Origin of the sequence: Tenuifilum sp., from assembly GCF_037481895.1 — a bacterium.
Lineage (GTDB): Bacteria > Bacteroidota > Bacteroidia > Bacteroidales > Tenuifilaceae > Tenuifilum > Tenuifilum osseticum.
Genome location: NZ_JBBFKU010000016.1, coordinates 1 through 57,671, shown reverse-complemented (window position 1 = coordinate 57,671; position 57,671 = coordinate 1). Strand labels below are relative to the sequence as shown.

Below are 57,671 nucleotides of genomic sequence, written 5' to 3'. Positions count from 1 at the left end.
TTTACGTTGCTTGTGGCCGTTTCGATGCCTTTTACGAGTATGGCCTCAGCCCCTGGGATGTTGCTGCTGGTGCTTTTATTGTTGAAAGGGCTGGTGGTAAGGTGTGCGATTTTAAGGGCGGAAATAGTTACATTTTTGGAGGTGAAATAATTGCAACTAATTTAAACATTCATCAAGAGTTTACAACCGTAATTAGCGATATTATGTTCGGCTAGCCTATGAGAAAAGTGATTCATGCCATATCGTTCTACACTTTTAGTATACTAACATTCCCTTTCAAGTTTATGCCCTTGCGCTGGCTTTATGGGATATCGGATATCATGTACCTTATCATTTATAAAATCATAGGGTATAGGGTTGATGTTGTGAAAAAAAACCTTAAAAATTCTTTCCCTCAAAAAACAGAAAGTGAGTTGCTGGATATTGAAAGGAAGTTTTACCGCCACTTCTGCGATTTGTTTGTGGAGCAGTTTTACATTCTGCATGCCAATGCTAAAAAAGCACAGAAATTATGTAGATTTAAGAATTTGGACTTACTCAATTCGTATTTTGATAGTGGTAAATCAATAGTAGTTGCTGGTGGTCATTACGGTAATTGGGAACTTTATGGAATGTTTGGGATGTACTTAAAACATGAAACCTTAGGTGTTTACAAACCATTGGCAAATAAATACTTTGAACGATTTATCAACGCTTCGCGTGAGCGATTTGGTGCAGTTGCAATACCCATGAAGGATACCCCGCGCATTGCATTAAGCTATGCCAATGAGGGTAAACGTTTTTTTATAGGTCTTATAGCCGATCAAACCCCAGCTAAGGGCGAAATAAGGTACTGGACAACCTTTTTAAACCAGGATACACCTGTTTTCCTGGGTACTGAGAAGATTGCCAAAAAGCTCAACCAGCCGGTTTTCTTCTGCAACATGCGGAAGCTTAAAAGGGGGTTCTACGAGGTTGAACTTGAACTCTTAACTGATAAACCCGCTGAAACCAAGCCCTACGAAATAACCGAAATGCATGTAAGAGCATTAGAACGATTGATTAACGAGGCTCCTGAGTACTGGCTTTGGTCGCACCGACGCTGGAAACACTCCCGTAATTTAACCCAAACTCCCAATGAGTAGTAGTAAAGTTGCGGTGGTTATCCTGAACTGGAATGGGGAGCATTTCCTGAAAAAGTTCCTTCCTACGCTTATTGAGAACTCTCCAAAGTCCGAGGTTGAAATAGTGGTTGCCGACAATGGTTCAACCGATGGCTCGCTTTTGGTACTTAATGATTACCCAACGGTTCGGACAATTCTACTCGATAAAAACTACGGTTACACGGGTGGATACAACCGTGCCCTTAGCCAGGTAGAGGCTCAGTACTACGTGCTCCTGAACTCCGATATCGAAGTACCCGGTGGATGGTTGGAGCCCATGGTTACATTTATGGATAAAAACCCCCAGGTGGCCGCGTGCGCTCCTAAGCTAATTGATTTTAACCGCAAGGAATACTTTGAGTACGCTGGGGCAGCAGGAGGTTTTATCGATCTGTTTGGTTATCCATTCTGCCGGGGACGTATCCTTTCCGAGATTGAGGCCGACAATGGCCAGTACGATGATCCCATGCCAATATTCTGGGCAAGCGGAGCTTGCATGATGGTACGCTCATCATGTTTCTGGGAGGTTGGAGGTTTCGATGACGATTTTTTTGCCCACATGGAGGAAATTGATTTGTGCTGGCGATTGCAGAATAGGGGCTACTTAATTAACTCCATTCCCAGCTCGGTGGTTTACCATGTTGGAGGGGGAACACTGCCTAACAATAACCCCTTCAAGCTTTTCCTGAACTACAGGAATAACCTTTCCATGTTGCATAAAAACCTTTCACTTAGGGCGCTCGTTGTGGTTATCCCTGTAAGAATGGTGCTTGATATTCTTTCGGCATTTGTTTACCTTGTTAATGGTCGCCTTTCGTTTACTGAAGCTGTGTTTAAGGCTCACAAACAGTATTTAACCAATATCTCTACTTTAAATAAGAAACGGAAACTCCTTAAACCTTTCAATCAGGCTACCCGCTACAGGGGATTAATTCTAGTTGATTTTTTCATACTCCGTCGTCGTAAATTTTATAGCTTGCCAATTTCTGGTAACAATTATTAACTATTGAAAAACCCACATTTCAAACGATTGTTCCAATCGCTTTGTCGTTTATCACATGTAAAAAACGAACATTTAGTTAGATATTGTCGTTAATAGGTATATATTTGCATCTTGGATATCGATGCATTGCCTTTAGAGTTTCACGTAACACACATTTATGGTTTCATTTAAGAAGTTAACAATCAGGGATATACTGTTCCGTTCGCGAATGGCATATTCCAACAGGCCATCATTAGCATTTGTTGGTCAGGAGCCTGTAACCTATGCCGATATGGCAGTAATTGTCCGAAATGTTTCGGGCATGCTTAACACCCTTGGTATAGGCAAAGGCGATAAGGTGGCACTAATTGGTGAGAATAGCCCCAACTGGGGAATGGCCTACCTTGCCATTACATCAATGGGTGCTGTAGTGGTGCCAATTCTTCCTGACTTTTCGGGGCACGAGATGGAAAGTATTATTAACCATAGCGAAGCTAAGGTTGTTTTTGTCTCAGCCAAGCTATATGGACAACTCGATAGAAAGAACATTCCGGGTGTAATTGCATACATACTAATCAATAACCTGCAGCCCTTTGACGAGAGCGTTACCACGCCTACGGCAGGTATGCCTTACGAAACGCCAAAGGCTATTGTGAATGTTGATTACTGCGATTGCGAACTACCTCGCCCCGATGAGGATGACCTGGCAGCAATTATTTACACCTCGGGTACTACTGGTCGCCCCAAGGGTGTAATGCTCACCCACAAAAACCTGGTGTCAAACGTACTATCAACACTGATGATACAGGAGGTAAACGAAAACGACAGGTTGTTATCCATCCTTCCGCTTTCGCATACCTATGAGTGCACCATAGGCTTCTTAATACCTATGGCAACAGGGGCATCGGTTTACTATCTGGATAAGCCGCCTACACCAGCCGTACTTATTCCCGCCATGCAGGCTGTTAAGCCTACCATGTTGCTTTCAGTACCCTTAGTAATTGAAAAGATTTACAAGAATAAGATCAAGCCTGAACTTACTTCAAGTCCTCTCAAGCGAAAACTTTACAACTTTACCCCTACCCGCAAGCTGCTTCACCGGATTGCAGCAAAAAAACTCCATAAAACATTTGGTGGGGAGCTTCACTTTTTTGGCATTGGTGGTGCAAAGCTGTCGTTTGAGGCTGAACGCTTTCTGAACGAGGGTCGTTTCCCGTATTCCATTGGTTACGGTATGACCGAAACATCGCCACTTTTAACGGGAAGTTCACCAAAGCTGGTTAGGTTCCGTACAGCAGGTTTTTCCATTCCCGGACAGGAACTGAAGTTGCTAAACCCTAACCCACATACAGGGGAAGGCGAGATAATCGTAAGGGGTGCCAATGTAATGGTTGGCTACTACAAGGATCCTGAACTTACCCAAACCATGTTTATTGATGGTTGGCTCCGTACCGGCGACCTAGGGTATATTGACAGCGATGGATACGTTGAAATTCGTGGACGATCAAAGAATATGATCCTTACCGCTTCCGGCGAAAATATTTATCCCGAAGAGATTGAAGACGTAATCAACAAGCATGAGTTTGTTCTTGAATCGCTGGTTTACGAGCTTCGCGGAAAACTTGTGGCTCGTGTACACCTGAACAAGGAAGCTCTTGAGAAATATTACGAGAATCTTAAACATTCTGCCAAGGATTGGCAACACAATGCTGAGGATCATACCCGAAAGGTGTTAGACGATATAATGACCTACGTAAATGCTAAGGTTTCAAAGTTTTCCCGTTTGAATCATATTGTTGAGCAACAGGAACCCTTTGTAAAGACCCCTACACAAAAAATTAAACGATTCCTTTACAAGGAGTAGAATTCACTCATAAAGTAAAATTTAAAGGCTGCCATTGGCAGCCTTTGATTTTCAAAATGGGTTAATGTGCGTCACCTAAGCTTACTAGTGTTTAGGCAATAAGGCTAAACCTGAATGGTTAAAAACAGATTTTGGCCGTTCCCTTAGGTTGTAATCCGAGGCCATGGATTCCGCATAGGCACCACAGGAATGGATAACAAGCAAATCGCCACGTTCTGTGTCGGGTAGGTTTACCTGCTCGCCAAAACAATCGGTTGTTTCGCAAATTGGTCCAACCACATCGTAGGTGCCAATAGTAGGGTATTCAATTTTACTTATGTTCTCAATACGGTGTATGGCGCCATAGAGTGCCGGACGGATTAGGGCATTCATGCCAGCATCTACAATGGCAAAGTTTCGCGATTTAGTAGTTTTGGTATACAGCACACGGGTGTATAGCTGGCCACATTGGCCCACCAGTGAGCGGCCAAGCTCAAAATGAATGGTTTGCTCCTTTCCGGGGTTGAGCCACCGGTTGATGGTTTTGAAATACCCTGCAAAGTCGGCTATCCTATTAATCGTGGGATTGATATAGTCAATTCCTAAACCTCCACCCAGGTTTAGGTAAGGGAGTGCTTTGCTTTGTAACCTTTCCTGAATACGGTTAACCTCAAGGGCTAGGTTCTTAAACACTTCCATGTTCATTATCTGTGAACCAATATGAAAGTGTAGTCCAACCAGGTTGATATTCTTATACTGATTTGCAGAGTTTAATATCAAACTTGCCTCTTCCACACTCATTCCAAACTTATTCTCTTTTAGTCCGGTGGTAATTGACTTGTGGGTGTTGGCGTCCACATTAGGGTTGATGCGAAGCGCTATACTGGCAGTTTTGTTCAACTTTTGTGCAATCTGTTCAATTACCTGAAACTCCTGAACCGACTCGCAATGGATGCATTGAATATTCTGCTCAATGGCATACTCAATTTCCCAATCGGTTTTACCAACTCCGGCAAACACAATGCCTCGGGGCTTAAATCCGTTTTTCAAAGCAACTTTAATCTCGTTTCCGCTAACACAATCGGCACCAAAACCCGCACCCGAAATGATCTTCAAAAGGGCAGGGTTGGCATTAGCTTTAAGTGCGTAATGAATAGTGTACCCATACCTTGCTGCTTGCGCAGCTGCTGCGTTCAGTGTTTCGTTCAGTAGCGGTAAATCGTACTGGTAGAATGGAGTTTGCATGGCTAAAAGGTGTTTGCTTCAATGTTCTGGTGGGTTGAATCACTTACGCTCACAGCCGGGAAAAGCTGCTGTAGCAATCTTAAGGCCTGAACCTTATAGTGCGAATCAATCAGAAACGAGATATTGTTTACGCTCCCTCCGTAGGAGATCATCCGAATTGGTATCTCGCGCAGGCAATCGAAAACCATGGCTGCATAGCCCTTATGTGATGCTGGGAAGTCGCCAACTACGCAAACAATGGTTTGGTTCCGTTCCACTTCCACCTGCGCAAATTGGCTTAAAGCATTCACAATCTTTTCAAGGTTAATAGCACTATCAATGGTAAGCGATATGGATACCTCCGATGTAGTAATCATATCCACAGGAGTTTTGTATGTGTCAAAAACCTCAAAAACCCTGTGCAGGAAGCCGTAGGCTAAAAGCATCCGCGACGACTTGATGTTTATTGCTGTAATACCATCCTTTGCTGCCACTGCCTTTATCCCTTTCCGGTTCTTTATGGATGATATTACCGTTCCTTCGTCTGTAGGGTTCAAAGTGTTCTTCAACACAACAGGGATATTCTTTACCTTGCAGGGTTGAATGGTTTGGGGGTGAAGTATTTTTGCGCCAAAGTAGGCAAGTTCGGCAGCCTCGTCGTACGATAGCTGTCGCAATGGGAAAGTATTTGTAACAAAGCGTGGGTCGTTGTTGTGAACCCCATCTATATCGGTCCAAATTTGCACCTCGTTTGCGTTAAGCACATTTCCAACAATGGCAGCGGTAAAATCGCTTCCGCCTCGGCCCAAGTTATCAACCAATCCATTTGCATTGCGGCAAATAAAACCCTCGGTTACATAAATTTTTGCAAAAGGGTTATTTTGCATGAGGCGTTTTAGGTTCTGTTCAATGTAAAAGAAATCGGGCTCGCTATCCTTGTCAATCCTCATGTATTCCAGTGCAGGAATGTACGCGGCTCTTTTTCCTTGCTCTGTTAGTAGCATGTGGAATAGCCCTACCGATAGTTGCTCTCCTAGGGCAACTATATTCCGCGAATCGGTCTGGTTGAAGCCTTCAATCAATCTCGATAGAATTCGCAGAAACAGGTTGCTAATAAATTCTTCACCCCTTTTTCGGTACATTTTTGAATCAAATAGTCCGTCGGCGGTTTTTATGTGCTTGTCCTCAAGTTCTTTAGTTTTTTCAATTGCCTCGAGCATCTTACCCGACTGTGCCAGCTCTGTGATTTCCACTAAGCTGTTTGTAACTCCTGCCATGGCCGATAAAACCACTACAATGGGTTCTTCGCCATTAAGCAGCTCGCTTACCTTTCTGAGCCTATCGGCATTACCAACCGATGTTCCGCCAAATTTTAAAACTTTCATTTTCTTTTTTTTGATTTTTTAGGGGTTTAACATAAAAAAAGGCCTGCAGGATTCTGCAGGCCTAACACTCAATATCATTGTAATACTTTTATGCTGATTTTATCAATGTGTCAACGGCCTGCTTGTGGGTCTGTTTTTTCATGGTAATAACCATCTGTTTCATGCAAATGGTTTGCATGAAAAACTGTTTATTACTCATGGTATAGCAAGCCGAAAATTCCATTTTTGTGCTATTTCACTTTTGCAAAAATACTTTTTTTCTAATATCAAACCAGCTTTTAGGAAAAAATGTTTTTATTTTTTATGAAGCACTTTTGTGGGTACGACTGATAAATGTTACTTTTGTTGGCTAAAATTGATTAACAATAAGTTGACTAAATCTTTTCTTTATGAAAATTTCGCATAGCTGGCTTACGCAATACCTGAATGTGAGTAAAACACCTGATGAGATTTCAAAGATACTAACATCAATTGGATTAGAGGTTGAAAGCCTTGAGGCAAAGGAAACCGTTAAGGGTGGCCTTGTCGGGGTTGTGGTGGGCGAGGTTTTAACATGCGAAAAGCATCCCGATGCCGATAAGCTGAGCTTGACCACGGTAAACGTTGGTGCTGACCAACCCTTAAGCATTGTATGCGGTGCACCCAATGTGGCCAAAGGCCAAAAGGTACTGGTTGCAACCGTTGGAGCCAAGCTGTATTTCAACGATCAGGAAATAGTAATTAAAAAGGCAAAACTTCGCGGTCAGCTCTCCGAGGGTATGATATGTGCCGAGGATGAGTTGGGTTTAGGCGATAGCCACGATGGTATAATGGTTTTACCTGCCGATGCTCCTGTGGGCATGCCTGCTGCTGATTACCTGAGGATTGAGAAAGATTACCAGTACGAGATAGGCTTAACCCCTAACCGAATTGATGCTGCCTCGCATTACGGTGTGGCTAGGGATTTGGCTGCCTACCTAACCTACCATGAGAGCCCGGTTAAGGCCAATCTTCCTGATGTTTCCAATTTTAAAGTAGATAACAATACATTGCCCATACCAGTTGAGGTTTTGAACACTGAGGCATGCCCGCGTTACTGCGGTATCACCATTAGCGGGGTAAAGGTTGCCCCATCGCCTGAGTGGTTGCAGAAACGATTACGCTCAATTGGGCTCAATCCCATTAATAATGTGGTTGATGTTACCAATTTCGTTCTGCATGAGGTTGGTCAACCACTCCATGCTTTTGACGCCGATGCCATTAAGGGCAACAAGGTGATTGTTAGAACCATGCCTGAGGGTACCCCTTTTGTTACCCTCGACGGAGTGGAACGCAAGCTATCAGCCGATGATTTGATGATTTGCAACGAGAGTGAACCCATGTGTATTGCCGGTGTTTTTGGTGGGTTGCACTCGGGAGTAACAGAAAAGACTACAAAAGTATTCCTTGAAAGCGCTTGCTTTAACCCAGTTTACGTCCGTAAAACCGGCCGTAGGCACGATTTGCATACCGATGCCTCGTTCAGGTTTGAACGCGGTACTGACCCCAATATTACAGTATGGGCACTAAAGCGTGCAGCGCTTTTGATTAAAGAGGTTGCTGGCGGTACTATATCGTCAGAGATTGTGGATGTAAATAGCAGTCCGGTTAACCACTTCGAGGTGGATTTCAACATCCACAGGGCATGGAGTTTAATTGGAAAGCAAATTCCTGAGGTTGATATCGAAAAAATTCTTGAGGGACTTGAAATTAGGGTGCTTAAGAAAAATGGACAGCAGTGGCTTTTGGGAGTTCCTACATACAGGGTAGATGTTCGTCGTGAAGCCGATGTGGTTGAGGATATTCTCAGGATTTACGGCTATAATAACGTTGAAATAGGCGCTAAGGTTAATGGAACATTAAGTTACACCAAAAAGCCCGATAGCCTTCAGATGCAGAACATTGTATCGGACTACCTTTCGTCAAATGGTTTTGCTGAAATTATGTGCAACTCATTGACAAAGGGCGGTTACTATGAAGGGCTGGCTACCTTCCCCGAGGTAAACTCAGTTAAGATTCTTAACCCCCTAAGCAACGAGCTGAATGTTTTACGCCAAACACTCCTATTTGGAGGGCTCGAGAGCATTCAGCGAAACATTAATTTCCGTAACCTAAACCTTAAGCTCTACGAGTTTGGGAACTGCTATGTATTCAAGCCCGAAGTAAAATCGGAGAAACCGCTTGATAAATACTCGGAGCATTTTAGCATTGGCATTTGGTTAACTGGCGAAAATATAAAGGAGCACTGGATGACCAAGCCCGAAAGGCAGAATTTTTATCACCTGAAGGGTTATGTTCATTCCATTCTGTCGCGCTTTGGTTTTAGTATTGATAGAATTGAAGCATCTGAGGCTCCTGGTGATATTTACGCTTATGGGTTAACCTACAAGGCACAGGGTAAGCATCTAGTTACTTATGGAATGGTAAGCCCAGAAATACTCAGGCAATTCGATATAAAGACCGATGTTTTCTTTGCCGAGATAATGTGGCTGCCTTTAATGGACATGATTGCAGAAAGTAAAATTCAGTACCAGGAATTACCCAAGTTCCCTGAGGTTCGTCGCGATTTAGCTTTGCTTATCGATTCATCGGTTAAGTATGAGCAAATCCGAAAGCTAGCCTTTGAAACCGAGCGCAAGCTCCTAAAAAGCGTAAACCTTTTCGATGTTTATCAAGGGAAGAATATACCAGAGGGGAAGAAGTCGTATGCAATCAGTTATATCCTTCAGGACGAAAGCAAAACCCTTACCGACGAGCAAATAGATAGGACAATGAAGCGCCTAATAGATGTTTACGTTAGGGAACTGGGTGCGCAAATCCGTTAAAAGTAAGCTATGGCCAAAATTGAATTGGTGTTAGGTGATATAACCCAAATGGATGTTGATGCCATTGTGAATGCAGCAAACGAGTCGTTGTTGGGTGGAGGTGGTGTAGATGGGGCTATACATCGCGCTGCCGGCCCGCAACTGCTCGAGGAGTGTAGAACCATAGGGGGGTGCCCAACGGGTGAAGCGCGAATCACCAAAGGATATAACCTAAAAGCACGGTATGTAATCCATACCGTTGGGCCAATTTGGAGGGGTGGCCAGCACAACGAAACGTTACTACTCCGGCATGCTTACGTTAACAGCCTAAAATTAGCGCAAAAGCATGGGTTAAAAAGCATTGCTTTCCCTAATATTAGTACCGGGGTTTACCATTTCCCTAAGCAATCGGCTGCACAAATTGCCATAAGGGCAGTTATGGAATTCACTGCCAAAAACCATTTGCCCGAGCGGATTGTATTTGTTTGTTTTGATCAGGAGAACTTTTCTATTTACAGTGAACTTCTAGGTAAGTAAGTTTATAGGTTTATATCGTATTTTTCCAGCCTTCGGTCTAGTGCCTGACGGGTAATATTAAGCAACTGTGCTGCCTCTGTTTTCTTGTAACCCGTACGCTCAAGGGCTTTCATTATCACTATCTTTTCAATTAGATCGAGATCAAAGATATCCTCTCCAATTATTCCTGTTGTGCTAACTGAATCGGTTGGAGCTATTAGGCCGCTAAAGTTTTTCATGGTTAATCTGCCGCCCTCGGAGAGAATTATAGCACGTTCAACCATATTACGCATCTCCCTGATGTTGCCCGGAAAGTTGTAACCCATCATGGCCTTAACTATGGTTGGGTCAACCTGGGTTATCTTTTTGCCCATTCGGGTTGAAATGTGTTTAACGTAGTAATCGAAAAGGATTGGTATGTCTTCCTTTCGCTCGCGGAGCGGAGGTATGTGTATTTGGAACGAGTTCAAGCGGTAGTAAAGATCGCTGCGGAACTTACCTTCCTCTATAAGTTTATTAATGTCCTGGTTGGTGGCTGCAATAATTCGCACATCAACGGGGATATCCACACTTGAGCCAATTCTACGAATTTTCCGGTCTTCCAGAACGCGGAGTAGCTTACTCTGCATGGCAGGTTGCATTTCAACCACCTCGTCGAGGAAGAGCGTACCGCCATTTGCCACCTCAAACCAGCCAGCTTTATCCTCGTTGGCTCCGGTAAAAGCCCCTTTTTTGTGACCAAAAAATTCGCTCTCGAACAGGGTGTCGGGAATGGCTGAGCAGTTAACAGCGTAGAAGTACGATTTTTTACGTGAGCTAAGGTAGTGAATACCTCGGGCAACAAGTTCCTTTCCGGTTCCGCTCTCGCCGGTTATAAGTACCGAGGTGTTGTCGGTTTTAGCCACCTTGCCCATGAGGTCAACTACCTGTCTAATCCCAAAGGAGTTACCAATGATCTCGGTACCAATGCTTTCAATCAAATCCTTTGATACCAAAGAGTATGTTTGGTTAATCTCCTTTAGCTGCTCGTGTAGGGCGATGTAGCGCTTGGTGCGTTGAATGGCAGCTCGCATGTCGAGCAAGCGGAAGGGCTTGGGGAAGAACTCAATAGCGCCTAAGCGCATGGCGTTAATAACTGCATCCATGTCGCCGTGCCCTGTGATCATGATAACCTCAATGTCGGGGTATTCCTCCTTTACCTTCGTGAGCACCTGTAGACCATCCATCTCGGGGAGGCGGAGGTCAAGGATAAGTATATCTATTTGGTTCTCGCTGAGGATGCTGAATGCTTCCGAGGGTCGCTCTGCTGTAAGAACGGAAAAGCCTTCCCCATCCAGAAACTCTTTTATCTCTTTACGAAAAACCTTTTCGTCGTCGAGAACCAAAATGCTTATCTCTTTCATCATTCTATAATGATTTGTGGTTTATTACTCTCTAGGAATTGATATTTCAAAAAGGGTGTATTCATTAGGTTCGCTTTCAACGCGTATATCGCCTAAAAGGTCTTTGATAAACCCATACGATATGGATAACCCTAAACCAGTCCCTTTGTCCTCGCTTTTGGTGGTGAAAAATGGGTCGAAAATTTTCTCTACAATTTTTTGGGGAATGCCCGTTCCGTTGTCCCAAACTGTTAGGTATAGGTTTTGCTCATCTTTACGTGTGCCAATTTTAATCTTTTTTCGATAGGTCTTATCCTCGCTTTTCTTTTCTTTTTCATCAACTGCATACTTAGCATTGGAAAGGAGGTTAAGCAAAACCTGCTCTAGTTTATACTTGTCAGCCGTAATTGGTGGAATGTTTTCATCCAGTGATGTTTCAATGGTAACCCCATGGTTTTCAAATTGAGCCGATACCATAAAGAGGGCGCTTTTTACCACATCGTTTAGGTTAATCGTTGAAAAAGAAACAGGCTTTTGGGTGCGGGAAAAATAGCGGATGTGGTCAATTATCTTTTTAATACGCTCAACATTCTCAAACAGCGAGTTTAGCTTCTCCTTTAGGTACTCCTCGCTACAGTTTTTGTCCTGAATACGCATAAGGATGTTGTCCAGCCCCATCGATATGCCGCCCAGTGGCTGATTGATTTCATGGGCAATACCGGCTGCAAGGGTGCCAAGCGACTCAAGTTTCGACTTTTGCGAGAGCAATTGCTGTTGTTTTTCCTGTTTCTTAATCTCCTCAATCATTCGCCGTTCAAGCTCTCGGTTTATCTCTGTGATACGCTGTTCCGTTTCCTTTTGCTTGGCAATCTCTTTCTGTTTATTTCGGAATAGCACAACCAGTAGCGAGAGTATTATTGCCACAACCACCAGCATCGATATCAGGAAGCGCATTTGGTACCTTGACTTCGCTATCTGTAACTTTTGAATTTCGGAGTTTTGCTTGAGGATTTCGTTCTCCTTTTCCTTTTGCGATATTTCGTAAAGTATTTGGAGTTTCGCCAGTCGTTGTCCTGTTTCTTCGTACTGCAATGAATCGCGCAGGTCAACCCACATCTTGTGGTAATCAAGGGCATCCTTGTAACGCCCCTGAGCCTCATTGATTACTGAAAGGTATCGGTAAACATCGGCTTTTGATGAGGTAAGGTTGTTTTTCTGTGCTATGTTAAGTGCTTGGTTTAGGAAGCGCGATGATGTGGGGTAATCGCCAAGCTGAAAGTGGCAACGCGATATGCTTACCAAAGCAGCTATTAAGGTTGGTATGTCGTTGTATTTTGAGGAAATGCTTTGGCACTGTGTGTAGTAGTTTATGGCCTGGTTATAGTTCCCTTTTTCATAGTAGTAGTCGCCCAGTCCCTGTAAACTTTGGATGATTCCAACGGTATCGGAAGCATTCAGGCTAATGGTGTACGATAGGTTAAAGTACTGATAGGCACTATCGTACTTTTGGGTAAGCATAAAAACCACACCAATTTCATTGAGCGATTTACTGTATGAAATTGAATCGGATTGTTTTATTGCAGCCTCACTAACCTTTTTAAAGTAATCGAGACTAGTTCCTAAATCGCCTGAGTTTTTGCTGGCTTGGCCAAGTAGGGTGTAGGCATCAATCAGGGCTTTGTTTTTATTGTAAACGGTGGTAGTTTGATTGTTTAGCAGGGTAAGGGCTTCAATCCCATATTGCTTTGCCTGCTTAAAGTTCTTTTGGCTTAAATGGAGGTTGCCGAGCTTAAGTATCAGCTCAAGGTAAACATTTTTGTTCTGAATATTTTTAAGTGTTTTTATGCCCGCTTCGAGCTGTTGTATTGCCAGGTCGAGATTTTGGCTTGCTTCGTAAACCCTAGCTATTCCCAAAAGTGACTTTGCTGCAAACTCGGGTTTATTGATTGATGAGTAAAGGTTGGCAGCCCGGTTAAAGTAACGGAGCGAGGTTTCATACTCGCCAAGTTTATAGTTTGCTTCGGCAAGTAGCTCTAAGGCCATCGATTCCGTAAAGGAATCACCTTCCTTTTTAGCCGTTACAAGGGCTTGCAATCCAATATCAAGGCAGCGATCAGGGTTGGTTTTAAGCAGGGATTTACCCTGAACCACAAGGTCAGCGGCTTTTGAACTTCCCTTTACAGCTATCTCTTGAGGCAAAGTATCGGCTTGGCTTAGGCCAATTTGCGCTAAACCGGCAAGGCTTAATGTAAGCCATACTATTCTTAGTAGGTGTTTCATCTAACTTTGCTGATGCTAATATAGCTATATTCCAAAAATTGCCTACTTTTATAGCCTTGAATAATTTATGCTAGTATGTTTTTTAAAATAAAGAATTACCTGTCGCTGGTAAAGTTCAGCCATACAATTTTTGCAATGCCTTTTGCGCTTATCGGATATTTTTTGGCTTACTATAGGCTACCGCTAAACCCTGACTGGTGGCTTTTTTTAAAGGTGATACTCTGCATGGTTTTTGCCCGAAATGCAGCTATGAGTTTCAACCGTTTAGTTGATAGGCATTTTGATAAGTTAAATCCACGTACAAGCGGGCGGGAAATTCCCAGGGGTATCATTGCTCCCAGGTCTGTTATGCTTTTCTGCATTGTCAATTCCATCCTTTTCGTTTTAACTACATACTTCATTAACCCATTGGTGTTTTACCTGTCGCCTGTAGCGTTGGGTGTTATCCTTTTTTATAGTTATACCAAGCGGTTTACCATGTTCAGCCACCTTGTTCTGGGAATAGGCCTATCGCTTGCGCCTATTGGAGCATACCTTTCGGTTACTGGTAGTTTTGCTCTTATTCCTATTCTATACTCGGTTGTTGTTCTTTTCTGGGTGGCAGGCTTCGATATCATTTATGCTCTTCAGGATGAGGAGTTTGACCGTAATTCCAAGTTGCACTCAATTCCTGCTGCAGTTGGTGCTCGCGGGGCTTTGGCCATTGCTTTGGTGTTGCATTTTATGAGTGCATTAATAGTTATAGCCATTGGGATACTGGCAGGCTTTAACATTTACTACTGGATTGGAGCATCCCTTTTTATAGTTTTAATGATTTATCAGCATTACCTTGTCCGTCCAACCGATATTTCTAAGGTGAACATGGCCTTTGCCACTACCAATGGAATGGCAAGCCTTCTGTTCGCATTGTTTAATATAATTTCGATATTAACCTACTAAGAGATATGAACAAATATATTGTATTCCTTGGTCTTCTATTACTAATATTTGGCTGTTCCGGTAACCAAAATAGTGCCCAAAAAGTGGAGTTGGTTGATGGCCAGCCTGTTATTGATGTAACGGTCGATTCGTTACTTTTAAACGCTAAGAATTACGAGAGCAGGGTAGTTCGTGTTAGCGGTATTGTTGAGCATGTGTGTGTTCATACCGGCTTGCGGATTACGCTTCAGGGAAAATCGCCGGAAATGAAGCTGAGTGTAAAAACATCGGATGCCAGTCGGCCTTTTGATATGTCAATGAAAGGCGCAAAGGCCACGGTCACTGGTGTTTTCAAGAGGGTAGGGGGAGCAAACGAGGTCTGCGATGTGGAATCGGCTCACCATCCAGGTGAAATTTACTTTTTGGAGTGTAACAGCATTAATGTTAAGTGATTATGACTCTTTCAAAGTTCTTGCGGGTAATTCACAGGGATTTCAGCTATTTTTTTGCCGGAATGGTTTTGCTATACTCTGTAACAGGAATACTCTTAAACCATGGGCATCAGCTTAACCCTTACTACTACATCGATGTTAAAACAGTAAAGGTTGATATCCCTAGGGATTCGTCAAAGGTTAACGATCAGTTTCTTTTAGGTGTCTTCAGCCCATTTGGCGAAAGCGAGATTAGGTCGCACTACTACCCCGACTCATCAACCCTGAAAGTTTTTTTCAAGAACGGAACAGCCACGGTAAACCTGAATGAGCAAACCGCGCTAATCGAAAATAGTATTCGGCGACCAATCCTATACCAGCTCAACATGATGCATCGTAACCGACCCAAGGCATGGTGGACATGGTTTAGCGATATATTTGCCGTTGGGCTAATTGTTATTACGTTAACCGGGCTTTTCCTGGTAAAGGGGAAAAATGGAATTACCCGGCGAGGTGCAGTACTGGTTGCCGCAGGTCTTATTTTGCCCATACTGGCCATGATCATTTTCTTTTGATTTCAGCAAATCCAATACTTTTATAAAGGGGGAATTTTCCCCCTTTTTTATTCTGAAATCAATGTCGTTTTGTTAACAAAAATAACATGCCCGTCATCCTGGCGGCCTGTCCCGCCCTAGCGGGGAGCGAAGGATCTCTAATCGACCCCATGAGACGTTTCGCTCGTGCTCAACATGACAATAGCTTCACGAACAGCGATTCACGAACAACGAACACCGCTTCCAGCCCCGTAGGGGCGTAATTTCTGTAACCCCACCTGTTAGTGCGCGTCTCCAGACGTTTGCATTATCCGCCCTGAAAGGGCAAATCACATTAGCCCTGGGTTTTAACCCAGGGTATTGAGGTGTTTAAATTATTTTGCGATGCATGCAATACATATTCCTAAGAGCGAAACTGAAGCGTTGCATCGCAACAGAAAAGCATGGTAAAGAGCGGTTTACATGTTCTTTCTTGTCTTGATACAAGAAAGAACCAAAGAAAATCAAGGCTGAAAAGCCCGACCCGATGGGTGCCCCGCGGGTGGAACTGCCACGCGATACTATTCGCCACGCCTACGGCGTGGCTCATGTGGTATCGCTTACTAGGCCCACCGCCACGTTCCACCCCCGACCCATTGCAGGGTCAGGCTTTTATGCCACTGCCTATGTCACTCGGTGTTGTTTGAGGAATTGCATTAAAGAAGAGTTGAGGATACTAAGAGATGCTTCGACTAGCTCAGCATGACAATAGTTTCACGAACAACTAGCAACGCTTCCAGCCCCGTAGGGGCGTAATATTTGTAACACCATGATTATTTTTAAATGTATAGCGATGCACGCAATGCATTTTCCAAAGAGCAAAGGTGAAGCTTTGCATCGCAACAGAAAAGCATGGCAAAGAGCGATTTACTAAAATACACAAGGATTAAAGGTAAAGCGATGCCTCGGCTAGCCCAGCATGACAAGGGAGCAGAAAGGAAGATAGGGTTTTTGTCATCCCAAGCAAAGTCGATGGATCTCATCAAATGAGTGAAGAGAAAAGAGCAATGAGATGCTTCGGCGAAGTCTATCGCTATAAATCGGGACTCAGCACGACAGCGTGATGTTTCGCTTGCGCGCAACATGACAAATAACTTTAACTAAATAACATTTATTCTGAAATCGTTTCCGATTTGTAATTTTTTTATTTTTGCATGATTCGAAAATCTACAATGGTGATATTTAAGGAAAACATATACCTTAAATTTGCTGCTAAGTACGTGTTTCTGAACATAAAGAACCGCGATCGGTTCTGATTTTTTCCACCCAGCCATACCGGCATTTACATTTTTCACCTTTGGTGAAATCACCTGCTTTTATAAATCGATATCAGTTTAACAATTTAAAATAATTATTAGTATGGAACTACCATTTGCCGAATCGTACAAGATTAAAATGGTTGAACCCATTCGACGTAGTACCCGTCAGGAGCGGGAACAATGGATAAAAGAGGCAAAGTACAACCTTTTCAATTTGCCCAGCAATCAGGTTTACATCGATTTGTTGACCGATTCAGGAACTGGGGCTATGAGCGACCGCCAGTGGAGCGCCATAATGCTTGGCGATGAGAGCTATGCTGGGGCCTCCTCATACTTCAACCTGAAGAACGCCATCAGGAACATCCTTGGTTTTGACTACATAATGCCAACTCACCAGGGACGTGCTGCCGAGAATGTTCTTTTCTCGGTACTAGTGAAAGAGGGCGATTACATCCCTGGCAACTCGCACTTCGATACCACCAAGGGGCATATTGAGTTCCGCCGTGCCCACGCTGTGGATTGCACCATCGACGAGGCTGCCGATACTGAACTCATTCATCCCTTCAAGGGCAATGTCGATCCCCAAAAGCTCGATAATTTTCTTAAGGAGCATTCCCAAAGGGTTCCATTTGTTATAGTAACCATTACCAACAATACCGCTGGCGGACAGCCCGTATCAATGAAAAACCTTCGTGAGGTTAGGGAGATATGTAACCGTTACGGCAAGCTTTTAGTTTTTGACTCCGCTCGTTTTGCCGAGAATGCATACTTTATCAAAACCCGCGAGGAAGGCTACGCCCACAAATCCATCAAGGAGATTGTAAGGGAAATGTTCTCCTACGCCGACGCCATGACCATGAGCAGTAAAAAGGATGCCATTGTCAATATTGGTGGTTTCATTGCCATGCGCGATCAGGAGCTTTGGCGCCAGTGTTCAAAGTTTAACATTATGTTTGAGGGTTATGTTACCTACGGGGGAATGTCGGGTCGCGATATGAATGCTCTGGCTGTTGGACTTGACGAGGGAACCGAGTTCGATTACCTGGAAACCCGAATCAAGCAGGTTGAGTACCTTGGTAACCGCCTCGATGAGTTTGGCATTCCTTACCAAAAACCTGCCGGTGGCCATGCCATCTTTGTTGATGCCAACAAGGTATTACCCAATATCCCGCGCGAACAGTTCAGGGCGCAAACACTTGCCATAGAACTTTACCTTGAGGCAGGTGTGCGTGGTGTTGAGATTGGCACCCTACTTGCCGACCGTGACCCCGAAACCCGTGAGAATCGCTATCCTAAGCTTGAACTCCTACGGCTTGCCATTCCACGCCGTACCTATACCAACAACCATATGGATGTGGTGGCCGTTGCTCTTAAAAACGTTTACGATAGGCGAAACCAAATAACCAAAGGACTTGAAATTGTTTGGGAAGCTCCTATAATGAGGCACTTTACCGTGGAACTTAAACCAGCCAAGTAATACCTTTATTCAAAAATGCAAGAGCTGGACAAACAAGTCCAGCTCTTTTGCCATTTCATCAATGTTTTTATCATTAACCATGATTTTAGAATTGCAAATCATTGTTAAAAACAATTCCAATTGCACCAAACACCAAACGCTAAACACCAAACACTAAACACTACCTTTGTAGTTCTCATTTTTTTTAGCCTAATTTGCATTGCATTTCATTAATCCATGAAAGACTTTACCACAGGTAATGAGGCCAAGCACATTTTTCGATTTGCACTGCCAATGCTAATTGGCAATGTATTTCAGCAACTATACAACGTTGTAGATAGTATCATTGTGGGACGCTACCTTGGCGATAAGGCATTGGCTGCAGTTGGGGCTTCGTTCCCAATTATTTTCATGGTTATTGCGCTTATTATTGGTATTGGCATTGGCTCATCGGTTGTAATTTCGCAGTATTTTGGGGCTAAGGATTTTGATAAGGTTAAACGGGCAGCCGATACTACCTATATTTTCCTTTTTTTTGCAGGTATTATTATTACCATTGTAGGTTTGCTCAGTGGTGAGTATATCTTTAGGTTAATGCGCTTACCCGAGGAGATTTTGCCAATGGCAAAAACCTACCTCGATATCTACATGTACGGGTTGGTATTAATGTTTGGGTTTAACTCAGTATCGAGCATACTACGAGGCGTTGGCGATTCCAAAACACCACTTTACTTCCTTATTGTTTCAACATTTCTAAATATTTTTCTCGATATCCTTTTTGTTCTTGGGTTTAAGTGGGGTATTGCTGGTGCTGCATGGGCTACTGTAATTGCACAAGCCTTTTCATTCGTTATCGCAGTAATATACCTGGAAAGGCTAAGGCACATGCTTCGCATTACCTTTAAGCGTTTGGTTTTCGACTGGGAAATCTTCTGGCAAAGTGTTCGAATAGGCTTACCCACCGGCATTCAACAAACCCTTGTTGCATTGGGAGGTATGGCATTAATGGGCATAGTAAATACATTTGGGACTGAGGTTATTGCCGGTTTCTCAGCAGCCAGCCGAATCGACTCGCTGGCGGTAATCCCTATAATGAATTTTTCAGCATCGCTTTCGGGTTTTGTGGGGCAGAACATTGGTGCTGGTAAAGTTGATAGGGTAAAGCGTGGCCTATGGGCTACCATCAAAATGTCAGTGCTATTCAGCGTAATTATCACTGCAATCATACTTATTTGGGGCGATAAGATGATGGTAGTATTCACAACAAACCCAAGGGTTGTTGATATTGGTTATCACTACCTTATGGTGGTAAGCTTTTTTTATGTGGCATTTGCTGTGATGTTCTGCATAAATGGATTGCTACGCGGGGCTGGGGCAGCGGTTGTGCCCATGTATATAACACTACTATCGCTTTGGATTGTCCGCATACCTCTGGCATATCTGCTAAGCAAAACTTTTGGGATGAACGAGGCTGGGGTTTGGTGGTCAATTCCAATTGGCTGGTTATTGGGTGCAGTAGCGTCAGCTATTTATTACTGGTATGGAAGCTGGAAAAATAAATCGGTTGTTAAGCCCGTAACCACTGAAGATGATGGGGTGGCTACCGATTTGGTGTAGCAGATTTCACTGTTGGTGATAACACAAAAAGTATTACCTTTGCAAACTGATAAATAAAAACTACTGATTATGGCAAGCAAGAGAGATCTTAAAAAGGATATCGATTACCTGGTTGGTGAGGTTATTAGCGATTGCTACACCTACATGCTAATAAATGGCAAAAAGAAACGCGATGATGCAATTGCTATCATCGAGTCGATTCTTGAAAAACGCAACGATCTTATTCATCGTATTAAACATCCCGCCAAAAAGGATGATAGCAAAGCCGTTAAAGCGCATTACCGTGAAATTCAGAAAGATGCCCTAAAGGCTATTGATGAAAGTTTTAGCAAGCTTAGCGAGCTTACAAAGTAGTATTCCCAAACACCGCATATTTCCCGGCCCTTTGCCGGGATTTTTTGTTTTATGCTTTCACAGCACAGTGGCATAAAAGAATTCTTAATTTTGCAGTTCAACCATTTAATTACTTAAGCCATGATTCAGGAGTTCAGGCAATACTTTTCCGATATTACCCTAAAAGGTAACATATACCTAATGCTTTTTCGGCGATTTGCTCTTTTAATGCTGATATTCACCCTTTGCCGGGTACTTTTTTACCTGTTCAATATCGATTTTTTTGCCAGCGTTACTGCTGCAGGCCTTTTGCGAATGCTAGCCGGTGGGCTTTGGTTCGATACCAGCGCTCTTATTTACACAAACATTTTATACATCGTTTTATTCCTTTTGCCATTCACTTTTAGGTATAATGAATGGTACCAAAGGGTACTTAAATATCTGTTTGTGGTTACAAACAGTGTGGCTATTGGCGCAAATTGTGCCGACTTTATCTACTTTCGTTTTACCATGCGTCGGACTACCGCTACGGTTTTCGATGAGTTTAAGCACGAAACCAATTTTGGTTCCCTTATTCCAAAGTTTATTGCCGATTACTGGTATGTTTTCCTGATATGGATTGCCCTTACTGCTTTACTGGTATTACTGTATGGTAGGGTTCGTCCTATCAATAAGGGAAAAGGTTTCAGGTTTCATTTGGTTTATGGCTTAAATGGCCTTGTGCTTTTACTGGTTTTTGCTACACTCATGGTTGGTGGTATGCGTGGTGGGTTTCGCCATAGTACTCGTCCAATTACCCTTAGTAATGCTGGCCAGTATATTAATGAGCCTCTTGAGGCCGCCATTGTCCTGAATACTCCCTTTGCCATTTATCGTACCCTAGGGAAAAAGTCGCTTGTTAAGGTTGATTACTATAAAAACCCCAAGGAACTCGATGAGGTTTACTCACCCTTACACAAACCGCAGGTAACCGATTCGCTGAAGCGGATGAACGTTGTCATTTTTATACTTGAGAGTTTTGGTAGGGAATACATTGGGGCTTACAATAAACACTTAAAGGAAAAGGATGGCTACACCGGATTTACTCCTTTCCTCGATTCGCTCATTGGGCACTCGTTATGGTTTACGCACTCTTATGGCAATGGCCGAAAATCGATTGATGGGATGCCCTCGGTTTTGGCCAGTATTCCTATGTTTGTTGAACCCTACTTTTTAACCAGCTACTCTACCAACAAAATCAATAGCATTGCATCGGCCTTAAGGGCCGAGGGTTACCATACAGCTTTCTTTCACGGTGCACCCAATGGCTCAATGGGTTTTCAGGCATTTGCCAATGTTGCTGGATTTGAGGAATACTACGGAATGAGTGAGTATCCTGACCCCTCGCACTTCGATGGCATGTGGGGGGTATGGGATGAGGAGTTTTTCCAGTTCTTTGCGCAAACCCTTAATAAGTTTCCACAGCCTTTCTGCGCAGCATTATTCTCGGTTTCGTCGCATCATCCCTTTAAGGTGCCTGAGCGTTACGATGGTGTGTTCCCCAAGGGAACTCTGCCCATTCACCAGTGCATAGCCTACACCGATTACTCGCTCAAACGTTTCTTTGAAACCGTTTCACGCATGGATTGGTACCCCAATACGCTTTTTGTCATAACAGCCGACCACCCTAACCAAACCCAGTTCCCGGAATATCAAACAAGCGTAGGAGCATTTGCTGTTCCCCTTATATTCTACAGACCCGATAATAGTCTTGCTGGTCAAAAGGATGAGTTTGCCCAGCAAATCGATATCATGCCGTCAGTTCTTGGATATTTACACTATAGCAAGCCCTTTATAGCCTTTGGACGTGATGTTTTCGATTCCACTTCCAGGCCATTCGTGGTTAACTATATAAACAACTGTTACCAGTATTACTCCGATGATTACGTGCTGATTTTTGACGGAAAAAAAACTTTAGGCCTGTATAACATCAAGGATGATACTATGCTTACAAACAATCTACAGGGTCAACTTCCTGATAGGGTGAACGAAATGGAAAGTAAGCTTAAAGCCATAGTTCAGCAGTACAACTCAAGGATGATTGATGATAATCTGGTGGTAGAGTAGGTGTTAGTTGTAAACCCTAACGTAATCGCCACTTTTTAAAACCTGGTATCTTTTTAATGGGTACCCTTCCTTAGGATAACCATAGTTTACAAGGTAGTAAATGGTTCCGCAGTGCGGACAGGTTGCGGTACCTGACGCGTTTGAATCGGGATTCACCGATGCATTGGTATCGATATGTTTTGGGCAAGTTGCATCAAAAGCTAAAATTTCGTTCTCGCTAAGCCTGAAAACAATTACGCCGTTGTTCCTGTAACCGTATCCATCTATTTTAACAGCACCCATAACAATGTTCAGGTTTTGATACTGTGGCTCTTTAAGGTTGAACTCAATGTTTACAGGAACATCAGGAATAATATCATCAATATTGTCGTCGCAGGCAGTATTAGCAAAAACCAAAATTGAAAAAAGCAAAATATGGATTATCTTTGTTTGCATTGGTAAATTAAATTTGTATCTTGGACAAAGGTATAAAAAAGATACTTTTTGCGCTTATTGCACTTTTTGTTCTGGTTGGTTGTGGTAAGCAGTTAGCACCCTCGCCTGTTCCTGCCACCCCTGGTAGGAGTAAGTGGCAGGTTAAACGGGAGGAATACCGACGCGCATGGGTTGCATATTGGCACGATAGGAAAACCGAAAAGTTAACTCGCGGGGCTAAGGCAAAATCGGTTAAAAGGGATAGGGAGGCTGAAAAGGCGGAGAAAAAGTTGGCGGAGAGGCACCTCAAAAAACAACCACCTGAGGTGCAGGAAAGGATGAAGGCTTCGTTGAAAGAGGCTGAGAAAAACAGACCCAAGCGGACTTTAAGGCAGAGGTTAGGCTTTTGGAAGTATAAATAGTAAAATAAATGATATGGATGCAGGCGATTTTATATACATTCTCATAGCAATAGCATTAGCTATACTCAATGCTTTTGCGAATAGCAAGAAGAAAAAGGCTGCCGAGCAAAAACGGCAGGCACAAACTTCTGCACCTGCCGATGATGACTTGATTACCAAAAAATTGCAGGAGTTGCTGGGTCAGGAGGTTATTGTTGAAGATGAAGAGCAACCCCTGGAATCAACTGTTGTTAATGAGGAGGAAAAGTATATATATGAATACAGCAGCAAACCTGAGGTTGAAACATTGGATAGGAGCGTTGAGTTCGAAAAGGAGCCTATTGATAAGCCACTAACCGAGGAGGAACTCTACCCTATACAGACCCCGAGGCCAATCGATACTTCAACCCCTATTGAGTATACCCCAATTGATATTGCCGAATCGAAGGTAGAAGGCCCTATAGGCGATTACTCCTACCAGGATTCCTTTAATGAAAGTATGCACGAGGTTGATATTGATGCCCCCGATGCTGAAGAGCCTGAGAGTGTTAAGAAGGGGGAAGAAGAAAAGGAAACCATCTTAGCCGATTTTGATCCGCTAAAGGCTGTTGTTTACGCCGAGATTATTCGGCCAAAATATTTTTAGTTACAACATATTGGTTGGAGTTTTGAATTAATTTTTTTATATCTTTGCAATCAAAGAGTTCCGATTTCCCTGTCGGGATTCTTTTTTATTTCATATTTAGGAGGTAAAATGAGTAAAATAACCTATTTAACCGAGGAAGGGCTCCAGAAGTTGCGCAAGGAGCTTGAGCAGCTTAAAACTGTGGAACGGCCTGCAATTTCAAGAATGATTGCCGAGGCTCGTGATAAGGGCGATTTATCGGAAAACGCCGAGTATGATGCTGCTAAGGAAGCACAAGGTATGCTTGAGTTGAAAATTTCAAAGCTTGAAGATTTGATTGCCAATGCACGCATTATTGATGAGTCAAAGATTGATACAACCCAGGTTCAGATACTGAATAAGGTAAAACTCAAAAACCTTAAAACCAACGCCGTAGTGGAGTATACCCTTGTGGCTGAGTCGGAAGCTAACCTTAAGGAGAATAAGCTTTCAATCTCTACCCCCATTGGTAAAGCCCTAATTGGCAAAAAGGTTGGCGATGTGGTTGAAGTTCAGGTGCCTTCAGGTTTGATGAAGTTCGAGATTCTTGGAATATCACTCTAAATCATATTGCTATGGCTACAATATTCAGCCGGATAGTTAGTGGTGAAATACCCTCGTACAAGGTTGCCGAGGATGAAAGGTTTTACGCCTTCCTCGATATTAACCCCTTGGCCAAGGGCCATACCTTGGTAATACCCAAGGTTGAGGTTGATTACCTCTTCGATCTTGATCCTGAAACCCTGGCTGGACTTACACTTTTTGCCCAGCGAGTGGCCAAAGCTATTGAAAGGGTTGTGCCCTGCAAGCGAATTGGGGTTGCAGTGCTCGGCCTTGAGGTACCCCATGCGCATATACATTTAGTCCCGCTGAATAAGGAATCGGATATCGATTTCCATAAAACCAAGCTTAAGCTTACCCCTGAGGAATTTATTGAACTTGCAAAAAGTATTGCTGCAGAGTTCAAGTAGATATAATAACAGTAAAATGACAAAACGGGCCAAGAGCCCGTTTTTTATTGCGATTATTGCCTAGAGTCCCTGAAAGACTTCCTGATATGCATTAAAGAATGCCCATGCGTCATTCCTGGTTTCGGAGATATTCTTTCCGGTTTGCTTTATGTATTTTTTCCCTACAAGGTCATAAACTATGGTATCGGTCTGGTTTACGTAGCCAAAGCCTTCGTTAAAGGCAAAGTAGGCAAAGGGTGTAACTTTATTTGCAAGAATATTCTTTGATAGAGTAAATTGATCATGTGGCAAATTAAGCTGTGCCAGAAGTGTAGCGGCCAAATCGGTTTGTGAGCATGTGGTTGTGACAACCAAGGGTTTTCTTTCTACAGCCCCGCCCAGCCAAACCATAGGAATACCAAACTTTAAGGGCTCCCAGTTGGGATGGTTTGCAGGATGACGATGTCCATGGTCGGCAATAAGTACAATAAGGGTGTTCTTGAACCACTCCCTTTGCTGGGCTTTGGCTATAAAATCGCCAAGACAGCTATCGGCATAGTATGCCGAACTAAGGAATTGTTCCACCTTGGTCTTCCCATTAAACTTCGGTTTGGCGGGAATCTCAAAGGGCTCGTGGCTGCTAAGGGTGAAGAACATTTTGAAGAAAGGTGCTTTGGCTGAGTCGATATCGGTAAGCAGGTAATTAAAAACATGCTCATCGTGTACTCCCCACTTGGAGTTGCGGTAACTTTTAGGAAAATCGTCCTGTGTTATCAGTCTTTGAAATTTAGCATGGTAAAGGAATGAGCGAATATTTGCAAAATCGGGGTCGCCTCCGTAGTAAAATGCTGTACTATAGCCTTGGTTGTAAAGCAATTCGCTAATGGTTGGCAGCTTGTTCGATTTTGTGGGGTACTTGATTACCGATTGGGTGGGCTGGGCAGGGAATCCCGAAAGTACGGCAATAATCCCTTTGTCGCTTCTATCGCCGCTGGCGGTGGTTCGGGTGAATAGTATACCCTCGGAAGCCAAACGGTTTAGGTTTGGGGTAACATTGGGAAGCCCGCCAAGGGGCCCAACCAGCTTTGCACCAAAACTTTCAAGTAAAATGATAATAATATTTGGTTGTTTGGTGTTCAAAACATATAATGTACTATCGGTCTGCATGAGTTCGCTAAAGCGTTGGTGGGCTGTGGTTTTGTCAATTTCAACATTGTATGTCTTGCTCATACTGCTGCTTTTACTTACGGAGTACATCATGTTCCAAACCGGGTTAAGGGCAGCATGGTTGCAAAAGTTATTCTGGCTAAAGTACACCTTACCGGGGTTCATGGGTGCAATACCAAAACCTCCCCGAATTGGAATTATCATGGTTGCAGCCAGGAAAATGAAAATTGGAGAGTACCACCATCTTGCCTTATTGGTTTGGTTTAGTTCCCTGGCAACCCACTTACGGTATGCAAGGTGTGTAAGGTAGGTAATTCCTATAAGCAAGACAACAAATAGTATTAATAAGGGCGTTTTTACCGACGCCATTGCCTCCTTTGGGGTTTTAAGGTATAGCAATGGGGTTGCATCGATACGGTAACCCCAATTGCGGTATAGTTCCATATCGCTGATAACAACCGTATTTACAACTAAAAGTAGTAATACAGTTAAAGAATTGTACATTCTAGTAATACACTTTGGGGAAACCCAGAAAAAGATAGCCAAAAGCAGAAATGTTAGTAGAAGAATATATCCTGCAAGCGAGGAATCCATCCAGGCTCCTCGAATGAAAATATTTATGAACTCGTTAAACTTAACCGACTTAAGGTTTTCAAATTGGTAAATAAGGAAAGCTATACGGTAGGTGGCAAACAGTGTTACCCAAAATACGAAATACCTTAAACTGAATGATAAATGTTTTCTCATTTGTGTAAATGATTTAAATTGCAAACCTAATAAATAAGAACGTATAAACGTCACGGTCATGCGCAAGAAAATTTTAGTCTTGTTGTTTATTGTTGGGTTCGTTGTAAGCGATTCTTTCCCACAAACCTGGAGCATCGCTGTTCACGGTGGTGCTGGGAACATGAAACCCGAAAACTTTACCAAGGAGCAGCTTGATGAGTATGAACGGGAGATGAATGCAGCTCTAAGCATTGGGGTAAAAATCTTGAATTCGGGTGGAACAAGCCTCGATGCCGTTGAGCAGGTTGTCCGATACCTTGAGGATTGCCCGTTGTTCAATGCCGGGAGAGGCGCAGTTTTCACCCACGAGGGGCGTAATGAGCTTGACGCGGCAATTATGGATGGCAAAACCCTTATGGCAGGTTCAGTTGCTGGTGTAACCGATGTCAAAAACCCCATATCGCTTGCGCGCAAAATCATGGAGGATTCACCCCATGTGATGCTGGCAGGTAAGGGGGCTTCGGAGTTTGCTAGAGTTAAGGGTCTTGAAATGGTGGATAGCTCATACTTTTTTACTCCACAGCGCTGGAACGACCTTCAGCGTACGCTATCAAGGGAAAAGATGGGTACTGTTGGGTGCGTGGCACTCGACATGCATGGCAACCTGGCTGCTGCAACATCAACCGGAGGAATGACCAATAAACGATGGGGGCGAATAGGCGATGCGCCAATTATTGGTGCCGGAACTTACGCCAACAATTCCACCTGTGCCATTTCGGCTACTGGGCATGGCGAATACTTTATAAGATATACTGTAGCCCACGATATTTCAGCGCTCATGGAATACCAAAACCTTTCACTCAATGCCGCGGTTGAGCGTGTTATTATGGGTAAGCTCCTTAATGCTGGAGGGCGCGGAGGAGTAATTGCGGTTGACCGCTCCGGTAATGTTTGCATGATGATGAATACTACAGGCATGTTCCGTGCATTTGCTCGTTCCGATGGGAGTAAGGGATTTGCCATTTTTTAAAGATACATTTTTTGGGTTTTTAATTACAATTTGGTGTAATTTGAATTAAATTTGATGAACCTAACCTTATCAGTAATGTTAAACCTAACCCGGTAAACTTATGGCACTCGAAGTTCATGTAAAATCAGCTGAAAGCAAGGGACATATCGAGATTTTTTTACTTCACTTTGTACTCATGCTCATCGCCATGTTTGTATTCCTTGCCTTGATTATGCTTATAGGAGGTTCTTTTACCTGGCCAAATTTCTGGAAGTTCTACATCACTTTTATACCTTTAACAGTGATACTTCCTGTTATTGTGGCCATAACCACATCGGTATCGTATAAAAGGGTTAATGTTCACATTTTACCTGCCTCAAAGGTTAACATCGATAAGCTGAAAGATTTCATGTTTAGCGAGGATTACATCATTGTTGATAAGGATAAAACTTTTATACAGTTTATTCGAAGAAAAAATCTACCCCGTTTACTTAGCTTAAACTACGATAAGCCATCAATCACCATACAGAACGATGAGGTGGTAGTAAATGTCCTTAAACGTTTATCGTTAGTATTACTCCCCCAGCTTACCATTGGCAAAAGGTTTTTACTTGAGCCCGAAAGCAGTAAAGAATGATTAAAGGATTTCCTTTCTTACACATCGATATTCCTAAATGTGAGCAAAACATTGCCTTCATGGTTCAAAAGGCCACGAAGGCAAAAGTTTTATTACGTCCTCACTTTAAGACACATCAAAGTTTAGCCGTTGGGGAACTATTCCGTAAGCAAGGGGTTAATCGGATTACGGTTTCGTCGGTTGCCATGGCTGAATACTTTGCTGCAGGTGGTTGGAACGATATCACTATTGCGTTTCCTTTTGTACCACAAATGGTGCAGCGGGTTAATACGCTTGCACAGGGTATTGATTTAAATGTAACCTTCTCATCACCTCAAAACCTTTTAGCCACAATTGATAGGGTTGAGAGTAAAGTTGGCGTATTTGTTGAGGTTGATGTTGGTCATGGCCGTTCCGGAGTAGCTGTTGACAATACCCGTGAACTTGCCCTTATGGTGAATCTTATCAGCTCAAAACCGAATTTGGTTTTTAGGGGTTTTCTTACTCATGCCGGGTACTCCTATAGCGCGAGGGGTAGGGAAGAGGTAGATAAACTTCATTCCGAAGCCTTAAGCAAGTTGGCCAAACTCAGAAGCTTTTGGGTCGACCAGTTTCCTGACCTCACCATATCGTATGGTGACACCCCAACCTGTTCCGTATCCGATGAGTTTTGGGGAATTAGCGAGATTCGTCCCGGTAACTTTGTGTTTTACGATGTGATGCAATACCAAATTGGCTCATGCACCACTTCGCAGGTGGCTGTGGCTCTTATCTGTCCGGTAGTTGACGTGTATCCCGGTAAGCAGAAAATAATTGTTCATGGTGGGGCTATTCACCTATCAAAGGACAGGGTTGTGATTGATGGAGCAGATTGCTATGGCTTTGTATGCAGATTTGATGGTAAAGGCTGGAGCAACCCTATTCCAAATGCTTTGGTAACTTCCCTTAGCCAGGAACATGGGGTAATCTCCTATTCCGGTAATGACCTCGATGGTATAAAACCTGGCGATTTACTTGCCATTTTGCCAGTTCATAGCTGTTTAGCGGTCGATTGCATGGGGCAAATGTTCGATTCCGAAGGCAATACATACGATGTTTTACCTAAAAATAAAAGGTGATGAAAAGGTTTACTCAGTTTCTGTTGTTCAGCGTAATTTCTACATTAACAACCGCTCAATCCACCAAGAGCAATAGTGTATTTGATAGGTATTTCGAGAATAAAACCATGAGGGTTGATTACATTCACGGGGGCAACTCGTTTAGCGAGGATTTTAAAATATTTGGCATAAAGAACGATGGGGTGTGGGGCGGAAGAGTTCGGGTGATGGATGACCCTTACAACCTGGGGCTTTATGCATTTGATATAATTGATGCAGCATCGGGAAAGGTTTTATACACACAGGGTTTTTGCAGCGTTTTTGGTGAGTGGCAAACAACCGCTGAGGCTGGTAAACTAAACAAGAATTTTGAGGAGAGCGTCAGGTTCCCATGGCCAAAGGATATTTTTAAATTGGTTATGCGCAAGCGCGATAGTACCAACACTTTTCAAGTAATTTGGTCTGAAACTATTAATCCATCCATGTATGCCGATGCAAATCATGCCTATCCTGCTGCTAAGGTGCAATACTTTGTAAAAAGCGGTAACCCTAAGGAAAAGGTTGATATAGTTGTACTTGCCGATGGATACACTGTGGCTGATTCCGCCGAATTCAGGAAAGATGTGGAACGTTTCACTGAGGCTTTCTTTTCTGTTGAACCATTTAAGAGTCGTAAAACTGATTTTAACGTTGCTGCGGTTTACTCCACATCGCCCACTAGTGGCATTCGGCTACAAAAACACAACTACTACCCGGCCAATGTTTTGGGGTGCACCTATTACACCTTTGGGACTGAACGTTACGTTTTAACCGAGCGGGAGTGGACTGTACGGGACTATGCTTCGGCAGTGCCATACGATTTTTTGGTTATCCTATTAAACTCCAATAAGTATGGTGGCGGAGGTATTTACAACCTTTATATCACCGCATCGGCAAAATCGAGCAGCTCCGGATATGTAATGGTTCACGAAATGGGGCATCATATAGCTGGCCTTGCCGATGAGTACTATACCAGCGATGTGGCCTACCAGGTTTCAGTCCCAAAGTATGAGCCATGGGAGTTTAATATTACAGCTCTTCTCAATCCAGCAAGTTTAAAGTGGAAAAACATGGTTGAACAAACCACTCCAATCCCAACGCCGTGGCAAAAGGAAAACTATGAGCGAACAGGCAAGTTGCGAATTGCCGATGAAATTTACTCAGGTAAGGTTGGGGCTTTTGAGGGAGCGGGTTACCTAAGCAAAGGTGTGTATCGCCCTGAGGTTGACTGCATAATGTTCTCCCATTCATTAACATTCTGTAGGGTTTGCCAGGAGGGCCTAAACAGGGTGCTCGATATGTATGTGGTTAGGTAATCCTGATTCCCATTACTGTAACATCATCAACCTGAACATTATTACCTTTCCATTCGGAAAATATCTCAAGCAAAAAATCTTTTTGTTTTGCCATGGGATAGCTGGCTATGGAGCACAACATGTTTCTAAAATCCACAAGTCTGAACTTCTTGCCATTGGGTCCGCCAAACTGATCGGTAAAACCATCAGTGTAAAGGTAGATTATATCATCTTTTTCAAGCTGAACACTATGCGTGGAGAAACTTACCTTCTCAGTAACGTAGCCAATTGATTGCCGCTCACATTTTACCTGGTATAGGGTGTGTGTCTCGTTTTGGTTCAGAATAATATTTGAGACTGGTTGAGTATTTGATTTCCGGACTATGTTAAGGTAAATATTAGCACCGGAGTACCTTAATTCCCTTGTTTCAGGGTTGTAGTTGCAAAAGGCAATGTCCATTCCATCAAAAATTTCGGAGCCTTCCCTTTGCTCAAACGATTTATGGAATAACCCGTTCAAATTTTGCAGTACCTCGCCTGGGTTGGTCTCATTAAGTTCACTAACAATTTGGTTAAGCCCAAACATGCCAATAATACTCATGAATGCTCCGGGTGCCCCATGGCCTGTGCAATCGGCAACTGCAAAAAGCATTTGATTGTTAAAACGCTTAAACCAGTAAAAGTCACCACTAACAAGTTCCTTAGGCAGGAAAATCAGAAAAGAGTCTTCAAAAAAATCAGTTGGCTGTTCTGAGGTTTGTAATATTGCTTTTTGAATCCTGCGAGCATAGTTAAGGCTATCGGTAATGTCGCGGGAGCGTTGCTCAAGCATGTTTTTCTGCTTTTCAATCTTTTCCTTTTGCTCTGCAAGCAGTAGGTTTGCTTTTTGCTTGTTCCTGTAAGCCAAATACGAAACTACCACCAGGACAATTAGTATTGCAATAAAACCAACCAGAAAAAGCTGACGCAATCGCGATTTGTTCAAGTTGGCCTGGCTTAACAAAAGATTCTCTCGCTGGTGTTGAATTTCCTTCTCTTTCTGACGTAAGGCTGATATGTTTTCCAGCCTGTTGGCTTCGCTGATAATTTGATAGTTGAATAGGCTGTCAGTTAATGAGATGTATTTCCTGAGGTATTGGTATCCTATGGTTTTGTTTCCCTGTAGCTCTTCCAGCTGAGAGAGTTCCTTGTATGCAAGCCGACTAATGTTGATTATACTTAAGCTCTCCGATTGCTTTAGGCATTGAAGTAGATACTTTTTTGATTCGGAATAGTTTCCAACCCTGGCGTATGCCTTACCCAAAAGCAGTAAAGGGTAAAGTTGTCCATACCTGTCGTTTATTTCATTTTGAGTATTTAGGATTGACTGTAAAAGCGGAATCGCACTAATTGGTTTTAGCTGATTAATTAATAGTTCAGCACCAACAGTTTGAGTTCTGGCTAGCTCCTTGGGGTTGTTCTTTAGGTAGGTTTCCGATTTTTTTAAATGTTTATCGGCCATCAGGTTGTTTGATTGTCTCAAGCTATTGTTGGCCAAGGCTCTGTATGTTATACCTAAATATGTGCTATCCACTAACACTTTCAGGATAGCTATGGCATTTTCAAGGTAGCTTTGGGCTGTAACAAAGTTTCCAAACTCAGTGTGAATAATCCCTTGCGATGTATAAATTTTTGCTAGGCTTATTGAATCGTTACGGGATTTAAAGAAGTTAATAGCAGTAAGGTTGTTCTCTATGGCGTTGTTCAAGCGGCCAAGTTCTCCTTCCACTTTTGAGATTGATAGCAAGTACCAGCCAATTTTTAACGAATCCCTTGTGGCAATGCTGTAGCGGTAACCAGGGTATAGGTAATCAATCGATTCGTAAAGCAACCCTTTTTCGATATGGATTTGCGAAAGGAGGTAGTATGCCTTTTCCAGGTACTGTTCGCGTCCCATATCCAATGAGACTATCAACGCCTGGTTAGCCTCAATTAGGGCATTGTCTAAATTCTTCTTATTAAAAAGGTATTGCGATTTTGCAATTAACGTCTCCACCAGTTTTACCTTATCGCCATCCCTCTCATACTGACGGGCTAGATTTTCAAAATACTTTAAGGAATCAATATTATCTAATGGCACTGGTTTGGCATTCACCCTAAGAGATAGTATGCCAAATACAGCTAAAAGCAGAAATGCTTTGATGGTGATAGGTTTAAACACTTGTTAAAACATTAAAGTTATGGTATAAATGTAAAAAATATTTCAACATCAAAGTTTTGAAAATTGACTAAAACAGTTCGCTAAGCAGGTCAAGCAATTCATTCACCTTAATGGGTTTAGTTAAGTAGCCATAAGCACCTTGGGCAATGGCTTTGTCAATATATTCAGCTGGGGTATATGCCGATTGAACTATAATGGGAACATTGGGTCTTTTTTCTTTAATTCTACTGATAAGTTCATGTCCATTGGTGTCGGGAAGTTGAATGTCGAGTAGTACAGCATCTATCTTTTCCCGGTTCAATAATTCAATGGCCTGTGAACCCGACATTGCAGAAAGGCTTTTTGCGCCTGAAGCAATTACTACATCGCTCAGGTAGTTAACGTTGGCTTCGTTATCTTCAACAATCAGTATTGTTTTGCCGGTAATTTTATTGTAGTCGTTTTTGGTAGGAAAACCTATTCTGCTAATGTTTTTGGTGTTTGGAATTATAAGGGGTAGGGTAAAGCTAAAACACGAGCCCTTACTGGGTTCTGATTCAACCCAAATCCTCCCACCCATTAGTTCTACCAGTCGTTTTGATATTGCCAATCCTAAACCTGCACCGCCGTAGTGACGTTGAGCCGTTTCGTCGGCCTGTCGGAACCGCTCAAATATTTTTTCCTGCAGCGATTTAGGGATGCCTATACCGGTATCGCTCACAAAAAACTCAATGGTGGCGTTGTTTGGAATACGGTAGCCCATGGTAATGCTACCCTGCGAGGTAAACTTAATGGCATTGCTAAGCAGGTTAAGCAGAACCTGCTTAAGCCGTTCACCATCGGCAAGTATGTGTGTAATTCCACTGTTGTTACCTATATCGCGCGCTATTAAAATATTCTGTTTTTGTCTCTTTTTCTCGTTAATGGCAAATTGGTGAAGCTCGTTGAACAGGCTATCAAGCTCCACGGGTTGCCTTCGTATGGAGTATATTCCTGCTTCAATCTTGGAGAGTTCAATAATGTCATCGATAAGGGTTAGGAGTAGCCGCCCATTACTGGTAATGTAGTCGGCATAAACCTTCTTTTTCTCAGGGCTTATGGATTCGCGGGTAATTAGCTCCGAGAAACCGAGTATGGCGTTCATAGGGGTACGGATTTCATGGCTCATATTGGCCAGAAAGGCCGATTTTAGCTTGTCGGCTTCCTCGGCTTTACCCTTGGCTAACTTTAACTCGTTTTCCCGCTCTTTTTGGATAATCATGTAGGTTAGCTGCGATGAAACAAACTCAAGAACTTCCAGGTCATTATGGTCGTATGCATTAGGGTTTTGGTAGTTTTGCACAGCAAGAACCCCTACAGTATCGCTTTTAGTTTTAAGCGGCACAGCCATCCAGCACAATGCCGGGGGACCGTAAAAGGTAAGATTATGCCGGCTTCTAAGCCTGTTCATTTGTTGCCGGTTCAGAATAACACCTTGACAGCGATGCGCTACCCAAAGGGCAAAGGTGTTTCCGCTTGGGTAATCGGTGTTTATGGTGTGGGTGTCGCTAACATATGCTAAGCTTAACCTTTGCCGACTCTTATCGAACAGCACAAGGTAGATATTCCTGGCATCGAAAAGCGTGTTCAGCTCTTCCTGCATCAACCTGTAAAAATCCTCAGGCGATGTGCTTTCAAGTCCTATTGCGGAGAGTTTTACGAGTGTTCGGTTAATCCGTTCAACTTTACTGCTTAGGGTAATATTTTCAATCCAAACCAAAAAATTGTTCCATTCCACAGGTTTAACATTTGCCCTGTAGGTGTACTGTTTACCATGTGTGCTGTGTTCAAAAGTGTATATGCGCTCCTTTTTCGATGCTTTAAAGGGTAGATTTGGGAATAGGCTATCAATTTTACACCCTTCCGGAATGGGTTTATCGGTAAGCAAAAGTACCGATGGGCTATGGCTTATTACTATCCCATCCCTTTTAACCAGCAGAACACCTATTGGCAGGTCATTAATATCAATGTGATTTTTATTTTTTGTCATTGTTTTTTGCAGGATTCCCGGATGCAAGCATCAAGTTTTACTTTTCTAATTTAGGTAATTTCCTTTAATCCTCAATGCAGTGTTAAAAGTGTTTAATTACAGGTGGGTTTCAATGTGTTGAAATGTTGCATCTGGTTGGGCTTAGCTGTTGCAATTTATAGGTAAATGGTATTTTTGCATTAAATTTTGTTTTGTATGCATAAGCTGTTTTATATTCTATTAATTGCAATTTTTCCCATTTCTTGTAGCGAAAGCGTCAAGCCGAGCAGCAATTCAAGTCATAGGAATGGTTATGTAAAGCATGCAAAAGGTTTTGATATAGAGATAAATGGCTCAGTGACTAAAGTATGGGTCAACAATCCGTTTGAACCTACTGCCAATGGCTTGGTTTATACTCTGTATGCCGATTCATTACGAAGCATTGATCCGAATAGTATTCAAATTCCTGTAAAAAGGGTTGTTTGCATGTCGTCCACCCATGTAGGTTTTATAGGCGCTTTAGGTGCCAATTCTGCTATTGTTGGAATTTCGGGAACAAAGTATGTTAATAATCCTAAGCTCTGGGAACGGGTTGTTAATGGGCAAATTGCCGAGGTAGGTTACGATCAAACCTTGAACTACGAGCTGTTAACCCGCTTGAAACCCGATGTAATTTTTGTTTACGGGGTTAGTTCGGAATCGCTATCGTTTATCGATAAGCTAAAGGAGTTGGGTTTAAAGGTGGTGATGGTGTCCGATTACTTAGAAACATCGCCATTAGGCAGGGCTGAGTGGATTAAGTTTTTTGGTGTTTTTTTGGGTAAAAAGGAACTGGCCGATTCAATTTTCAGTGATGTTGAGGTAAACTATGCCAAGCTTGCCCAGTCAGTAGAACAGCTTGATACTAAGCCAAAGGTTTTTCTCAATTTGCCATTCAGGGATATATGGTACTTCCCGGGAGTTGATAATTACTTTGTGAAGCTGATTAACGATGCTGGCGGAAGCTACGTTTTCCCAGAGCTTACAGGCTCCCAAAGCCATCCGGTGAGTACGGAGGTAGCGTACAAGGCTGGTTTAAGCTGCGATATTTGGTTAAACCCTGGCACCGCTAACAGTCTTAGCGATATTACCAATTCCGATAATCGTTTTTCCAAGTTTAAATCGTTTAGCAATGCAAGGGTTTTCAACAACAATAAAAGGGTGGGGCAGGGAGGTGGCAACGATTTTTGGGAATCGGGGGTGGTGCACCCTGAGCAAATACTAAGCGATATGATTAAAATATTTCATCCGGAATTAATGCCCACCGATACACTGTACTTTTACAGGCGATTGGAGTAACCATTATCTTTACAAAATACAATTGCTTATGAAATTTGGAGTCATAATTGAAACTAAGGAGCCCGAAAAGGCATGGAATGCCTTTAGGTTTGCTGTGGCATCGCTGGGTAAGGGGCACGAGGTTAAGGTGTTTCTAATGGGTGAGGCTGTTGAGTGTCAGGGTTTAACCCATAACAAATTTGATGTTGATGCACAAATGCGCAAGTTTGCAGCTGAGGGAGGAACAATTCTGGCTTGCGGAACCTGCCTTAAGTCGCGCCAGATGGATGGAACCGAGCTATGTCCCATATCAACCATGGCCGATTGTATTCAAATGGTGGAATGGGCCGATAGGGTTATCACATTTTAGCCAATACACACAAAGCAATGCAGGGTAGAACCCGAAATACGATACTATTTATCTCGCTGATGGTGGTTTTATTGCTATTAGCCATACTTAGCCTGCTTTTGGGTTCAGTGGCAATACCACTGGTCGATATCAAAGCCTATTTTTTTGGTGGTAACTTTACCGATGAGGTGAATTTATCCATAATTCAAAATTTCCGAATACCCAAGGTGGTTTCCGCTTTGCTTGCCGGTTCCGCTTTGGCGGTAAGCGGTTTACAAATGCAAACCGTTTTCCGGAATCCGCTGGCCGGCCCATATGTTTTGGGTATCAGCTCTGGTGCTAGCTTAGGAGTTGCGCTTGTGCTAATGGGTTCTTCGGCATTTGGGCTTTCGTTTTGGGGCAGTCAGGTAGGAACGGTTGTGGCAGCGCTTGTTGGTTCGCTTTTGGTTTTAATGCTTATACTGGCAGTGTCCATTCGGGTAAGGGATATTATGACACTGTTGATTTTAGGGATGATGTTTGGCACGGCTGTTTCAGCTGTAACAAGTCTTTTGCAGTACTTTGGTAGCGAAACATCCTTAAAGAACTTTGTGATATGGACGATGGGTAGTTTAGGAGGTGTTGGCCGTCAGCAGCTTTGGCTTTATGCTGCACTGGTTCTTTTAGGACTTGCACTTGCCTGGGCGTACGTTCGTCCGTTAAATGTACTTGGAATAGGCGACACCTATGCGCGTAGCCTTGGTTTCAATGTAAAGCAAACGCGGTTCCTGATATTCCTTTCAACAAGCTTGTTGGCCGGAACGGCTACCGCTTTCAATGGGCCTATAGCTTTTGTGGGCATAGCCGTGCCGCACTTGGCGAGAATGGTTTTTCGGACTTCAAACCATGCCATTCTGGTGCCTGCGTCGGCATTAGCAGGTGCTGCTACTCTTTTACTTTGTGATATTATTGCACAGCTGCCAGGGTCGGCCGCTGTGCTTCCCTTAAACTCGGTGGCCTCGTTAATGGGTATCCCTGTTGTTATTTATATCGTTCTTAAAAACAAACGTGTAGTTAGCTGATGAACGGTATAGTGATTGACATAAAAGGATTAGTATCCGGTTACCGGAATGGAAGTGCATCATCATATAGCTATCCGGCGTTTAACGCCGTGGCTTTACGTGGCGAACTTATTGCGCTTATTGGACGAAACGGGGTGGGCAAGAGCACGCTGCTTAGAACCCTAGCGCGCATACAGCCATCGCTTGATGGGAATGTTTTTGTTAAAGGGGTTAACTTTCAGCAGATATTAGGTTCAGAGTTTGCACAGCTGGTGAGTTTTATCCCCTCGGAGCCAGCGCATGCTTCGCATACTACGGTTTACGAGTTTGTTAGCATGGCCCGTTATCCCTACCATGGTTGGTTTGAGGCTTTGAATGATAATGACTATAAATTGGTTGATGATGCAATATCGGCCGTTGGTATGCAGAATTTTCGGGATCGGTTTATCGATAACCTGAGCGATGGAGAGCGCCAGCGCGTAATGATTGCTTTTGCAATTGCACAGGATACGCCAATTATCATGATGGATGAGCCAACAGCTTTTCTTGATTTGCCCAATAAGTTTGAGGTTATGCGTTTGCTGAGGGAGCAAGCACAAAAGGGTAAAACTATTATCATTTCCACTCACGACCTGCAAACCGCTTTTGGTTTAGTTGATACCATTTGGCTTATGCTGGCCGATGGTGTTAGGGTTGGCGCTCCGGAAGATATTGTTCTGTCCGGTAACCTCAACCGCTTAATGGACGATACGCCTGTACTTTTCGATTTGAAATCGGGACAGTTTGTCTATAAGCATCAAACCAGGTTAGTGGCTTGTGTTTTGGGCGGTTCGCCCAATATCAAAAAGTGGACCTCGCATGCACTAAGGCGTATGGGATACGAGGTTGAATTCTCCCCCATTGCCGATGCTAGTACCTATGTCCAAATTCAGGAACATGAGGGTAAGGTACAATGGATACTTGGCCGCGACGACCGTAATCCTACCTTCGATTCCATTCGGAATCTATGTATCTACATTAAAGGAACCACGCTTTTATAGCTTTATTTCAAAGCTATCGGCATCAAGGTGAACGGGGAATGAACTTCTTACGCTATGTAGGTAATCCTTATCGATGCTTGCATAAATTACTTCCTCGGTGTTTGGTTTAGCCTGGGCAATAATTTGCCCCATGGGGTCAATGATTTGCGAGTCGCCGGTGTGGTTTATTTGGTTGCCATCGGTTCCAACACGGTTGCAGGCAGCCACGTAAACCTGATTTTCGATAGCTCGTGCCACCAATAGCGAGTTCCAGGCATACCTGCGACGCTCCGGAAAGTTTGCAACAAGTATCATCAAATCGTAATCGTTCCGGTTACGGAGCCAAACCGGGAAACGCAGGTCGTAGCATACTGCCAGCAGAATTCGCCAGCCCTCATGGGTTACAATCACGCGTTGTGTTCCTGATGTATAGTGCGCGTCCTCGTTTGCCATTCGGAAAAGGTGGCGTTTATCGTAGGTTTCAATTGTGCCGTTAGGGTAGGCAAAAACCATGCGGTTGAAGTACTTGCCACCGGTTTCGGCAATGTAGCTGCCCGCAAGGGCAAATCCATGCTTTCTTGCCATGGATTTCATCCATTCAACGGTTCGTCCCGGATGCCTTTCAGCAAGGGAGGCCGGACTCATGCTGAATCCAGTTGTGAACATCTCGGGAAGTAAAACCAGGTGTGTTCCAGGTTCAATTCCAGCCAGTTTCTGCTCAAACTGCTCAAAGTTATTATCGGGCAATTCCCAGTATAGTTTACTTTGAATTACTGCTATCTTCATTTTCCGCTCTCCAATTAATGATGCACTGTTCAACAAGTGTCTCGTAATGGGCTGAGATATCTCTTACCACATCAGGTATTTCGTGGTAAATGTGGTTGTCAATCTGCTTAACCGGTAAAACGCCGGGCGAGGTGCCTGTAATAAAGCATCCGGTGGTCTGCTTAATTTCATTAGCCCCAAGGCACCTAAAGTTAATGTTGATTTGCAGGGTGTTGCATATATCAATCACCTTTTGACGCGTTATTCCGCCAAGCACCTTGCTATCGGGGGCAGTAATTAGTTCATTATCTTTAATAAAGAATACGTTTGATCGGCTTCCCTCGGTGATCAAGCCATCGTGGTCAACCAGTAAAACCTCGTAGCATCGGTGTGTTTCTAGAATTTCGTTAGCAATGGCCCTGATGGCTTTGTTCTCAAACTTAACAGTTGGGTTATGCCTTTCGGCATTGAGGGTTTCAAGGCGAACCCCCGTGCTTATCTCATCGGCGGTTGGGTAACGCGATGGTATAAAGTATATCAATAGGGTATCTCCGTTTTCATTGGAATAATACATCAACCTGAAATTTCTCTGATCAACCGGGTTTGCTTTTAGTAGTTCCCTTATCCCAAGAGCGATCTCATCAAGATTTATATGATAGCCCATCATCTGGGCAGAGTACATAAAACGGTTTAGGTGATCGTTCAGAAATATTGGAGTGGAGTTTTTTACACGAATTACTTCGTAAATAATATTTTCGCCCTCGGTTAGGGCGACGGAAAACTTATTGAGGGGTAATATTTTTCCGTTGTAAAAGAAAAAACCTTGTTGATTATCGGGTGGAAAATTCATGCCATAAATGTTTCCAGCAAAAATAGCTCAAGCTATTTTCTTTTAAAGCAATATCCGAAACAAAAGCGGGTTTAGCTTTTAAGCTTACTGTTCCCTTGATGTGTAATTGTTTAATATATTGCTGATTAGGGGAAGATAAAAATCGTTGAAGAAAGCATTCCTTGGTGAGTTTAGGTGAAGTATAGAGTTTAGCGTTTTCCCCCCTTTCAGCTTTGATGTGGCTATGCTAACGCTGTTTTCGGCAAAATCGCCTGCAAAGTAGTAGCAAAACTTATCGGAATAGCCTTTCACCACAGCTGGGAACTGGTTTGTTAGGCCAAACGATTTTAATTTTTCCTCGCCTGCTGGGGTTGTTTCCAGCTTAAAAGTGGCAAGTACCTCTGAACCGATTCCTGCCATAATAATATCGAACCATCCGTAAAATTCAGTTTCCTTTGGATTATTCTGCCATTGGGGCATGGTAGGTTCGGTAATGAGTTTTACTATGGGGGTTAGCAGGTCAGAGCCTTCCTCAAGTACATCAATTAACCCATCGTTGCTAATCAGGATTATGCCTGAGCCTTTACTTGGCCAAGGTTTCTGGTGTTGTTTCTCGTATAGCTTAACCATCCATTCGGCTGGTCCCTTACCATTGTTAATTGCTCCAAGATTTGGACAATACTTACCAGCCCAACCAGTCCAGCTCACATTGAAAAGTTCTTCGGTTTTGGTTCGGATAAGTGCATTGGTTGGGGAACTAAACATGTTGTACTCACCAATAATAAGCTTATTGAGTTCCTTCATCCGTTTGAGGAGCAAGTAGTCGTTCTGGTTTAGGCCTCCGTAAACCTTTGATGTGTTTGGGGCTTTGGTTTCGGTTTTATACCACTCGTAGGAGTAAACCCCGTAGCAATCGGCATAGTAGGCGGCATCGTAAACGGCAGCATAGGCATCTACCTCGTTCAGTCGAATCGATTTTATATCGAATAGTTGCTGATTTAAATCGATGGGGAAAAAGCCCCAGTAATCCGATTTATGGTTGTACGATTTGCCATCGGGGCCCACAATCCGAAAGTGGTTGAGCAGCCAAACAAGCGATTTGTGCTCAATTCTATCGGTTTGGGTTACTGTTTTGTCGAGTATGTATATGTTGAGTGGCTTTGACTTCTGAAAGTACCAGGCTAGATGAAGCGCAATAACAATACTAATGATACATGCAATAGCAATTCCAAGGTAAGTGGCAATCTTTTTCATTGCAATTAGATTTCTAAAACTTGTTTAGCCTTGGCAAATTACAAAAAAATGAAAAAGATTACAAGTGAAGGGGATAAATTCGTGAAAGGTGAGCCGTGAGCCGTGAGCCGTGAACCGTGAGCCGTTAATCGTTAAAAGTTAAAAGCATGGCTTTAAGTGGGGATGAGTCGGAATGAGTCGGAATACTCGGAATGAGTCGGAATACCCGGAATACTCGGAATGCTCGGAATGAGTCGGAATAGACTCTCTTTTACTTACAACCATCAACTGTCAACTATCAACCAACAACCCAATTAGTTTCACAGTGTTACACGGAGTTTAACACAGTGTTACACAGTGAAAATCCATCAAATCTGCGAAATCAGTGTTCAATTTCCAAACACTAAACACTAAACACCAAACACTAAAAACCATCAACCGTCAACCATCAACTGTCAACCATCAACCATCAACTTAATTAAAGGTTTGAACCTTTTGGGATTCAGTCAGGAGATGATCTGATGGCATATTTACTAAAAGATTTTTACCACCAAAACCCTTGCAATGTTTGTTGATTTATTGGTAAGTGAACGACTTTCATTAATCTCAACAAACGTAGCTGAATTTGGGGTAAGTAAAGCCGATTCATTATTTACGGTAAGTTCAAGTTCCCCCTCAAGCATGTAGAATACCACTCCAAATGGGTTGGCGTGCGCGGGTATTGCCTCGCCTGGTTTTAGGGTTAGATGAACCATTTCTACTTTAGAACTTGAAAACATTATACGCCCGTCCAAATCGAATGGAACCTTTGGCGCGCTCAGTAGGGTTTCGGTTTTAATCATTTTTTTCATTTCTTTTAACCGCCATATACATGTATGCTTTGACTTGCAGAGGGCAAGTATTTTATTCCCAGCCAGGTAATTAGCAGAACCCCCAGTGCAACAATCATTAAACGAGCCAGTAGCTTGCGCTTGGTGGGCAAGTACCGGTGAATATGAATAACTAAAAGATAGAAGAACCAGGTAATTAATGCCCAAACCTCCTTTGGGTCCCATGCCCAGTAGTCGCCCCATGCAAACTTAGCCCAGTAAGCGCCTAGGAGCATTCCCAGCGTTAAAAGTGCAAACCCGGGATATACTAGTCGCATTTGCTGCTGGAGTTCATCGTGAACTGAACCTTTTGAAAATGATGTCCAAGCCACTGAAAGGCTTGCTGATGCAAGAACTGCATAGGCTAACATATACGAAACCACATGTGGTATAAACCAGGGGCTTTGAAGAGCAGGCATAAGAAACCTACCCTGATATTCTGGATGAATGATATCAACAACCAGAAAAACCGAGGCCATTATTAGGCCTATGGTTAGCATGTTTTTACTGCGATATGCTTTAAATACGCTTAGGCTAACAAGGCTCACCAGGAAAGAGTACCATATTCTAGTCTCAGCCATGGTTCGCATGGGCGGGCGTTTAATATCGAACCAGTATAAAATAATAAATACCCCCAAAAGAGCGCTGGCTGTAACTCCAGAATACCATAAAATGAGTTTTCCTTTTGCGGATTCTTTGTGGTTAAAGTAAACAGAAACTAACCAAAGTAATATCACAGTCAGAGCAACGGGAACAAAATAATTCCAAACCATTTGTTTACTTTTTTGAATCGTTAATAAAAACCAAGCCTAATCCACCCAGGAGCATCATGGCAAATCCTATGTATATCAGTGGTAACCATGGGTCGTAGATTACCTTAAAGGAGCTGTAGGTTGAGTCTGGGCCAGCAAGATTATCGTATGAATACTGGTAAATCCACCAACCATCAACCCTAAAGGGTTTGTTTACCTCAATAAGGCATTGGTTTACGGAGCTTGATTTTTTTGAATAGATTTTGGCGTGTGAACCAAAGTATTTTGCCTCGGCAGGTAAAAGTCTTAGATCTCTGCCATCGGGAAGTGGAAGTGTCTTTTCGGCTGTAACATGGGTAAGGCTCGATATCCAGCCCATTGTAATGGCCTTACCATTTGAATCAAAGACTTGAATCATTGCAGCTGGCCCGGTAAAGGGAACACCCCGCGCATCAATGAAGGTTGAATCGGTTGCAAATGCCTTGGGTAAGTATTGCATAACCTGAATGGTTAGGTTATCAATTTTAATGCTTGGGTTACTATTTAGGTCGTATTCCGATTTTGGGAAGAATGTCTTACTACTACCCATTAAAGCCAATCGAGGTTGGTAGAATTGTGCTTCAAACTTTTTTAGTTCAATTGCTATTGGCAATTCAATTACACTACCGTTCTTGGCTGTTCCGTACCATGCAATTTCACCCTGGTTAACCTGAACGGTCGCCTCAATCTTATCGGAACTTCCTACTAAACCTGCCGATAAACAAACCCAAAGCCCGGCATGGTTAAGGGTGAAAATTATGTTTTTTATGGTAACTGGGAAAACACGGTTTACTACAGCCGCCCCTAAGGTTATTAGCATAAAAATTAAAGGGACTAAAAACAACCAGGAACCCAGCAGGTTAAATAAAGCCCCGGGTAATCCCATGCCACGGCCTACCTGTGGGATAACTCCCATGAGAATGATTGAGAAAAGAAATAACGAAATTGATGGAATAGCAGCTTTAACCGAAGCAAGCCAATTGAAAAATTTCGATTTTGGGAAAATGATTTTTAACAGGATTAAAAGGCAAAGAAAGGTAACTAAAACGAGAGTATTGGTTGGAAACTCGGGTTTAGGGAACAGCGATAGAGGGACAAATAGCTCCAAAAAGAAAGCTAATACAAATAACCCAACGGACACAATAAAACCCTCTAAAAAACCCCATGGCCATAGCCAAAGGGGTTTCTTTTTAAATTGATTGCCCATGATTTTGATTGCTACATTATTCTTTCAGGCAAAGGCATGTTCTGTTCACGCTCTTTTGCTAATTGTAACCACTTGGGAAGCACATTTTTCTTCCATTCTTCTTTCTCACCCTTAAGTTTTTTCAGATCAATCCCCACATAGGCTTGAGCTTTTTCCTTTGATGAAAGGTCTGGCATGGGAACGGGCTCGTTGTGTCCTAACGTTGCAAGTACCCTGGAGAGCTGTAAGCGCGCTTCTGAGGCTTTCTCTATTCCATCGGCAATTATTCGCATACTCTCAAGGGGAGCATGAAACGATGCACCATGGCTTGCGGCTACAAAATCCCAACGCCACTGTGCTTGCCTGATAAGTTTCAATACTGGCTCCATCATTTTTTCATTGGCGCCATTATCCCAGGCGAATTTTGCTTCTATATGTGCCTTTACCAATAAGTCTTCCAGTACAATTTTTTGGGTATATACTCTGTCCTGCCTGTCGTAAACGTTCTTAATGAGTTCTTCCTTGGTTTGTTTATGACAAACCATACATGAGGCTTCCATGTTATTTAAGGGGCTCTGAACCTTATGGTCGGTAATTTTCTGGCTACCTTCAGTTACGTATGGCATATGGCAATCGGCACATGAAACCCCGCGCTGGTAGTGAATGGAATGTTGGAAAAGCTCAAAATCGGGGTGCTGAGCCTTTATAATTGGAGTTTTGCTTAAGGGGTGAATCCAGTCGGCAAATGCGTATTCGTCGTAGTACTTCTCAATGTCATCAACGTTAAGTCCTTTGTCCCAAGGGAAGGTTACATATTTACCATCGCCTTTAAAGTAGTACTCCACATGGCACTGGGCGCACACCATAGTGCGCATTTTATTTAACGGCAACGACTCAACATTCTTACCCATACGCTCATAAGCCTCTTTTAATGGAATTTGGAACAGGCGTAGAGTCATATCGCTTGGATTGTGGCAGTTTGCACAACCAATAGGGTTTACAATTTCCGAGAGCATAGCCGACCACTTTGTTTTGTAAAAATCGGCTGGCGACATTTTAGCCATAACCCTGGCAACATCGGGGCTCTTGCAAGCCCAGCAACTTGAATTTTGAGGGCCCTCATTCTCATTGGCAGGTGTGCCAGTGCGTAACGTATTATGAACATCCACCACAGAGTATACATGACCTCGTGCCTGATTAAAATCTTTTGAAAAGGCATAGCCGGCAAAGAGTATTACCAGTCTTGGGTCTTCGTCAAGTAAATCGCGAAAAGCGCTTCCGCCATATTTTGACCGGAAAAGGGTATCGGACATCTGGGAGTAGGTTTGATACTCTCGCGGAAATGCCATACCCCATGCCTCGTTTCGGGGCTCAAACTCATCGATCTTATACCTTGGAGTATTCATTAGGTTTGCTTCTGTTCGTCGTTGAACAATGCTGGCTGCCAGTAAGCCAAGAACAAAAACAACAATCATTGTTCCCAGAAATAATGCCCATCCAATCCATGGATTTTTGGCAATTTTTTCACTTAACGGAGTTTTCATGTTGGTATAGGTTTAATATCTATTTAATCAGTTTCTTTAACCAGTTAGGGGTATCAGTTTTAGGCACTGGTGCAGTGCCATATGGTGTTGCGGAAAGGCTTTTTACTGTGCCATGGGGTACCTCACGGTGGCAATCCCAGCAACGTTTCCCATTTCCGGCAAGTATTGCATCTAAATCGACATTGGCTTTAACCATGGCTGTGAGGTTTCCATGGCAGCGTATGCAGTTTTCCTGAACCACTCTTTGCCCAGGCTTATGCATGAAAATGGTTTGGGGGTAAGTGTTTAGTGTAAAGATGGTGGCATGCCGCAAACCATCGTTTGCTTTAAAGTAGTACTTTCGGATAATGTTGTCGTGGGGTACGTGGCAATCGTTGCAGGTTGCGTGTTCCCTATGCGATGAGTGGTGCCAGGTAACATATTGTGTCCTCATGATATGGCAATTGACGCACGTAGCTGGGTCGTCGGACACATACGACCATGCCCTGGAGGTATAAAAAACAAACAATCCTGTTCCAGTGAAAATACCCGCCAATACAATTACTGGCACTCGCCAGTTTGGTGGGGGTTGAAAACGTTTTAGTATCTGTTTAGCCCAGTCAAACATATTGATGTTTTTTCAAATTTAGGTAATAAGAAGTTTAGAATCAATTTAAATATTTGCGCTTATACCACATCATAAAGCCCGACAATACCACTACCACAAGGAAAATGCCTGTTAATGGAACCACCAGGATGTAAAAGTCGCCAAGCATAAAGCTGAAAATTCGACCGGTATGGATTTCTTGAGCCAGATTCCACAGCGGGAATTTGAAAGCATCGGCAACGGCTGATGGCATTGGAATAGCCGGCTTTGAATGATGCAAAGCAACCATCCCTTTATCGTAATCGAAGATGTATTCTAACCCAGAAATGTGAGCGTACCCCGATACAACATTTTCGCCTAATGGTTTTCGTAGGCCGCTTTCTTTTCTATGCAGGTTGCCTGTTATGTAGTTGAAAGTTTCTCCCGTGTCGGGGTTCCAACGGAATAATCCGCTAAAGCTTCCCACAAGGTAAAACACGCTGTCTAGAGGTTCAAGAACATTGATACCCATTACGCTAACTGGTGGCTGATTGGGAAATTTGGTTAAGGGCTCTGAGAAGTCAGCGCAATGGTAAATTCCATCGGACGTTGCCAGGATGAACTTTTTCCTGGCTGAGTCAAATCTTAAATCGTGAAGTTTATCGTTCCAGTAGTAGCTGTTAGAAACCTTTTGGTTGTTAAGCACTATTTGACTATTGGCAATAGCTAGCAGGAAAGGAGGTCGCAGGAAAGTTCCTGTTAGACCCGATATTACCAATAGCAATGTAGCCAGTGCTCCTACCTTTAAGTGCCATTTATAAGAGAAACGGGTGGTACGTTTTAGTTTATGGAACCTGAATTGCTCATGGTACCTTTTAATTATTTTGGGGGATAAAAAGTAGATAATGCCTGTAATGCTTAAGAATATCATGACCAAGGCAACCAAATCGGCTAATAATCGTCCGGGAATTCCAAAAATCTCGCCGCTATGAATATTCCAAAAAAGCCGGAAGGTTGATATTTCTTTTTTGGAACCTAGAGGGGCTTTCAAATCGATTGGCGTAAACTGCAGGGTTTGTGCCGATGTGTAATATATTGAATTTCGTGTTGTAATGTATATATTTGATTCGACCACCTCAATTGAGGTGCAGAATTCATCGCTTTGGGGTAGGTGCAACTTTACCCAATGATTTGCCCCTTTGCTAAGCCAGTACAAACCGAAACGGGTGGCAGCAAGTATCCCGTTTGGGGTTACTTCAAGGTCAAAAATCTTTCTGTAATCGCTCCCTTCCGGGATACCACCCATTAAGGGCTTCCAGTTTTCAAAATTGCTTTTGGTAAGCCAAACCCCAACTCCCCCATAAAGGATTATAGAATCAGAGTTAATGGTTCTTGCTCCTTTTACCGATGCCAGGTTCCAGTTTTTTAACTGGTAGTTCTTAGGTAAATACTTACGGTTGATATCGATATGGGCAATGGTTTGCCGGTGATTCATCAAAACTCCCGAAATGGCAAAAAGCAAAAAAAACAATGTAAATACTAAAGCGGGCCATTTGTGGTACTTCCGTAGAGTACTATAAAAACTCATAATAGCAAAAGGCTTTTTCTTTCTGTAAAATGTTTACGGTTTATAGAAATAGATGTTAAAGTGTTCATCGTCAATTTTTTCTACCCAGTGTTTTATTCCCAAGCTCGAAGCTTTATCAATTAAGGGCGCAGTAATAAATGGGGCAACCACTTTGTAGATTTTATCAGTACTCAGGTCGGTTAAATCGGCCATTATCTGGTTAACTGGTTGCTCGCCAGCCTGTAACATCACCCTTACATCAATTTCTGAGGCAACTTTGTTAGAATCGAACCATTGGGGTTTCTGGGTGGTGAACTCCATCTCATCGGCACCCTCAAGCAAGTCCTGTCCTACAGCTTTCCTGAGGACATTAATAAGTTCCTCTACCTTAACATTTCCTATTGCTGCAGCTTGCTGAAGTGTTGCAACACGAGCAACTGTTTTCCTTAGAACAGGATTTTTCAGCTTTTCAAAAGCTGGAACATACCCAATAAGCACCTCCTCGAGCTGCGGGTATGCTTCAATTAGCTGCAAAACCTTGGTTTTAGGTGTTATAATGAGTTTGTTTTCGTCCATAGCTATTTGGAATATGATAGAATACGTTGTTCACCTTCAAGTTTACGATACACTGAAACATTGTGCGAAACCTCCAAAACACCAAGGTATTCGCCTTTCTCGTTTCGTAATGCAAAGTACTCGATATGTATTAGGTTGCCACCAATATTAATCCAGAATGGGGCTCTTGAAGCCTTTCCGCTTTTAAAGTCCTCAATGATTTTATCAACAATGTGAGCACTGGCTGGGGGATGGCATAATCTTACATCGCGGTTAAGAATAGCCCTGTTACGCTGGAATATTCTTTCGGGGCTTTGCGAGAAATACTTAACCTTATCGTTTTTGTCAACAAATGTGATATCAACTGGTAATGTGTTAAGGATTGCCAGAAGTTCTTCCACTGAGAAACTACCCGTTGGAAGTTGAATGTTTTCGGCTGTTTTGTTTAACTCCTGAAGTTCGCTGCCTTCAACCCATGATGGTTTCCATTTTGTAGGAGGGTCGTATAGGCAAAAGCCTATCTCAAGCTGCTGCTTATGAATCTCGTACCAGTCAGCTTCAGTAAGCTTATCCAAGGCCATGGGGAAAAGAATTTCTTCCTCCTTGATAATCATTTCCATAACACCTTTAATGGCAGGACGAAGCACAATCTCGCTTGAGGCAATTAGTTCGTCGCGTGATATCCCTTCGGTTTGCAGGAGTTCAATTGAGCCTTTAATAAGCTCCCTTATTTCATCGTGTTTTCCCCACATTACCTTTGGAGGGCCAGTAATTCCCTGCTTTTCAAGAAAGGGGAAAAGTAGGTATTCCTTTCGCTGATAGTGCTTATCTACATCAAACAGAGCGTTAAACTGTCCCCTAAGCTTGAGTGTCAGTTTTGGGATGTCAACAGCATCACTTGACTCAAGTTCCATGAGCGATTGCTCAATGGATTGGCAAAGCTGGTTGAGTTCTTTATTTTCCTTAATGAACACATCAACAGGGTGACCGTCAGGAATTTTCTTAACCGTTGTGAGATCAATGTTTCCCTTCAGCACTGCTGAATGTACATCGCAAAGTTTCAGTACTTCCTGTTCCGGTAAACCTTCGCTAATCAATTCCTGCTCAACCTCAACTACCTCGCCATAGGGGATATTAGTCAGGCTTTGTATTAGTTCCTGCCGCACTTCCTGTTCTGAGTCGCCTTTATGTAACCGGAGAATGAGCTCTTTGAGCTTTTTCTTCCTGTTTTCGGAGTTATTAATCAGTTCGCTCATGTTTTTTCTTTTAAAGTTAGGAATATAATAATCGCAAGGCAAGGGGATTGATTAGTGTCAACTATTCCTTTATCATGGTTAAAACCATTTTAAACCTTTCCTCGGCCTGAAGCGCATGAGGTATGTTTGCAGGCATAATTATTGTTTCGCCTGCAACCAGCTGGTGGGGTGTTCCACCGATTATTATTGTGGCTTTACCTTCAATAACCTGAACAACGGCATCGAAAGGTGCTGTGTGCTCGCTTAGACCCTCACCCTTATCGAATGCAAAAAGCGAGATGTTTCCCGTTGGGCGTTTTAGCACATTTTTACTTACTATGCCGCCATTGCTGTATTCAACCTCATTTATAAAGTTGAACTTTTGTCCCTTAGGAAATTCATTCATTAAGTTCATAGCTGTTTGGATTTATGTTAGTTCAATTTAATAGAAGAATCCCAGCCGTAGTGCATACGGCTGGGAAAAAGGGCTAACCTACCATTAACTTGATGTCTTCATCTACATTAGTAATTCCACCAATTCCAAAGTTCTCAACCAATACCTTTGCTACATTTGGTGAGAGGAATGCAGGAAGTGTTGGGCCTAGGTGAATGTTCTTTACTCCCAGGTAGAGTAGGGCAAGAAGAACAATTACAGCCTTTTGCTCATACCATGCAATGTTGTAGGCAATGGGGAGTTCATTGATATCATTAAGTTGGAATACCTCTTTTAGCTTAAGTGCGATAACTGCCAGAGAGTAGGAATCGTTGCATTGACCGGCATCAAGTACACGAGGAATTCCACCAATATCGCCCAAAGGTAATTTGTTATAGCGATATTTTGCGCAGCCTGCCGTGAGGATAACAGTATCCTTTGGTAGTTTCTCAGCAAACTCGGTGTAGTAGTTGCGATCCTTCATGCGGCCATCGCATCCGGCCATTACAATAAACTTACGAATAGCTCCCGATTTTACAGCATCTACTACCTTGTCGGCCAGAGCAAACACCTGTTCGTGAGCAAATCCGCCAATGATTTCTCCCTTCTCTATCTCAACAGGAGGTTTGCAACGCTTTGCGTGCTCAATGATTGCGCTGAAATCCTTTGGTTTTCCATTCTCCCTGTCGGGGATGTGTTTTGCGCCCTCAAGACCGGATGCACCGGTTGTGTAAATCCTGTCCTTATAGCTAGCGTTGGCAAGTGGTGGAACAATACAGTTAGTGGTGAAAAGGATTGGGCCATTGAACGACTCAAAATCCTCGCGCTGGTGCCACCAACTGCTTCCGTAGTTACCCACAAAGTGTTTGTATTTCTTAAAAGCAGGATAGTAGTTGGCGGGTAGCATCTCGCTATGGGTGTAGACATCAACCCCAGTGCCCTCGGTTTGAGCAAGGAGTTCCTCCATGTCCTTAAGGTCGTGACCACTGATTAGGATTCCCGGATTGTTTCGAACTCCAAGGTTTACCTTGGTGATTTCAGGGTTGCCGTAGCTGGTGGTGTTGGCCTTATCGAGCAGCGCCATGGTTTGCACACCATACTTCCCGGTTTCAAGTGTGAGCGCAACCAACTCATCGGCATTCAAATTCTTTGTGATATCGGCCATGGCTTTTTGCATGAATGCGTAAACAGTGGTGTCCTCAAAGCCAAGGTTGTAGGCATGCTCGGCATAGGCTGCCATCCCTTTAACGCCGTAGGTAATCAGCTCCTTAAGGGAACGGATATCCTCGTTGGTTTCGTTCAGAATTCCCACGGTGGCAGCTTTAGCATCAAACTCTTCGGGCTTACCTTCCCATGTGCATCCCTCAAAGGTGGTGTCAACCTTTACCCCTTTCTTTTGGGCTTCCTCGCGCAGCATGTTACGAATCTCTATGCCCTTTTCAACACGCTTCGTGATGGCTGCCTTATCAAAATTGGCATTGGTAATGGTGGAGAATAAGCTATCGAAGACATACTTGTTAACCATAGGGCTTTCGTAACCCTTTTGCTCGCGGAGCGCTGTGCTGTAAACGCAAATCCCCTTGGTTACAAAGAGCAGGAGATCCATCATGTTAGAAAGATCGTCGTTTTTACCGCAAACTCCCTTGATTGTGCAGCCTACTCCTTTGGCTGCTTCCTGACACTGATAGCAAAACATACTCATAAATTGATTGTTTTTAGTTTGTAATAAAATGTAATTAGTAGATATTAAGAGTTTTACACCCAATTTGACTCTAATATTTCACCTTGAATTCCAACGGTTATCACCTTAATAGGAACCTTGCGTTTTGCCTGTTCCATGGCCATACGGGCTAGCTGAACAAGCCCACCGCAGCAGGGAACCTCCATTTTCATCACGGTGATAGTGTCAACCTGTGCATCGTCAATTAGCGCAGTAATCTTCTCAACATACGATTCCTTGTTTGAGTCGAGCTTAGGGCAGGCAATAGCCAAGGTTTTACCCTTCAGGTATTGGCTATGGAAATTGCCAAGGCTGAACGCCACACAGTCGGCTGCAAGTAACAGGTTTGAGCCGCGGAAATGACCCGAGTGTGGGTTAATCAGGTGTAGCTGTACGGGCCAGTGGGTTAGCTCCGATTTGCCAGAGACCATACCCTCAGCACCTGCATTGGCTTGTGCAAAGCTGCGAGCTGCCGAACCCGGACAACCCCCACCATGGTGATGCATGGGTTGAGGCTTTACCTTGGGCTCGCTTGTGCCACAGCCGCAGGCATCCTTGGTGTGGTTATGCACTGCTTGTAGCACCTCATCTACGCTGAACGTGAGTTTGTCGCGGTTGGCCAACAGCCATTCAACACCCTGGCGCAGGTATTCCTTTTCGTTATAATCCTTTAGGTGCTTTAGGTGAGCAATAACGGTATTCTTACCGTTTGCCACCATCTTGCTAATGGTGTGCACCTCGTCGTAAGGCTCAGCCTCGCGGTGCTCGATGGTAATGGCTCCCTCGGGGCATTCGCCTATGCAGGCTCCAAGTCCATCGCACATCAGCTCGCTGATCAGAACAGCTTTGCCATCAATAAGCTGTAGGGCTCCCTCGTGGCAACCGCTAACACATAGTCCGCAACCGTTGCACTTGTCCCTGTCAATTGTAATAATGTCGCGCTTCATATCTGTTTGTTTTAATTGTTATCAAATTGGGTTGATTTGTTTTTCTGAGACAAAAGTAGGCCAACCCCACTCCGCGAATTGTAACATATGTTACACACGGTGCGGATTTTGGAGTTTTGAGGGTTGATATATATCAATACCGGAAGTTGTGCGGCGTATCAGACTCCTGGAAACCTAGTGGCTATTAGTGTTTGAAGATAGTTGACAGTAGATAGTTGATGGTTGATAGTTGATAGTTGATAGTTGATAGTTGATAGTTGAGATTGCGGTTTGAGGGCTCCCTGTAAGTGAACATTCTCGCCGTAGGCGATATGGTATTGTAGGTTTCCGCGCAGCGGATAGGGAGATATAATTGAAAAATCTATAATTTTATTATTCCCCGCATGGGATAATTTTTTCGCCGTAGGCGATATGGTATTGTAGTAGCAAACCCAACGCCCCACCGTTTTTCTCTTCCCCGTAGTGGATAAACCCCAAATGCGTAACCCTAGGGGGTAAGGATATTCAATCCCGTTGTTTTTTTTACAAAACCCTATGCCCTACGGGCAAAGCATTTGGTGCATGATTTTGCCATAGGTGATGGGGTAAATGTAGGGGTTTATGAAATAATAGCAATTTCCCAGTAGGTGATAAAAAGATAGACAATAATAAGAAAAACAGAATTTTGCCCACAGAGTTACACAGGGTTTTACACAGTGTTACACAGTGAAAATCCATCAAATCTGCGGAATCAGTGTTCCATTCCCAAACACCAAACACTAAACACTAAACACCAAAAACCAAACACTAATCTACCATCAACTAACCTTTCCTCCTTAAATCTCTTCCGAGTACTTACCCCTTAAAGAGTCACTATTTCAACTCTTCCTCTAAGATTTTTTCGAGCGTTTCCACGCTTATTCGCTTAGCCAAAATCTTTTTGTTTTTGTCCAAAACGTAAATTACAGGCGTGGCATAGATATCGTAGAGGTTACGGAAGTTTGAGCTGAACGTAGGATCCCAAACATTTATCCAGGTTAATTCGTTGGTCTTTATGTATTCCATCCATTTGGGCTGGTCGCCCTGGGTGTAAACGGCAAACACCTCAAACCCTTTACCCTTATACTTCTCATAAACCTTTTTCAGCTCAGGGGTAACCTTTTTACAGTGGCTACAATCGGGATCCCAGAAGTATGCAACAGTAACCTTGGCATTAACATCGCTTAAGCGGTAATATTTCCCATTGGGGTTTGGCAACCAAAGGTCAGGGGCTACATTGCCAATAATATTGGGCTTTATGGCTTTTACACGTTCGGCAATCTTATCGAGCAGTTTCTGGTCGGCCCACCAGGCTTGGCCTCCCAGGTAGTACTTTTCAGCCACTGCCACAAATACACCATCCATTCCCATTCGTTCCGAAGTTTGAAACTTATTGGTTAGGGTAGATAGGATGTACTGGAACATCTCCTTGTTGGCCTTTGCCCTCTCTATCAGTTCAATTGCTGCTGGGATAATGCTATCGGGCATGGGGAGTAAAACCCTATCGAAATACACATTTATTTTACTCTCCAGTATGGGGGTTCGCAGTAGTCGAGCATCGGAAAAATCGATATTATCAAAAAAATGGTAACGGTTATAGTTGTAGTTATGCGCCCAAACCAGCGAATCGTACTTTGGAGTATCCTTGGCAATATTGTGCTTGGGTGCTTCAACATTCCGCATGGCTCTTATAATTGCTGCAAGCAGGGTGCCCTTGTAGTTGGTTTCCACCTCGTCCCAGTAAGCTAAAACCTTGTTGTTAAGCTCGTTCATTTTATCGCGGATGGCATTGGCCTTAAGCGAATCGGAAAGCGATTCCTTCAGCTGTTCCGAGAGCTCCTTGCTCTGCTTCTGCATGTCAATCATGAAACGCTGGTACTTAATGAACCCTTCGTTTTCACTAGAGTTGGTGAACCTGAGGTTTTCGAGCAAGTTATCCTTGGATGTGGCAACTGAAAATTTCTGGTTCTTATCAACAAGCACCTCAAAGTAGTTTTTCTCTGGCAGTATAACAAGGTATATACCACCAGGTAAAAGGGTGTCGCCTTCAAACACGGCAACTCCTTTGCTATTTACAGTGGCGGTATCTTTCACATACTTCTTATCGCCAAAGTGGTAGCCTAGCAATAAATCGCCCTGGGTTAATCCATCAATTTTAACTTCAATCCTGTATCCGTTTTTTTGTGCAAATGCACTTGCAAAAACCACTAAGCTCAATGTGAGTGTAAAGAGGAAAAACTTTTTCATAGTTCATTCAATTTTCATGGAAGCAACAAGCAAAGATAGCATTTTTGAAATGAGCCAATATTGATAGCCCTATATTTCAACAAAAATACAACCTGTTTTGTTAGTGTATCAAATTAGATACCAAATTTGATGGATACCTGGAAAGATGCCCGGCCAAACCGTTTAGTTCGTGAGGTTAGTCCTTACCTTTTACAGCATGCATATAACCCTGTGGACTGGTTTCCGTGGGGCGAGGAGGCTTTTGCGAAAGCTAAAGCAGAAAATAAACTTTTGCTCATAAGCATTGGTTACAGCAGCTGTCATTGGTGCCATGTAATGGAGCACGAATCGTTCTCGGACGAAAAGGTGGCTAAAACCATGAATGAGAGATACGTTTGCGTTAAGGTTGACCGTGAGGAACGTCCCGATGTCGATCAGATTTACATGAATGCCGTGCAGATTATTACCCGTCGCGGGGGTTGGCCCTTAAACTGTTTTGCCTTACCCGATGGCCGACCGGTTTACGGAGGTACCTATTTCCCAAAGGAGAACTGGCTTAGCATTCTTGAGAGTCTCGATGAAACATGGAAAAACGAGCCTCAGCGCATTTACGAGGTTGCCGATGAGCTGGCCGAGGGGATTGCAAATACTGAGATTATCAGGGTTAAGGCTGATGTCAGTAATGTTAACCTTAATGTCGTTTTAGCTGAAAACCTCAATTCCTGCCGCAATCAGCTCGACTTTAAGTTGGGTGGCACGCTGGGTGCACCCAAATTTCCCATGCCTGGTTTACTGAAATACCTGCTGATAACCGGGCAACACTCCAAGCGAAAGGACTTACTTGCTTTTGTCGATACTACCCTTGAACGAATGGCCAACGGCGGCATATACGACCACGTTGGCGGTGGATTTTTCCGATACTCGGTCGATGAAAAGTGGTTTGTTCCCCACTTTGAAAAGATGCTTTACGATAATGCCCAGCTAATTGAGGTTTACTCCCTGGCCTATAGGCTCAACCCAAATCCTTTGTATAGGAGAGTGGTTGAGGAGACTATTACTTTTGTTGAGCGTCAGCTTCTATCGTCAACGGGTGGTTTTTTCAGCGCACTCGATGCCGATACGGCTGGTCTTGAGGGTGGTTATTACACCTGGGGGAAAAGCGAGGTTGAGCAGATATTGGGATATGACTCAGAGCTTTTCTGTGTGGCTTACGGTATTACTCCAACCGGTAACTGGGAAAGCACCAATATTTTATTCCGCTCCCTTACCAATGCCCAGCTCTCGAGCCTTTTTGGACTACCCGAGGGTGAGATTGATTACAGGCTTAAAACTAGCCTTATGAAACTAAAGAACCATAGGGATTTCCGTGTGCCTCCCCTTGTCGATGATAAAATTATCACCTCGTGGAATAGCTTGATGATTTCGGCACTATCCACTGCATATCTTACCTTTGGCTACGATAAATACCTTCATCTTGCCATGTCATCCGCAAATTATCTGATAGATAACCATGTTAATGACGACTGGACACTTAGCCGGATTACATGCAAAGGGAGGGTTTATGGTACTGCATTGCTCGACGATTACGCCTATACAATCAATGCGTTGATAAATCTTTACCAAATCACCAAGAATACAGTATGGCACGATTATGCTGTTAACCTGGCTCAAAAAACTAAGGAAATTTTCTTCGACATCAATTCAGGAATGTTTTATTACACTCCTGTCAGCACAGAGCTTATTACCCGTAAAATGGAGCTGATGGACGGTGTTATGCCTTCGGCATCGGCTGTAATGGTAAGTAACCTGCTTGCACTTGCCGAACACGATACTAGCAGTGAGTATGGCACAATTGCATTGCAAATGATTGCTAACGTAGGGAACCATATTAAACAGGGCAATGTTTTTGTTCATACTTGGGCATTGCAGCTTTTGAGTACCATTCTGCCAGTTGCTGAAATAAAGGTAAATGGCGATGATTTGAATGCTGCCAAAATGTTGATAGCCTCAAAATTGGTTTACCCTAAGCTAAAGTTCCTGCATTCAACCGATATACCCAACAAGTACCTGCTCTGCATAGGAAATACCTGCCAGTCGCCTACCGATAATTCCGAAGATATTGTAAAGTGGACTAACGCTATTAGCTATGAGTACTATGTTTAGTTGGAACGCATATGGTTTGACCCCCTATAAAACTAGACTAAAAGTACAAACTAAAATTGTACTTTTATGCTGATGGTAAAACAAATTCACAAACGGACACCCCAGGAAAAGGAGAGGATTCTCCTGGATATCCAGCACCTAGGGGTTACGGCAGGCTGTCGTAAGCATGGCATATCGAGGGTGCTATACTACGACTGGCTAAACCGGTACCAGGCCTCAGGGCTTGAGGGCCTGGAGGATCGGCGGGGTAAGAGCGCCGATGCCCGCATAAAGCGGCTTGAGAAGGAGAACAGGCTGCTGAAGGAGCTGCTGGCAGAGAAGGAGTTAGAGTCCAAGCTGAAGGATGAGCTCCTAAAAAAAAAGTTTGGACAGCAGACCAGAAACGGGAGGTGATAGGCAGGTATGTTGCCCAGGGAATCAGGGTGGCCAATGCGGTAAGGATGGCA

The 57,671-nt window shown here is 43.3% G+C and carries 51 protein-coding genes (1 of these 51 running past the window's edge); 28 read left to right on the top strand and 23 right to left on the bottom strand.

All coding sequences use genetic code 11. The features are described from left to right. From WHS63_RS06635 to WHS63_RS06620, 4 genes are all read left to right on the top strand, one after another. A protein-coding gene (locus WHS63_RS06635; RefSeq protein WP_445204430.1) for an inositol monophosphatase family protein crosses the window boundary here: on the top strand, positions 1-215 show its final stretch. It extends 580 nt beyond the left edge of the window; the window shows 215 of its 795 coding nt (coding positions 581-795); its start codon lies off the left edge, out of view; its stop codon occupies positions 213-215. Positions 216-218: 3 nt separating this feature from the next. After that, positions 219-1,124 carry a lysophospholipid acyltransferase family protein gene (locus WHS63_RS06630; RefSeq protein WP_445204429.1) on the top strand — a complete coding sequence of 302 codons (906 nt, stop codon included), beginning with the start codon at positions 219-221 and terminating at the stop codon, positions 1,122-1,124. Beyond that, on the top strand, positions 1,117-2,145 hold the full coding sequence (locus WHS63_RS06625; RefSeq protein ID WP_445204428.1) for a glycosyltransferase family 2 protein: 1,029 nt from the start codon (positions 1,117-1,119) through the stop codon (positions 2,143-2,145). The genes WHS63_RS06630 and WHS63_RS06625 overlap by 8 nt, the downstream gene beginning before the upstream one ends. Before the next feature lie 157 nt (positions 2,146-2,302). Then, the gene (locus WHS63_RS06620) at positions 2,303-3,988 is read left to right on the top strand and encodes an AMP-binding protein (RefSeq protein ID WP_445204427.1); all 1,686 of its coding nucleotides are present in this window, start codon (positions 2,303-2,305) and stop codon (positions 3,986-3,988) included. 84 nt (positions 3,989-4,072) lie between these two features. Here the strand turns inward: WHS63_RS06620 and lysA are convergent, their stop codons facing one another. Further along, positions 4,073-5,212, bottom strand: a complete 1,140-nt coding sequence (gene lysA / locus WHS63_RS06615) for a diaminopimelate decarboxylase (RefSeq protein ID WP_445204426.1) — start codon at positions 5,210-5,212, stop codon at positions 4,073-4,075. A gap of 2 nt (positions 5,213-5,214) precedes the next feature. Beyond that, positions 5,215-6,576 carry an aspartate kinase gene (locus tag WHS63_RS06610; RefSeq protein WP_445204425.1) on the bottom strand — a complete coding sequence of 454 codons (1,362 nt, stop codon included), beginning with the start codon at positions 6,574-6,576 and terminating at the stop codon, positions 5,215-5,217. A 389-nt stretch (positions 6,577-6,965) separates the two neighbouring features. Here WHS63_RS06610 and pheT point away from each other — a divergent pair, with 389 nt between their 5' ends. Together pheT and WHS63_RS06600 are read left to right on the top strand one after the other, a co-directional pair. Continuing rightward, a complete protein-coding gene (gene pheT, locus WHS63_RS06605) occupies positions 6,966-9,419 on the top strand; it encodes a phenylalanine--tRNA ligase subunit beta (RefSeq protein WP_445204424.1) in 2,454 nt (817 codons plus the stop codon). Between the two features lie 9 nt (positions 9,420-9,428). Then, complete coding sequence (locus tag WHS63_RS06600; protein ID WP_445204423.1) at positions 9,429-9,935, top strand: O-acetyl-ADP-ribose deacetylase; 507 nt, start codon at positions 9,429-9,431, stop codon at positions 9,933-9,935. Between the two features lie 2 nt (positions 9,936-9,937). Here the strand turns inward: WHS63_RS06600 and WHS63_RS06595 are convergent, their stop codons facing one another. Next, complete coding sequence (locus tag WHS63_RS06595) at positions 9,938-11,320, bottom strand: sigma-54-dependent transcriptional regulator (protein ID WP_445204422.1); 1,383 nt, start codon at positions 11,318-11,320, stop codon at positions 9,938-9,940. 21 nt (positions 11,321-11,341) lie between these two features. Further along, on the bottom strand, positions 11,342-13,576 hold the full coding sequence (locus tag WHS63_RS06590; protein WP_445204421.1) for a tetratricopeptide repeat-containing sensor histidine kinase: 2,235 nt from the start codon (positions 13,574-13,576) through the stop codon (positions 11,342-11,344). Positions 13,577-13,651: 75 nt separating this feature from the next. Between WHS63_RS06590 and WHS63_RS06585 the strand changes: the two genes are divergently transcribed. The 8 genes from WHS63_RS06585 (at position 13,652) to WHS63_RS06550 (ending at position 22,289) form a co-directional block, all read left to right on the top strand. Further along, positions 13,652-14,515, top strand: a complete 864-nt coding sequence (locus WHS63_RS06585; protein ID WP_445204420.1) for a UbiA-like polyprenyltransferase — start codon at positions 13,652-13,654, stop codon at positions 14,513-14,515. 5 nt (positions 14,516-14,520) lie between these two features. Further along, complete coding sequence (locus WHS63_RS06580) at positions 14,521-14,946, top strand: hypothetical protein (protein WP_445204419.1); 426 nt, start codon at positions 14,521-14,523, stop codon at positions 14,944-14,946. Between the two features lie 2 nt (positions 14,947-14,948). After that, complete coding sequence (locus tag WHS63_RS06575) at positions 14,949-15,500, top strand: PepSY-associated TM helix domain-containing protein (protein WP_445204418.1); 552 nt, start codon at positions 14,949-14,951, stop codon at positions 15,498-15,500. A 505-nt stretch (positions 15,501-16,005) separates the two neighbouring features. After that, on the top strand, positions 16,006-16,224 hold the full coding sequence (locus WHS63_RS06570; RefSeq protein ID WP_445204417.1) for a hypothetical protein: 219 nt from the start codon (positions 16,006-16,008) through the stop codon (positions 16,222-16,224). A gap of 653 nt (positions 16,225-16,877) precedes the next feature. Continuing rightward, the gene (locus WHS63_RS06565) at positions 16,878-18,254 is read left to right on the top strand and encodes a tryptophanase (protein ID WP_445204416.1); all 1,377 of its coding nucleotides are present in this window, start codon (positions 16,878-16,880) and stop codon (positions 18,252-18,254) included. Positions 18,255-18,470: 216 nt separating this feature from the next. Continuing rightward, positions 18,471-19,850 (top strand): MATE family efflux transporter, encoded by a 1,380-nt coding sequence (locus tag WHS63_RS06560; RefSeq protein ID WP_445204415.1) that lies wholly within the window; start codon positions 18,471-18,473, stop codon positions 19,848-19,850. A 69-nt stretch (positions 19,851-19,919) separates the two neighbouring features. Further along, positions 19,920-20,204, top strand: a complete 285-nt coding sequence (locus WHS63_RS06555) for a hypothetical protein (RefSeq protein ID WP_445204414.1) — start codon at positions 19,920-19,922, stop codon at positions 20,202-20,204. A 120-nt stretch (positions 20,205-20,324) separates the two neighbouring features. Then, positions 20,325-22,289, top strand: coding sequence for an LTA synthase family protein (locus WHS63_RS06550; RefSeq protein ID WP_445204413.1), 1,965 nt, complete (start codon positions 20,325-20,327; stop codon positions 22,287-22,289). A 3-nt stretch (positions 22,290-22,292) separates the two neighbouring features. Here WHS63_RS06550 and WHS63_RS06545 read toward each other — a convergent pair whose 3' ends face one another. Beyond that, positions 22,293-22,724, bottom strand: a complete 432-nt coding sequence (locus WHS63_RS06545) for a hypothetical protein (RefSeq protein ID WP_445204412.1) — start codon at positions 22,722-22,724, stop codon at positions 22,293-22,295. 20 nt (positions 22,725-22,744) lie between these two features. Between WHS63_RS06545 and WHS63_RS06540 the strand changes: the two genes are divergently transcribed. The 4 genes from WHS63_RS06540 (at position 22,745) to WHS63_RS06525 (ending at position 24,739) form a co-directional block, all read left to right on the top strand. After that, positions 22,745-23,125 carry a hypothetical protein gene (locus WHS63_RS06540; protein WP_445204411.1) on the top strand — a complete coding sequence of 127 codons (381 nt, stop codon included), beginning with the start codon at positions 22,745-22,747 and terminating at the stop codon, positions 23,123-23,125. A 13-nt stretch (positions 23,126-23,138) separates the two neighbouring features. After that, positions 23,139-23,750 carry a hypothetical protein gene (locus tag WHS63_RS06535; protein ID WP_445204410.1) on the top strand — a complete coding sequence of 204 codons (612 nt, stop codon included), beginning with the start codon at positions 23,139-23,141 and terminating at the stop codon, positions 23,748-23,750. 108 nt (positions 23,751-23,858) lie between these two features. Then, positions 23,859-24,332: a transcription elongation factor GreA gene (gene greA, locus WHS63_RS06530; protein WP_445204409.1), complete on the top strand. Its 474-nt coding sequence runs from the start codon at positions 23,859-23,861 to the stop codon at positions 24,330-24,332. A gap of 11 nt (positions 24,333-24,343) precedes the next feature. Beyond that, the gene (locus WHS63_RS06525; protein WP_445204408.1) at positions 24,344-24,739 is read left to right on the top strand and encodes an HIT family protein; all 396 of its coding nucleotides are present in this window, start codon (positions 24,344-24,346) and stop codon (positions 24,737-24,739) included. Between the two features lie 60 nt (positions 24,740-24,799). Here the strand turns inward: WHS63_RS06525 and WHS63_RS06520 are convergent, their stop codons facing one another. After that, positions 24,800-26,632, bottom strand: a complete 1,833-nt coding sequence (locus WHS63_RS06520) for an LTA synthase family protein (protein ID WP_445204407.1) — start codon at positions 26,630-26,632, stop codon at positions 24,800-24,802. Between the two features lie 58 nt (positions 26,633-26,690). Between WHS63_RS06520 and WHS63_RS06515 the strand changes: the two genes are divergently transcribed. The 4 genes from WHS63_RS06515 (at position 26,691) to WHS63_RS06500 (ending at position 30,688) form a co-directional block, all read left to right on the top strand. Then, positions 26,691-27,641 (top strand): isoaspartyl peptidase/L-asparaginase family protein, encoded by a 951-nt coding sequence (locus WHS63_RS06515; RefSeq protein ID WP_445204406.1) that lies wholly within the window; start codon positions 26,691-26,693, stop codon positions 27,639-27,641. Positions 27,642-27,741: 100 nt separating this feature from the next. Then, on the top strand, positions 27,742-28,257 hold the full coding sequence (locus WHS63_RS06510; protein ID WP_369488212.1) for a hypothetical protein: 516 nt from the start codon (positions 27,742-27,744) through the stop codon (positions 28,255-28,257). Further along, the gene (locus WHS63_RS06505; protein WP_445204405.1) at positions 28,254-29,354 is read left to right on the top strand and encodes an alanine racemase; all 1,101 of its coding nucleotides are present in this window, start codon (positions 28,254-28,256) and stop codon (positions 29,352-29,354) included. Before WHS63_RS06510 ends, WHS63_RS06505 begins: the two co-directional genes overlap by 4 nt. Continuing rightward, on the top strand, positions 29,354-30,688 hold the full coding sequence (locus WHS63_RS06500; RefSeq protein WP_445204404.1) for a M64 family metallopeptidase: 1,335 nt from the start codon (positions 29,354-29,356) through the stop codon (positions 30,686-30,688). Before WHS63_RS06505 ends, WHS63_RS06500 begins: the two co-directional genes overlap by 1 nt. Here the strand turns inward: WHS63_RS06500 and WHS63_RS06495 are convergent. After that, positions 30,681-32,867: a SpoIIE family protein phosphatase gene (locus tag WHS63_RS06495; RefSeq protein ID WP_445204403.1), complete on the bottom strand. Its 2,187-nt coding sequence runs from the start codon at positions 32,865-32,867 to the stop codon at positions 30,681-30,683. The genes WHS63_RS06500 and WHS63_RS06495 overlap by 8 nt on opposite strands. Before the next feature lie 67 nt (positions 32,868-32,934). Then, positions 32,935-34,875: an ATP-binding protein gene (locus WHS63_RS06490; RefSeq protein WP_445204402.1), complete on the bottom strand. Its 1,941-nt coding sequence runs from the start codon at positions 34,873-34,875 to the stop codon at positions 32,935-32,937. A 195-nt stretch (positions 34,876-35,070) separates the two neighbouring features. Here WHS63_RS06490 and WHS63_RS06485 point away from each other — a divergent pair, with 195 nt between their 5' ends. From WHS63_RS06485 to WHS63_RS06470, 4 genes are read left to right on the top strand one after another with little or no spacing between them, the layout of a single operon-like run. Continuing rightward, positions 35,071-36,192 (top strand): ABC transporter substrate-binding protein, encoded by a 1,122-nt coding sequence (locus WHS63_RS06485; protein ID WP_445204401.1) that lies wholly within the window; start codon positions 35,071-35,073, stop codon positions 36,190-36,192. A gap of 28 nt (positions 36,193-36,220) precedes the next feature. After that, positions 36,221-36,541, top strand: a complete 321-nt coding sequence (locus tag WHS63_RS06480) for a DsrE/DsrF/TusD sulfur relay family protein (RefSeq protein ID WP_445204400.1) — start codon at positions 36,221-36,223, stop codon at positions 36,539-36,541. A 17-nt stretch (positions 36,542-36,558) separates the two neighbouring features. Then, entirely contained in the window at positions 36,559-37,581 is a 1,023-nt protein-coding gene (locus tag WHS63_RS06475) for an iron chelate uptake ABC transporter family permease subunit (RefSeq protein ID WP_445204399.1), read from the top strand. Continuing rightward, entirely contained in the window at positions 37,581-38,600 is a 1,020-nt protein-coding gene (locus WHS63_RS06470; RefSeq protein WP_445204398.1) for an ABC transporter ATP-binding protein, read from the top strand. The genes WHS63_RS06475 and WHS63_RS06470 overlap by 1 nt, the downstream gene beginning before the upstream one ends. Here the strand turns inward: WHS63_RS06470 and WHS63_RS06465 are convergent. The 15 genes from WHS63_RS06465 to WHS63_RS06395 all read right to left on the bottom strand — a co-directional run bounded on the left by WHS63_RS06465 (position 38,595) and on the right by WHS63_RS06395 (position 55,083). Next, entirely contained in the window at positions 38,595-39,365 is a 771-nt protein-coding gene (locus tag WHS63_RS06465) for an amidohydrolase (RefSeq protein ID WP_445204397.1), read from the bottom strand. The genes WHS63_RS06470 and WHS63_RS06465 overlap by 6 nt on opposite strands. Next, a complete protein-coding gene (locus WHS63_RS06460; RefSeq protein WP_445204396.1) occupies positions 39,340-40,194 on the bottom strand; it encodes an aminotransferase class IV in 855 nt (284 codons plus the stop codon). The genes WHS63_RS06465 and WHS63_RS06460 overlap by 26 nt, the downstream gene beginning before the upstream one ends. Positions 40,195-40,278: 84 nt before the next feature. After that, the gene (locus tag WHS63_RS06455) at positions 40,279-41,427 is read right to left on the bottom strand and encodes a hypothetical protein (protein WP_445204395.1); all 1,149 of its coding nucleotides are present in this window, start codon (positions 41,425-41,427) and stop codon (positions 40,279-40,281) included. 512 nt (positions 41,428-41,939) lie between these two features. Further along, positions 41,940-42,248 carry a cupin domain-containing protein gene (locus WHS63_RS06450; protein WP_445204394.1) on the bottom strand — a complete coding sequence of 103 codons (309 nt, stop codon included), beginning with the start codon at positions 42,246-42,248 and terminating at the stop codon, positions 41,940-41,942. A 14-nt stretch (positions 42,249-42,262) separates the two neighbouring features. Continuing rightward, positions 42,263-43,048, bottom strand: coding sequence for a cytochrome c biogenesis protein (locus tag WHS63_RS06445; RefSeq protein WP_445204393.1), 786 nt, complete (start codon positions 43,046-43,048; stop codon positions 42,263-42,265). Between the two features lie 4 nt (positions 43,049-43,052). Further along, on the bottom strand, positions 43,053-44,273 hold the full coding sequence (locus tag WHS63_RS06440; RefSeq protein ID WP_445204392.1) for a hypothetical protein: 1,221 nt from the start codon (positions 44,271-44,273) through the stop codon (positions 43,053-43,055). Between the two features lie 11 nt (positions 44,274-44,284). Beyond that, positions 44,285-45,796: an ammonia-forming cytochrome c nitrite reductase gene (nrfA, locus tag WHS63_RS06435; RefSeq protein ID WP_369488228.1), complete on the bottom strand. Its 1,512-nt coding sequence runs from the start codon at positions 45,794-45,796 to the stop codon at positions 44,285-44,287. Positions 45,797-45,815: 19 nt separating this feature from the next. Then, positions 45,816-46,403 carry a cytochrome c nitrite reductase small subunit gene (nrfH, locus tag WHS63_RS06430; RefSeq protein WP_445204391.1) on the bottom strand — a complete coding sequence of 196 codons (588 nt, stop codon included), beginning with the start codon at positions 46,401-46,403 and terminating at the stop codon, positions 45,816-45,818. Between the two features lie 40 nt (positions 46,404-46,443). After that, positions 46,444-47,949 (bottom strand): PepSY-associated TM helix domain-containing protein, encoded by a 1,506-nt coding sequence (locus WHS63_RS06425; protein WP_445204390.1) that lies wholly within the window; start codon positions 47,947-47,949, stop codon positions 46,444-46,446. A gap of 33 nt (positions 47,950-47,982) precedes the next feature. Then, positions 47,983-48,504: a DUF1858 domain-containing protein gene (locus WHS63_RS06420; RefSeq protein WP_445204389.1), complete on the bottom strand. Its 522-nt coding sequence runs from the start codon at positions 48,502-48,504 to the stop codon at positions 47,983-47,985. 2 nt (positions 48,505-48,506) lie between these two features. Next, positions 48,507-49,739, bottom strand: a complete 1,233-nt coding sequence (locus tag WHS63_RS06415; protein ID WP_445204388.1) for a DUF438 domain-containing protein — start codon at positions 49,737-49,739, stop codon at positions 48,507-48,509. Positions 49,740-49,800: 61 nt separating this feature from the next. Then, positions 49,801-50,124: a cupin domain-containing protein gene (locus WHS63_RS06410; protein ID WP_445204438.1), complete on the bottom strand. Its 324-nt coding sequence runs from the start codon at positions 50,122-50,124 to the stop codon at positions 49,801-49,803. Positions 50,125-50,206: 82 nt separating this feature from the next. Continuing rightward, positions 50,207-51,853: a hydroxylamine reductase gene (hcp, locus tag WHS63_RS06405; protein ID WP_445204387.1), complete on the bottom strand. Its 1,647-nt coding sequence runs from the start codon at positions 51,851-51,853 to the stop codon at positions 50,207-50,209. 53 nt (positions 51,854-51,906) lie between these two features. Beyond that, positions 51,907-52,818 carry an ATP-binding protein gene (locus WHS63_RS06400; protein ID WP_445204386.1) on the bottom strand — a complete coding sequence of 304 codons (912 nt, stop codon included), beginning with the start codon at positions 52,816-52,818 and terminating at the stop codon, positions 51,907-51,909. An 852-nt stretch (positions 52,819-53,670) separates the two neighbouring features. After that, positions 53,671-55,083, bottom strand: coding sequence for a thioredoxin-like domain-containing protein (locus WHS63_RS06395; protein ID WP_445204385.1), 1,413 nt, complete (start codon positions 55,081-55,083; stop codon positions 53,671-53,673). A 129-nt stretch (positions 55,084-55,212) separates the two neighbouring features. Here WHS63_RS06395 and WHS63_RS06390 point away from each other — a divergent pair, with 129 nt between their 5' ends. Both WHS63_RS06390 and WHS63_RS06385 read left to right on the top strand, forming a co-directional pair. Continuing rightward, the gene (locus WHS63_RS06390) at positions 55,213-57,225 is read left to right on the top strand and encodes a thioredoxin domain-containing protein (protein WP_445204384.1); all 2,013 of its coding nucleotides are present in this window, start codon (positions 55,213-55,215) and stop codon (positions 57,223-57,225) included. Positions 57,226-57,291: 66 nt separating this feature from the next. Beyond that, positions 57,292-57,618 carry a helix-turn-helix domain-containing protein gene (locus tag WHS63_RS06385; RefSeq protein ID WP_445204383.1) on the top strand — a complete coding sequence of 109 codons (327 nt, stop codon included), beginning with the start codon at positions 57,292-57,294 and terminating at the stop codon, positions 57,616-57,618. Positions 57,619-57,671: the final 53 nt, after the last annotated feature.

Excerpts from the sequence above, each read along its gene's own strand:
- WHS63_RS06425 (WP_445204390.1), bottom strand. The coding sequence starts at position 47,949 with ATGAGTTTTTATAGTACTCTACGGAAGTACCACAAATGGCCCGCTTTA.
- WHS63_RS06510 (WP_369488212.1), top strand. The coding sequence starts at position 27,742 with ATGGCACTCGAAGTTCATGTAAAATCAGCTGAAAGCAAGGGACATATC.
- WHS63_RS06505 (WP_445204405.1), top strand. The coding sequence starts at position 28,254 with ATGATTAAAGGATTTCCTTTCTTACACATCGATATTCCTAAATGTGAG.
- WHS63_RS06630 (WP_445204429.1), top strand. The coding sequence starts at position 219 with ATGAGAAAAGTGATTCATGCCATATCGTTCTACACTTTTAGTATACTA.
- WHS63_RS06440 (WP_445204392.1), bottom strand. The coding sequence starts at position 44,273 with ATGGGCAATCAATTTAAAAAGAAACCCCTTTGGCTATGGCCATGGGGT.
- WHS63_RS06580 (WP_445204419.1), top strand. The coding sequence starts at position 14,521 with ATGAACAAATATATTGTATTCCTTGGTCTTCTATTACTAATATTTGGC.
- WHS63_RS06565 (WP_445204416.1), top strand. The coding sequence starts at position 16,878 with ATGGAACTACCATTTGCCGAATCGTACAAGATTAAAATGGTTGAACCC.
- nrfA (WP_369488228.1), bottom strand. The coding sequence starts at position 45,796 with ATGAAAACTCCGTTAAGTGAAAAAATTGCCAAAAATCCATGGATTGGA.
- WHS63_RS06545 (WP_445204412.1), bottom strand. The coding sequence starts at position 22,724 with ATGCAAACAAAGATAATCCATATTTTGCTTTTTTCAATTTTGGTTTTT.
- WHS63_RS06485 (WP_445204401.1), top strand. The coding sequence starts at position 35,071 with ATGCATAAGCTGTTTTATATTCTATTAATTGCAATTTTTCCCATTTCT.
- WHS63_RS06450 (WP_445204394.1), bottom strand. The coding sequence starts at position 42,248 with ATGATTAAAACCGAAACCCTACTGAGCGCGCCAAAGGTTCCATTCGAT.
- WHS63_RS06480 (WP_445204400.1), top strand. The coding sequence starts at position 36,221 with ATGAAATTTGGAGTCATAATTGAAACTAAGGAGCCCGAAAAGGCATGG.
- greA (WP_445204409.1), top strand. The coding sequence starts at position 23,859 with ATGAGTAAAATAACCTATTTAACCGAGGAAGGGCTCCAGAAGTTGCGC.
- WHS63_RS06590 (WP_445204421.1), bottom strand. The coding sequence starts at position 13,576 with ATGAAACACCTACTAAGAATAGTATGGCTTACATTAAGCCTTGCCGGT.
- WHS63_RS06390 (WP_445204384.1), top strand. The coding sequence starts at position 55,213 with ATGGATACCTGGAAAGATGCCCGGCCAAACCGTTTAGTTCGTGAGGTT.
- WHS63_RS06395 (WP_445204385.1), bottom strand. The coding sequence starts at position 55,083 with ATGAAAAAGTTTTTCCTCTTTACACTCACATTGAGCTTAGTGGTTTTT.
- WHS63_RS06400 (WP_445204386.1), bottom strand. The coding sequence starts at position 52,818 with ATGAAGCGCGACATTATTACAATTGACAGGGACAAGTGCAACGGTTGC.
- WHS63_RS06585 (WP_445204420.1), top strand. The coding sequence starts at position 13,652 with ATGTTTTTTAAAATAAAGAATTACCTGTCGCTGGTAAAGTTCAGCCAT.
- WHS63_RS06600 (WP_445204423.1), top strand. The coding sequence starts at position 9,429 with ATGGCCAAAATTGAATTGGTGTTAGGTGATATAACCCAAATGGATGTT.
- WHS63_RS06445 (WP_445204393.1), bottom strand. The coding sequence starts at position 43,048 with ATGGTTTGGAATTATTTTGTTCCCGTTGCTCTGACTGTGATATTACTT.
- WHS63_RS06550 (WP_445204413.1), top strand. The coding sequence starts at position 20,325 with ATGATTCAGGAGTTCAGGCAATACTTTTCCGATATTACCCTAAAAGGT.
- WHS63_RS06575 (WP_445204418.1), top strand. The coding sequence starts at position 14,949 with ATGACTCTTTCAAAGTTCTTGCGGGTAATTCACAGGGATTTCAGCTAT.
- WHS63_RS06610 (WP_445204425.1), bottom strand. The coding sequence starts at position 6,576 with ATGAAAGTTTTAAAATTTGGCGGAACATCGGTTGGTAATGCCGATAGG.
- WHS63_RS06460 (WP_445204396.1), bottom strand. The coding sequence starts at position 40,194 with ATGAATTTTCCACCCGATAATCAACAAGGTTTTTTCTTTTACAACGGA.
- WHS63_RS06525 (WP_445204408.1), top strand. The coding sequence starts at position 24,344 with ATGGCTACAATATTCAGCCGGATAGTTAGTGGTGAAATACCCTCGTAC.
- WHS63_RS06385 (WP_445204383.1), top strand. The coding sequence starts at position 57,292 with ATGCTGATGGTAAAACAAATTCACAAACGGACACCCCAGGAAAAGGAG.
- WHS63_RS06520 (WP_445204407.1), bottom strand. The coding sequence starts at position 26,632 with ATGAGAAAACATTTATCATTCAGTTTAAGGTATTTCGTATTTTGGGTA.
- WHS63_RS06465 (WP_445204397.1), bottom strand. The coding sequence starts at position 39,365 with ATGAAGATAGCAGTAATTCAAAGTAAACTATACTGGGAATTGCCCGAT.
- WHS63_RS06570 (WP_445204417.1), top strand. The coding sequence starts at position 16,006 with ATGGGTGCCCCGCGGGTGGAACTGCCACGCGATACTATTCGCCACGCC.
- WHS63_RS06410 (WP_445204438.1), bottom strand. The coding sequence starts at position 50,124 with ATGAATGAATTTCCTAAGGGACAAAAGTTCAACTTTATAAATGAGGTT.
- lysA (WP_445204426.1), bottom strand. The coding sequence starts at position 5,212 with ATGCAAACTCCATTCTACCAGTACGATTTACCGCTACTGAACGAAACA.
- WHS63_RS06455 (WP_445204395.1), bottom strand. The coding sequence starts at position 41,427 with ATGAAAAAGATTGCCACTTACCTTGGAATTGCTATTGCATGTATCATT.
- WHS63_RS06555 (WP_445204414.1), top strand. The coding sequence starts at position 19,920 with ATGGCAAGCAAGAGAGATCTTAAAAAGGATATCGATTACCTGGTTGGT.
- WHS63_RS06475 (WP_445204399.1), top strand. The coding sequence starts at position 36,559 with ATGCAGGGTAGAACCCGAAATACGATACTATTTATCTCGCTGATGGTG.
- WHS63_RS06500 (WP_445204404.1), top strand. The coding sequence starts at position 29,354 with ATGAAAAGGTTTACTCAGTTTCTGTTGTTCAGCGTAATTTCTACATTA.
- WHS63_RS06490 (WP_445204402.1), bottom strand. The coding sequence starts at position 34,875 with ATGACAAAAAATAAAAATCACATTGATATTAATGACCTGCCAATAGGT.
- WHS63_RS06420 (WP_445204389.1), bottom strand. The coding sequence starts at position 48,504 with ATGGACGAAAACAAACTCATTATAACACCTAAAACCAAGGTTTTGCAG.
- WHS63_RS06625 (WP_445204428.1), top strand. The coding sequence starts at position 1,117 with ATGAGTAGTAGTAAAGTTGCGGTGGTTATCCTGAACTGGAATGGGGAG.
- WHS63_RS06560 (WP_445204415.1), top strand. The coding sequence starts at position 18,471 with ATGAAAGACTTTACCACAGGTAATGAGGCCAAGCACATTTTTCGATTT.
- WHS63_RS06415 (WP_445204388.1), bottom strand. The coding sequence starts at position 49,739 with ATGAGCGAACTGATTAATAACTCCGAAAACAGGAAGAAAAAGCTCAAA.
- WHS63_RS06620 (WP_445204427.1), top strand. The coding sequence starts at position 2,303 with ATGGTTTCATTTAAGAAGTTAACAATCAGGGATATACTGTTCCGTTCG.
- WHS63_RS06595 (WP_445204422.1), bottom strand. The coding sequence starts at position 11,320 with ATGATGAAAGAGATAAGCATTTTGGTTCTCGACGACGAAAAGGTTTTT.
- WHS63_RS06470 (WP_445204398.1), top strand. The coding sequence starts at position 37,581 with ATGAACGGTATAGTGATTGACATAAAAGGATTAGTATCCGGTTACCGG.
- hcp (WP_445204387.1), bottom strand. The coding sequence starts at position 51,853 with ATGAGTATGTTTTGCTATCAGTGTCAGGAAGCAGCCAAAGGAGTAGGC.
- WHS63_RS06535 (WP_445204410.1), top strand. The coding sequence starts at position 23,139 with ATGGATGCAGGCGATTTTATATACATTCTCATAGCAATAGCATTAGCT.
- WHS63_RS06515 (WP_445204406.1), top strand. The coding sequence starts at position 26,691 with ATGCGCAAGAAAATTTTAGTCTTGTTGTTTATTGTTGGGTTCGTTGTA.
- nrfH (WP_445204391.1), bottom strand. The coding sequence starts at position 46,403 with ATGTTTGACTGGGCTAAACAGATACTAAAACGTTTTCAACCCCCACCA.
- pheT (WP_445204424.1), top strand. The coding sequence starts at position 6,966 with ATGAAAATTTCGCATAGCTGGCTTACGCAATACCTGAATGTGAGTAAA.